Consider the following 48,935-nt stretch of genomic DNA (forward strand, 5'->3'; position numbering starts at 1 on the left):
CGGCGCCCAGAGCCGCGAGCTGCTGGAACGCCTCACCCATATGCCCGCCTTCACCACCATCATTCCGGTGCAGGGCGAGGCGGGCATGACCGAAGCCATCACCGGGCAGCAGGCGCTGCTCGGGCTGATTATTCCGGGGGATTTTTCGCGCCGGCTGGCGCGGGGCGAACCGGCTAGGGTGCAGATGATTATCGATGGCCGCCGCTCCAACGGCGGTCAGGTGGCGGCGGGTTACATCAGTCAGGTGATCGCCCGCTGGCAAAGTGAGGGCAAGGGGCAACCCGAGCTGGCGGTACGCAACCTCTACAACCCCAACGTCGAGTTCCACTGGCATATCCTGCCGGCGCTGGTGGCCATCATCACCACCACTGGCTGCCTGATTGTCACCGCCCTCTCGGTCGCGCGGGAGCGGGAAGAGGGCACCTTCGATCAGCTGCTGGTCTCCCCCCTCACCGCAGGCTGGATCATGGCGGGCAAGGCGGTGCCCGGCATCATGGTGGCAGTGGGGCAAGGGTGCATAGTCGCGCTGGCCGCCCGTTTTGTCTTTCACCTCCCCTTTGCCGGCAGCCTCAGTTTGCTGATGGCGGGCATGGTCTGCTACGGGCTGGCGCTGGCCGGGATCGGGCTCTTCATCTCGTCGTTCTGCTCGACCCAGCAGCAGGCGTTTCTCGGAGTCTTCTCCTTCACCGTACCGGCTGTGATCCTCTCGGGCTACATCTCGCCGGTGGAGAATATGCCGCAGGTGTTCCAGTGGCTGGCGGCCATTGACCCCCTCACCCACTTCATCGTGCTGCTCAAGGGGGTCTTCCTCAAGGGGTTCGACTGGTCGGCCGCCTGGCCCCTGCTCTGGCCGCTGCTCGCCATCGCCGGCGTCACCCTGTCGCTGGCGCTCGCCATGTTCCGCCGCCATATCGCCTGACGCGCTATCTTGATCAGCTGATGCCGGTCTCGCCCAGCGCGAGGCCGGCCTTTTTTCGACAGAAGTCTTCACTCCCCGGTTTTTGCTAAACCGGGCTTGCTCTCCGCCATCCCTCACCCCGAGCCAGCCCATAAATCATCAACTGGTATACCTATTTTTGTATATCTTTGAATTTTATCGAATTACCCCTGACGAGATATATAAATAGACACTTGATTTGCATCAATTGCCCGCCCCGACTGACTGGGTAGCCTAGCCCCAGAATGATGTTTTATTACTCCAAACTAGAGGCAATCATGAGCAAAGTCAGACTGGTCGTTGTGGGCAACGGCATGGTGGGGCACCGCTTCATCGAAGAGTTGATCGAGCGGGCCGACCCGGGCCGCTACGAGATCACCGTCTTCGGTGCAGAACCCCGTCCCGCCTACGATCGCGTCCATCTCTCCTCCTACTTCTCCCATCACACCAGCGAAGATCTCTCCCTCGTCAAACCCGGCTTCTACGACAAGCACGGCATCCGCCTGCTGCTCGGCGAAGCGGTGAAAAAAATCGACAGGGCCAACCGCGAAGTGCACTCCAACAAGGGCACTGTGGTCGGGTACGACAAGCTGGTGCTGGCCACCGGCTCCTACCCCTGGGTGCCGCCCATTGCGGGCAGTCAGCACCACGAGTGCTTCGTCTATCGCACCATCGAGGATCTGAAAGCCATCCGCAGCGCCGCCAGGAGCGGCAAGAGCGGGGTGGTGATCGGGGGCGGCCTGCTTGGCCTCGAAGCCGCCGGCGCCCTCAAGGCGCTGGGTCTCGAGACCCATGTGGTGGAGTTTGCTCCAGTGCTGATGGCCGAGCAGCTCGACGGTCAGGGCGGCCAGCTGCTGCGCCGCAAGATTGAATCCATGGGCGTGCAGGTGCACACCAGCAAGAGCACCAGCGAGATCCTGATGCATGGCGGTGAGCAGGCGAAGCACCGCCTCGCCTTTGCCGATGGCAGCCAGCTTGAAGTGGACGTGGTGGTCTTCTCCACCGGCATTCGCCCGCAAGATACCCTCGGCCGTTACGGTGATCTCGCCATCGCCGAGCGCGGCGGCATCGTCATCGACGATCACTGCCTCACCTCAGACCCCGACATCTATGCCATCGGCGAGTGCGCCGCCTGGCAGGGCCGCTTCTTCGGGCTGGTGGCACCGGGCTACAAGATGGCCCAGATCACCGTCGACCACCTGCTCGGCGGCGACAGCCGCTTCGAAGGGGCAGACATGAGCGCCAAGCTCAAGCTGCTCGGCGTCTCCGTCGGCTCCATCGGTGATGCCCATGGCCGCACCCCGGGCAGCCACAGCTATGTGTTTCAGGACGACCAGGCTGGCGTCTACAAGAAGATCGTGGTGAGCGAAGACAACAGCCGATTGCTCGGCGCCGTGCTGGTGGGTGACGTGGAAGATTACGGCAACCTGCTGCAGATGATGCTCAACGCCCTGCCGCTGCCGAGCCACCCGGACACCCTGATCCTGCCCGCCTACGCCGGTGCCAAGCCGACGCTGGGGGTAGATGCCCTGCCGGAAAGCGCCCAGATCTGCTCCTGCTTCGACGTCTCCAAGGGCGACATCGCCAAGGCGGTGGCCGAAGGTCACACCACGCTGGCCGCCATCAAGCAGCACACCAAGGCCGGTACAGGCTGCGGCGGCTGCGTGCCGCTCATCAGTCAGGTGCTCAACGCCGAGCTGGTTAAGCAGGGCATCGAGGTCAACAACCACCTCTGCGCCCACTTCCCCCACTCCCGTCAGGAGCTGTTCCATCTGGTCAAGGTGGAGGGGATCAAGAGCTTCGACGTGCTGCTGGCCAAGCACGGTCAGGGCTATGGCTGCGAGGTGTGCAAACCGACCGTCGGCTCCATCCTCGCCTCCTGCTGGAACGAGCATGTGCTGAGCCCGCGCAATATCCCGTTGCAGGACACCAACGACATCTTCCTCGGCAACATGCAGAAGGACGGCAGCTACTCCGTCATCCCGCGCATGGCCGGTGGCGAAGTGACTCCGGAGGGGCTGCTGGCGGTGGCCGAAGTGGCCCGCGACTACAAGCTCTACACCAAGATCACCGGCGCCCAGCGCATCGGTCTGTTCGGGGCCCAGAAGGATGATCTGCCCGCCATCTGGCGCAAGCTGCTGGCAGCCGGATTCGAGACAGGTCAGGCCTACGCCAAGGCACTGCGCATGGCCAAGACCTGTGTCGGCAGCACCTGGTGCCGCTTCGGCGTACAGGACAGCGTCGGCCTCGGGGTCTTCCTCGAGAACCGCTACAAGGGCATTCGCACCCCGCACAAGATGAAGTTCGGCGTCTCCGGCTGTACCCGCGAATGTGCGGAAGCGCAGGGCAAGGACGTTGGCATCATCGCCACCGACGCGGGCTGGAACCTCTATGTGGGCGGCAACGGCGGCATGAAGCCGCGCCACGCCGACCTGCTGGCTTCTGACCTAGACCGCGAGACCCTCATCAAGCTGATCGACCGCTTTATGATGTTCTACGTCACCAGCGCCGACAAACTGCAGCGCACCTCGGTCTGGCTCGGCAATCTGGAAGGGGGTGTCGACTACCTGCGCGAGGTGATCGTCGACGACAAGCTGGGGCTGGCCGAGACGCTGGAGCGCGATATCCAGACTCTCATCAACAGCTACGAGTGCGAATGGTCGCGCACCCTCAACGAAGAGGAGGCGCTCAAGCGCTTCAGCCACTTCATCAACAGCGACAAGCGCGATCCGGATGTTCAGTTCGTCAGCGAACGAGACCAGCACAGACCCGCCACTCCGGCCGAGCGCATCCCCGTCTACCAGATCGAGGTGGAAACCAAATGATGAAACTTGCCTGCCAACTCAACGACATCCTGCCGGGAACCGGAGTCTGCGCACTCATTGAAGGTCGCCAGATCGCCCTGTTTCGCCCGAGCGCGGCGGCCGAGGTGTTCGCCATCGACAACCGGGACCCCTTCTTCGCCGCCAACGTGCTGTCGCGGGGCCTGATCTGCGAACACGACGGCGAACTCTGGGTGGCCAGCCCGCTCAAGAAGCAGCGCTTTCGTCTGAGCGATGGCCACTGTTTCGACAATCCTGCGATGTCGGTGCAGAGCTACCCCGTTGAAGTGCGCGACCAGCAGGTCTGGGTCGCTGTCTAACACCATGCATATCAGGGCTGCCCGCGGGCAGCCCTCTTGAAGGAAACAAAGATGTATACCGACACCATCAACAAGTGCGCCGCCAACGCGGCCCGCATCAACCGCTTCGAGCGCAGCGACAAGCTCGGCTTCTGGCTCAGCTCCGCCATGGCGGGGGCCTATGTGGGCCTCGGCATCATCCTCATCTTCACCCTCGGTAATCTGGTGGATCCCGCCATCCGGCCGCTGGTGATGGGGGCCACCTTCGGCATCGCCCTGACCTTAGTTGTCATCGCCGGCTCCGAGCTGTTCACCGGCCACACCATGTTCCTCACCTTCGGGGTGAAAACCGGCAAGATCACTATGGCCGACCTGCTGCGCATCCTGCCACAGACCTGGGTGGGCAACCTGATTGGCTCAGTCGTGGTGGCGCTCATCTACTCTTACGGCGGCAGCCTGCTGCCGGACGCAGGCAGTCTGGCCCACAAGGTGGCGCTGGCCAAGACCCAGGCACCGGCCCTGACCCTGTTTATGAAGGGGATCCTCTGCAACTGGCTGGTCTGCCTCGCCATCTGGATGGCGCTGCGCACCGAAGGGGCCGCCCGCTTCATCGCCATCTGGTGGTGCCTGCTGGCCTTTATCGCCTCCGGCTACGAGCACTCCATCGCCAACATGACCCTGTTCGCCCTCTCCTGGTTCGGCGCCCACTCGGATGCCTACACCCTGAGCGGCATCGGCCACAACCTGCTGTGGGTGACCCTGGGTAACACGGTCTCCGGCGCCCTCTTCATGGGCCTCGGCTACTGGTATGCCACCCCCAAGGCTGAGCGCCCGGTCGCGGTGAGCGAGACCACCACCACTGCCAGCCAGACCCAAACCGCCTGATCAGGAGGCCCCATGGACTACTTGCCCATCTTTTGCCGACTCGACAACAAACCCGTGCTGCTGGTCGGCGGCGGCGAGGTAGCGGAGCGCAAGGCGCGCCTGCTGCTGGATGCCGGTGCCCAGCTCACCGTGGTCGCCCCCGAGCTCGACCCCGAGCTGGCGGAACTGGCTGCCAACGGCAGCATCGAATGGCTGGCCGGTGAATTCGCGCCGCAGCAACTGGCGGGCAAGTGGCTGGTGGTGGCCGCCACCGATCGGCGCGAGGTGAATGCGCTGGTTTACCAAAGCGCCAATCAGGCGCGGATCTTTGCCAACGTGGTGGATGACCCGAAACGCTCCAGCTTCATCATGCCGTCGATCATCGACCGCTCGCCGCTGATGGTGGCCATCTCCTCCGGTGGCAAGGCGCCGGTGCTGGCCCGCTTGCTGCGGGAAAAACTGGAAGCCCTGCTGCCGCAACATCTGGGCGCCATGGCGACCTTCGCTGGCAGCCTGCGGGATCGGGTCAAGGCGCGCTTCGCCACCATGGGCGAGCGGCGCCGCTTCTGGGAACGGCTGCTCGGGGCCGACCGGCTCGGACAGGCGCTGGCGCGGGGGGATCACGCCTCTGCCCACCAGCTGGCCGACAACCTGTTTGCTGACGAAAGCCACACCGCTGGCGAGGTGGTGCTGGTGGGAGCTGGCCCCGGCGACCCGGGCCTGCTCACCCTGCACGCTCTGCGCCAGATGCAGCAAGCGGACGTGGTGGTCTATGACCGGCTGGTCTCGGACGAGGTGATGGCGCTGGTGCGCCGGGATGCCAAACGCATCTTCGTCGGCAAGCAGGCGGGCAACCACTGCGTACCGCAAGAGGGGATCAACCAGCTGTTGCTGGAGGAGGCGAAGAAGGGGCAGCGAGTGGTGCGGCTGAAGGGAGGCGACCCATTCATCTTCGGCCGTGGCGGCGAGGAGCTGGAGACGCTCGTTGGTACTGGCATTGGCTTTCAGGTGGTGCCGGGGATCACGGCGGCCAGCGGCTGCGCCGCCTACGCCGGTATTCCGCTGACCCATCGCGACCACGCCCAGAGCGTGCGCTTCGTCACCGCCCACGGCAAAGGTGGCGCCCGGGATCTCGACTGGCCACTGCTGGCCAAAGATCGGCAGACGCTGGTGTTCTACATGGGGCTCTCCTCCTGCGCCACCATCCGCGATCAACTGCTGGCCCACGGCAAGCAGGGCAACACGCCAGTGGCGCTGATCGAGCGCGGCACCCAGCCCTGCCAGCGGGTCATTCGCGGCACTCTCGAAGAGTTGCCCGCGCTGGCGGTGGGGGTCGAGAGTCCGGCGCTGATCATGGTGGGCTCGGTGGTGACGCTGGCCGACCAGCTCGCCTGGTTTGGCGCGGCACCACAGGCTCAGCGAGCCCTCGCCTGAGGGATTATCGGCAACTAACCATGAGGCCACCAGCAGGTGGCCTCACTTTTACCTCCCTCTTCTCCCATCACGGTCATAACCTGCTGTTTTAAGTCTGGTATCCTATGGGCATTGAGCCCTTGGCTACCCTCTCAGGAATTCATCCCATGTCTCTTCCCATCAAGAACAGCGCCAGGCAGCGCGCGGATGACAGATCTCGCATTCTCACCCTGCTGCTGCGCGATGACGCCCTCACCGACAGCCTGCTCGACCCGCAGGTGGTGCAGGATGCCGAGCAGCGCGATCAGACCAGCGAACTCACCGCGCTGGTCAACGGGCTGCCCGCCGCCGATGTCGCCGATGCGCTGGAGTCGCTACCGCCCGATGAGCGTCATGCCCTGTGGGCACTGGTGGAGGAAGATAAGCGCGGCCAGATTCTGGTCGAAGCCTCGGAGACGGTGTGGGACAGCCTGATCAGCGGGATGAGCGACAAGGAGCTGCTGCACGCCCTGCGCACCCTGGATATCGACGATCAGATCTATCTGGGCCAGTACCTGCCGCGCAACCTGATGGGGCGGCTGCTCACCTATATGGCCCCCGAAGAACGGGATCGGGTGCGGGAGGTGATCCGCTACGGCAAGCACACCGTCGGCGCCATGATGGACTTCGAGATCATCACCATCCGCCCCGAGGTGAGTCTGGCCACGGTGCAGCGCTATCTGCGGCTGCGCGGCAAGATCCCCGCCAACACCGACAAGCTGTTCGTCATCGACAGGCGCAACCACCTGCTGGGGGAGCTGGCCCTCACCACAGTGCTGCTGCACAAGCCCGCCACCCTGGTGAGCGACGTGATGGAGCGGGATCCGGTCACCTTCGATCCGGAGGATAACGACGAGGCGGCAGCCCGTACCTTCGAGCGGGATGACCTGCTCTCCGCCGCCGTGGTGGATGGCAAGGGCAAGCTGATGGGCCGCCTCACTGTCGAAGAGGTGGTGGATCTGGTCTATGAGGAGAGCGACACCGACCTGCGCCGGATGGGGGGTATCAGCGAGGATGAAGACGTGTTCGCCCCTGTCAGCAAGGCGGTCAAGACCCGCTGGGCCTGGCTGGCGCTGAACCTCTGCACCGCCTTTGTCGCCTCGCGGGTGATCGGCATGTTCGAGCACACCATCTCCCAGCTGGTGGCGCTGGCGGCGCTGATGCCCATCGTCGCCGGGATCGGCGGCAACACCGGCAACCAGACCATCACCATGATAGTGCGGGCGCTGGCGCTGCAGCACATTCAGGCGGGCAACCTCTCCTTCCTGCTGCTGCGGGAACTTGGCGTCGCCTTTATCAACGGGCTGGTGTGGGGTGGCACCATGGGGCTTGCCACCTATCTGCTCTATCAGGATGTGGCGCTCGGCGCGGTGATGACCCTGGCCATGATGCTCAACCTGCTGGTGGCCGCCCTGATGGGGGTCATCATCCCCATGACCATGACCCGCCTCGGCCGCGATCCGGCAGTGGGGGCCAGCGTGATGATCACCGCCATCACCGACACCGGCGGCTTCTTTATCTTCCTAGGGCTGGCGACCATTTTCCTGCTGTAACCAGCCACTCAATCCATAAAAAAACAGGCCCACCGAAGTGGGCCTGCTGTTATCTGTGTGATCGGGAATATCGCAATAAAGGGCGCTACTCCCGCTCCTTCACATAAGGTGTACCGAGCGCCTTGGGTGCTACCGCACGGCCGATAAAGCCGGCCAGCAGGAACACGGTCAGGATGTAGGGCAGTGCCTCGATGGCCTGCACCGGAATGGCGAAGCCACCGATGCTGACCCCTTGCAGGCGAATGGCGACCGCATCGAGGAAGCCGAACAGCAGACAGGCTGCCATGGCATTCCAGGGGCGCCACTTGCCGAACACCAGCGCCGCCAGCGCCATAAAGCCCTTGCCCGCACTCATGTTGGGGATGAACTGGGCCGTCTGGGCCACCGCCAGATAGGTGCCGCCGATACCGGCCAGCAGGCCGCCGATGATGAGCGCGGTGTAGCGCATCCGCACCACCGAGATACCGGCGGTATCGACCGCTGCGGGCGCCTCGCCCACCGCCCGCAGACGCAGACCGAAGCGGGTACGGAACATCACCCACCAGGCCAGCGGTACGCAGGCGAACGCCACGTACTCCAGCAGGGAGTGGCCGCTCAGCAGCTCGCTGTAGAGCTGGCCGATCACCGGCACATCCCACAGCTCCTTGGCATAGGGCAGATCGATGGGGGCGAAACGGGCATCACCGGAGAGCGCTGGCGTCTGGCCACCCTGATCGAACCAGTAACGGCCCAGGGTGACGGTCAGACCGGCCGCCAGAATGTTGATGGCCATGCCGCTCACCACCTGATCACCGCGGTGGGTGATGGTGGCAAAGCCGTGCATCAGGGCGAACAGGATGGAGACACCCACCCCGGCACCCAGACCTACCCAGGCAGAACCGGAGACCGCAGCCGCCGCACCACTGGCGAACGCCGCCGCCAGCAGTTTGCCTTCCAGCGCGATGTTGACCACCCCGGAGCGCTCGCAGAACATGCCAGCCATGGCCGCCAGAATGAGCGGCGGCGCGGTACGGATGGTCGCATCCAGCATCAGGATCAGAATTTCAAACATGATCAGACTCCTTTAGCTTGCGCGGCTGAGCGGTTGGCAAACGCCAGATAGAGCTGCTCGATGCGCGGACGCATCATGTGCTCAAGGGCGCCACAGAACAGGATCACCAGACCCTGCAACACCACCACGATGTTGCGGTCGACACCGAACTCGAAGCTGAGCTCGGCGCCCCCCTGATAGAGGAACCCGAACAGCAGGCTGGCGATGATGACGCCGACCGGATGGTTGCGCCCCATCAGCGCCACCGCGATACCGGTGAAGCCGAACCCTTCCACGAAGTTGAGCTTGATCTGGTGCAGTTCACCCTGCAGCACGTTGAGGGCGAAGAAGCCCGACAGCATGCCAGAGATCACCATCGCCAGGATCACCACCTTGGGATAGGAGATACCGGCATAGGCGGAGGCGCTTTGGCTGGCCCCGACCGAGCGGATCTCGTAACCCCAGCGGGTGTGCCAGATAAAGACCCACACCAGCGCCGCACAGATCAGCGCCCAGAAGAAGCTGATGTTGAGCGGGCTGTTGGGGATATCCATCCCGAACAGGCTCGCCATCCCGCTCATCTTGGGCAACCAGCTTGCCTCGGCAAACACCTTGCTCTCGGTCGCCATCGAACCGGGCGGCTTGAACACCTCCACCAGCAGATAGGCCATCAGCGAGGCGGCGATGAAGTTGAACATGATGGTGGTGATGACGATGTGGCTGCCGCGCTTGGCTTGCAGCCAGGCCGGAATAAAGGCCCAGGCCGCACCGAACAGACCACCGGCAATGATGGAGAGCGGCAACAGCAGGGCAAACGGCAGCACATCGCCGAGCGTCAGACAGACCAGACCGACACCGAGACCGCCGATATAGGCCTGACCTTCACCACCGATGTTGAACAGACCGGCGTGGAAGGCGACCGCCACCGACAGACCGGTAAAGATAAAGCCGGTTGCGTAGTAGAGGGTAAAGCCAACCCCTTCACCGGTGCCGAACGCGCCGTACCACATGATCTTGGCGGCATCGACCGGGTTGATGTCGAGGTAGTAGAACAGAATGGCCGACACCAGGAAGGCCAGCAGGATATTGACCGCAGACAAGACGCCTACGGAGACCCAGGCAGGAATACGTACTTGGCTCATCAGTGGGCCTCCTTGGCTACGCCAGACACGCCAGCAACTTCGTCCGGCACTATGTTCGCCATCATCAGACCAATGGTGCGCTCGTCCGCCTTGGCACCATCCAGCTCACCGACGATACGACCATCGGCAATGACCAGAATCCGGTCAGCGAGGCTCATGATCTCGTCCAGCTCCACCGAGACCAGCAAGACAGCCTTGCCCTTGTCGCGCATGGCGATGATCTGCTGGTGGATATACTCGATGGCGCCGATATCGACCCCGCGGGTCGGCTGGCCGATCAACAGCACATCCGGGTCCTGCTCCACTTCCCGGGCGATCACCAGCTTCTGCTGGTTGCCACCGGAGAAGTTGGCGGTCTTGTGATCGGGATGGGGCGGGCGCACGTCCCACTTCTCCATCTTGGCCTGACAATCCTGCTGGATCGCCTCCTTGTTCTGCAGCCACCCCTTGTTGTATTGCGGACGGCGGTGATAACCGAGGATAAAGGCCTCTTTCGCCTCGAAGCGGTTGATCAACCCCATCTTGTGGCGATCTTCCGGCACATGACCGAGGCCGTAGTTGCGCACCAGCTCGGGATCGGCCGGTTGCTCCGCACTCACCTTGTGTACGCCGCTGCGGCTGCTGATGGTGAAGCCGCCCTTGCTCGGCTTGAGAATGCCGCCAAGCAGGCTGAGCAGTTCGGACTGACCGTTGCCGGATACCCCGGCGATGCCGACTACTTCACCGGCCCGCACCTCGAAGCTGACCGATTTGACCCGCTCCACCTTGCTGGCGTCGAAGTAGCTGAGCCCTTCGATCTTCAGCTTGGCTTCACCGGGCTGGGTTGGCCCCTTGTCGACCTTGAGGCGCACCTTGCGGCCCACCATCAGTTCAGCCAGCTGCTCCTTGTCGGTATTCTTGGTGGCGACGTGCGCCACCATCTCGCCACGGCGCATGATGGAAACCTGATCGGTAATGGCCAGGATCTCGCGCAGCTTGTGGGTGATGAGGATGATGGTTGCCCCCTGATCCCGCAGCTTTTTCAGCACCTCGAACAGGTGATCCGCCTCTTGCGGGGTCAGTACCCCGGTCGGCTCGTCGAGGATCAGGATGCGGGCGCCGCGATAGAGCGCCTTGAGAATTTCGACCCGCTGTTGCAAGCCAACCGGCAGATCTTCGACCTTCTCGTGCAACGGCACGTCGAGGCCATAATCCCGCGCCAGCTCGCCCAGCAGCTTTTCGGCTGACGCCACGCTCTGCTGAAGGTGCCAGCCGTTCTCAGCGCCGAGGATGACGTTTTCCAATACGGTGAAGTTATTGACCAGCATGAAGTGCTGGTGAACCATGCCCACGCCTGCGGCAATCGCATCTTGTGAGCCATGGGGATTGAACGGTTTCCCGTCGATCAGCATCTCGCCTTTGTCGGCATGGTAGAAACCATAAATGATGCTCATCAGGGTGGACTTACCGGCGCCATTTTCGCCGACAATGCCGTGGATACTGCCTTTGCGAACCTTAAGGTCGATCAGCTTGTTGGCGTACACTTCGCCGAACCGCTTATCGATACCTCTTAATTCGATGGCATAGCGATCTGTCTGGTCCATGATGCAGCCCTGCGTTTCATGAAATAAGACTAAAAACCGGCCCGTGCGGGCCGGTGGTGCGTTGAGAGTCGTAGCAACTATCTAATTAGTATTTGCAGGTGTTGTCGCTCATGTAGTCATGAACTTTGACCTTGCCAGAGATGATTTCGGCCTTGATGGCATCCACCTTGGCTTTCATTTCCGGGGTGATCAGCTTCTCGTTGTCCTTGTCGAGTGCCCAATCCACACCGCCTTCGGCCAGACCCAGGTTCTTGATACCCGGCTTCCACTCGCCTTTGGCAGCGTCATCCCAAGTCTGGTACGCGGCCAGCCCCACGGACTTGACCATGGAGGTCAGCATGGTGCCCGGTTGCAGGTGGTTCTGGTTGGAGTCCACACCGATGGCGAACTTGCCGCTGTCCTTGGCTGCCTGATAGACACCAATACCGGTGCCACCTGCGGCGGCATAAACCACGTCAGCGCCCTTGGCGAACTGGGACTTGGCCAGTTCGGCACCTTTGGCCGGGTCAGCAAACGCGGCCGGGGTAGAGCCCGCCATGTTCTGGTACACCTCGATCTTCGGATTGACGTACTTGGCACCCTGCTCGTAACCGCACTGGAATTTGCGGATCAGCGGGATATCCATGCCGCCCACGAAGCCAACCTTGCCGCTCTTGGAGGCGATGGCAGCCAGCGCGCCCACCAGGAAGGAACCTTCATGCTCCTTGAAGATGACGGACTGGACGTTCGGCTTGTCGACCACCATGTCGATGATGGTGAACTGGGTTTTCGGGAACTCGGTCGCCACTTTCTCGACGGCAGAACCCATGTTGAAACCGACCGCGACGATCGGGCCGTTGCCACGGCTGGCCAGACGACGCAGACCCTGCTCGCGCTGGGCTTCGTTCTGGGGTTCAAACTCTTTGACCTTGACCCCTTTGTCCTTGTTGTAGAGCTCGACGCCGTTACGGAACACGGCTTCGTTGAATGATTTGTCATATTTGCCCGCGGTGTCATAAATGACGGCCGGCTCGGAAGCAGCCTGAGCGGAGAGGGCAGCGAGAGTGAGGGAGGCCACGGTGGCCAGCTTGAGCACTTTAGTCACGATCGTATCCTTGATTGTTATTAAGTGAGGGAACTTGCTTGCCTGTCAGAGCAGGCTATCTAGCACGCAGGCTTACTCTAAGTCAGCCCCGATGCGGGTCAAGCAAATGATAAGGGAAAAACGTTTGCGTTAACGGTTTGAATTATAAGCAAATAACCTTATAAGCAGTTGTTTTTTAGCTGCTTTTTAGTTTTTTATGCTGCCAACAAAAAGACCCAAACGACATTTCACTTATTGTTCAGCAACTTACTGTAAACCGTTTTCCCCTTTTATTCATCCGCCCCCCCTGCCAGCCCGTGATCCGGCTCGCAAAATCCCCACAAACCACGCGAGCAAGGGTTGGCTACAGCTGGAAACGACCAAAGCTCACAGCCCCTTTCTCGAATACGCTCCAGTCAACATTCGCTTACCAACAATCCCCACTCAACGCCACTTTGTTGAGCAAGCTCACAATTCATGTGAACTCGAGATCCAGATCAAGTTGAAAACCATATGAGCCCCTGTATGATGCCCGCCGCATAGACCTCAAATGAAACTGACAAAAACATCAATTGGGCTTCTTTTGCATCACTTCATGCCACCCATTCTGACTTCCTCAGCCAGGTGCCGGTGACATATGCATCGTTGTTTCAGGAAAATAAAAATGAAAAAAAATATTCTGGCTTTATCGGTTGTGACGGCGTTATCCAGCTTGGCGCTGGCAGGTTGTGGCGGTGGTGGCGATGGCTCCAGCACTGACAATGGCAATAACGGTGGCAACGCCACCAAACCGGCCGAGTCCGCCACCTTTATCGATAGCCCGGTAGAAGGATTGGCATACACCTGCGGTCGCTATAGCGCGTTCACCAATAAACAAGGCCAGTTTTTCTTTAATGATGGCGATACCTGCGCCTTCAAACTGGGCTTAATCCCGCTTGGAGAAACTCAGGTTAAAAAGGGTCAGGCCTTGGTGACCCCATACACCATCGCCGAGAAGGGTGACAAAGATCGCGCCATTCGTATCGCCGCCCTGCTGCAAACCATGGATGCAGACAGCGATGCAAGTAACGGGATTAATCTGAAAACAGAGGATGTGGTCAAGCTGGGCAATACCCTGCGCTTTGACAGCGATGACGCTTTTAATACCAGCCTGAATGAAGCCCTGAAAGCGGTGCAACCAGGCAAGAAAGCTGTTGATACAGCAGCCGCAGCAGCACATATGAATGCATCACTGGCCAAAGCTAATGGCAAGTCTGCCGCCGTAGATTACGTGCTGCGCGACCTGGTGGAACAGAACAAGCATTGGGAACAGGCTAACTTCGAAAATACGCTGCGCGGATATAAAGATCGCTTAAGCACCGAGGCTGATGAGCCAGGCAAGGCCGATCGCCAGATCATGCTGGCAATTATCGCCATGATGGAAGTGACCAATGACCCAATCGTCAGCAAGCGCTTCGATGTTGAGCCGTCACAGGTTGGGCAAGGTTATACCACCATGCTGGCAAAAGTGCTGGATGCTGTAATTAACCATGCTCGCCTGACCGCCAAAGAGGCCACTGGCAATACCAAAGATGTGGCAGAGCTGCTGGCAAAATATGCCGTCAAGATGCAGGAAACAGCCAACAGTCTGGGCAATATTGTTAACCCGGAGTACAAGGCAACCTACGGCGATAATGATGAACTGACCCTCTCCTATGATCAGGTCCGCGCCCTGCGTGCCAGCGCCATCGCTATGGCTTCTGGTCTGAATATCATGGCTGCATATCAATATGGTGATGATCGCCATCTGCAACCCAAAACTGAAGAGTTGTCAGTACCAATTCTGAATTTTGAAGAGACCGGCATTGCGCACATTTACGATAATCCAGCCTACCCATCGTTTTGGGGAGATCAAAATAGCTGGAAACATTCCCTTCCGAATACACAAATCACCGCAGAGTACAGTGATGCTGATGTGAATCCAGCTTTGCTCTGGCAAGACCCCCAATTCTTCGTGATCAATCAGGCCGACCGTCTCAAGCTGGCGCGCACCCAACTGGCTGAAGCAGCCAAGCTGACTGCCAATCTGGGGAATGCCCTGACATCTCTGCGTCTCGATGCAGAAGAGGCCAAGAACACCCTCAAGCTGGCTGAAGCACTGGATAAACACCTGAATGGTCAGCAAGCGAGCGTCATCGTCGATTCCACCAATGGTAACGGCATCTCCGTCAAACTGGATTTGAACCCCTTCTTCAGCGAAGGGCTGGATCGTAATGACGTCGATGTACTCGTTGGCGAAGGCACCTGCGAAGGCAACATGGGTTCCTACTCCGAAGAGTACTCCAAGATGATGGGCAACCCGGTTTGCGGGTTGAATCCAGCAGAAGTTGCTGCCATTCAGGAGAATCGCTTCTGGATCATGCCGCAACTGAGTTTCAAAGTTGAATACACCTCAGACTTCGTCCAAAACGAGCTCGATCAAACGGCAAGCTACATCATGCACGTCACTCGAGCTCCGGTTGTTCCGTACCATCCTGAGGTGACTCTGAAACCCCGTGAAGGCTCTACCTTCGGCAAGGTCTTCCTGGAGTGCCGTCGTACCGAAAACGGCCAGTCTGATGTCGTAGATTGTGCTGCGCTTCAGTAACCTCAACAGCCCGAGCATTGTGGCACTGCTTGCCACCATGCTCATCAGCTTCACTCCGGGCGCCTTGGCGCTCGGAGTCACAGAACACTACCGTGACTATTCGAACGCTGTATACGATGAGCAAGGGATGCTTGTTTATCGTATTTACGCCCGCGAATTTCATCGTGAACTCCTTCCAAAAAAACTCTCGCTACTCAGCCTATTCTCCATGCGCGCTGTCAATAACCAGCGATCACACTACGAGCAGGGTGTATTACTGCTGGGCGACTGCCCGCTCTATTTTGAAAAAGCCTATCTGAACGAAATGAAACTGCACCTCTATCGAGTTCACGGCACGCTGCCCGAAGGTAACGTGGTCGCAGCCGAGATGAGTTATCAGATAGCCACCCATGAACTGGCAGGAGAAGACCTCACGCTCACCCCAACAGGTGAACAACGGCTGCTCCGAAAACGCCACTATCAAAAACAGCAACCTGCGCCACCTCGGGAATCATGCATTTCAGGATCGACGGAACTTCCGTATAATCCCCGCCTGTATAAATAAACAGGAGTGGTGATGGACGTTTCAACCCTGCTCGACGGGCTCAACGACAAGCAAAGAGATGCCGTTGCGGCGCCCCGTAGCAATCTGCTGGTGCTGGCCGGTGCCGGTTCGGGCAAGACCCGGGTGCTGGTGCACCGTATTGCCTGGCTGATGCAGGTGGAACGCTGTTCACCCTTCTCCATCATCGCGGTCACCTTTACCAACAAGGCGGCGGCCGAGATGCGCGGCCGGGTCGAGAAAGTGATCGGCGACGGCGTGCGCGGCATGTGGATCGGCACCTTCCACGGTATCGCCCACCGTTTGCTGCGGGCCCACCATCTGGATGCGGGCTTGCCGCAGGATTTCCAGATCCTCGACTCCGACGACCAGTACCGCCTCATTCGCCGCGTCATCAAGGCGCTCAACCTCGACGAGAAGCACTGGGCCCCGCGCGCCGTGATGAGCTACATCAACGGCAAGAAGGACGAGGGGCTGCGCCCCGGCGACATCGACCTCTACGGCGACCCCGTCACCCGCACCTATCAGCAGATCTACAAGACCTATCAGGAGACCTGCGATCGCTCCGGGCTGGTGGACTTTGCCGAGCTGTTGCTGCGCGCCCACGAGCTGTGGCTCAACAAACCGCACATCCTCGAGCACTACCGCGACCGCTTCCAGAACATCCTGGTGGACGAGTTCCAGGATACCAACGGCATCCAGTACGCCTGGCTGCGGATGCTGGCTGGTGATAGCGGCAAGGTGATGATCGTCGGCGACGATGACCAGTCCATCTACGGCTGGCGCGGTGCCAAGATCGAGAACATCCAGCGCTTCCTGACCGACTATCAGGGCGCCGAGACCATCCGTCTCGAGCAGAACTACCGTTCCACCGCCAATATCCTCAAGGCTGCCAACAGCGTGATCGCCAACAACGCCGAGCGCCTTGGCAAGGAACTGTGGACCGAAGGGGCCGAGGGCGAGCCGATTTCGCTGTACGCCGCCTTCAACGAGGTGGACGAAGCCCGCTTCGTGGTCGGCCGCCTCAAGGATTGGAAGGAAAAGGGCGGCTTGCTGGCCGACTGCGCCATCCTCTATCGCTCCAACGCCCAGTCACGGGTACTGGAAGAGGCGCTGATGCAGGATGCCATGCCCTACCGCATCTACGGCGGCCTGCGCTTCTTCGAGCGGCAAGAGATCAAAGACGCCATGGCCTACCTGCGGCTTATCAACAACCGTGGCGACGACGCCAGCTTCGAGCGGGTGGTCAACACCCCGACCCGTGGCATCGGCGATCGCACCCTCGAGATCCTGCGCGGCAACGCCCGCGATCAGGGGCTCAACCTGTGGCAATCGGCCAAGGCGCTGCTCAATGACAAGGTGCTGACCGGTCGCGCCGGCAACGCGGTGCGCGGCTTTGTCGATCTCATTGACGCACTGGAAGAACAGGTCGGCATGCTGCCGCTGCACCAACAGGCCGATATCGCCATCCAGAACTCCGGCCTCAAGGCGATGTATCTGGCAGAAAAAGGCGAGAAATCCCAGGCGCGGGTAGAGAACCTGGACGAACTGGTCACCGCCTGCCGCCAGTACCAGCGCCCGGACGAGCTGGAAGATATGAGCGATCTCTCCGCCTTCCTCGCCCACGCGGCGCTGGAGTCCGGCGAGAATCAGGCCGACGAATATGCCGACGCGGTGCAGCTGATGACCCTGCACAGCGCCAAGGGGCTGGAGTTCCCGCTGGTGCTGCTGGTCGGCGTCGAAGAAGGCATGTTCCCCAGCCAGCAATCCACCGAGGAGTCGGGCCGCCTGGAAGAGGAGCGCCGTCTCTGTTACGTCGGCATGACCCGCGCCATGGAGAAGCTCTACATCTGTTATGCCGAAAGCCGCCGCATCTACGGCCGCGAGATGTTCCACAAGCCGAGCCGCTTTATCCGCGAAATGCCCGCCGAGTGTCTGGAAGAGATCCGGCTGCGCACTCAGGTCAGCCGCCCCACCCAGTACGGCCGCTTTAGCCAGAACGAGGTGCAGCAGAGCTTTGACGCCAGCGGCATCAAGCTCGGCCAGCGGGTGCTCCATCCAAAATTCGGCGAAGGGGTGGTACTCAACTTCGAAGGGGTCGGCCAGCAGAGCCGGGTGCAGATCCAGTTCGACGACGTTGGCGCCAAGTGGCTGGTGACGGCCTATGCCAGATTGGAAGCGCTCTGATTTCTTCACTTTTTTATTTAATCAACCCGACTTTAGGTCGGGTTGGTTTTTAAATAGGCGATAGCAGTAGCATTAAAAACGCGATCTTCCGAATATGCTTCGCTATTCGAACCTACGAGCTACGAGCGGCAAATAGACGAACATTGCTTCATAAAATTTTTCTAAGGAAAAATTATGAGTTTAAAACTAGATGATGTTTTAGCATTCGATGACTCACTACATGATATTTTCGAAGAGTCATGTACGCGATTCATGCCTGTATTAAAAGAATCAAATTTTCTAGAAACCATGCAATCATTGTTTGGTTTAATGACCTCAATAAATTAAATTAAGCTAGGTGTATATGACTTAGCTGAAACGTGTGATACCCATTTATATGTTTTGAAGATATTATATCGCTCATTACTAGAGCAATTTTTAAGATTCGAGTTTCTTTTCCTCAAGTTTATTGAAACAGGAGATGAAGCGATTGGAGCTGAGTATAGAAAATATTCTGCAATAAGCGAAACCATAGCCTATATTGAAGCATCGCAAATGGCGGCTACAATGGCAGGGAAGTCCACTGATGATATCATCCTGAAGAAATTGAAGAAAAGTCACCCTGACTTTGATATTTCCAAGCGGAGCCTCAAGGAGATTACTGACAAATGGAAGCACAGAAATGTTATTCGCCATTTGACCTCTCATTTTAAAAAATCAACTAACGCGCCTGGCTTTTTATTAAAAATAATTCCAGATTACGCTAATCTAAGCAGCTTTGTTCATGGAGGAACATCAGCAGAAGAATACTTCCACAATATTTTTAATGATGGTTTATTAAAGGATGAGGTGGTAAGCACGGCAATAAACTCTTGCTTTATCTCAGCCATTGTCAAGAACCATCTACTCGTGGCCATTACCAAGATTGACCCTTCTTTTGAAGAGGATAGAAATAGGTTTACAAATAGACTATTTCAATTCGAAATGGCCGTAGGTTCGATTAGCGAAGCGTAATCGGACGATCGGGTAATCGGTCGCTTGCGATGGAAAAATATTTTTACGGATTTACTCCAATCCCCCCAACACCCCATCCACCGACCCGCACCAATCCGGTGGATAGACGCCACTCGCCACGTAACGATGGAAGGTGGAATACGGCCAATCGGCCACCCGGGTGACATGACCATGCTTGAGCGGGTTGATATGGACGTAATCCATATGGTGGCGGTAATCCTGCTCATCCCGGATCAGGTGTTCCCAATAATGCCGCTGCCAGATACCCCGCTCCCCGTGCCGTAACCGGGTCTGGCTGCGGCGTTCGTTCACCGGCAAGGCGCGGGAAAAGTGGCTTTTGATCAGCCGCCAACGCAGGGGGAAATCGGTGTCCCCCTCCGGCAATGAGAGAATGCAGTGGAGATGGTCGGGCAACACCACCCATGCGTGAATGGCGAAGGGGTGAGCCTGTTGCACCTGGGCAACGCTTTGACGCAGCAGATCGATCTGCTCCACCAGCTACCGGTTGTTGCGCCGTTCCAGCAGGTTGACGGTAAAGAACCATGTTCCTCCGGGCCACCATGCCCGCCGCCAATTGGCCATCCCTTTCTCCTCGTTGAGACCGAAAAGCCAAGCATAGCCTTGCCTCACTTCGATCTGCTTGCGGGCGTGATGGTGCGGATGTTCCATTACGCGGATGTTCGATTACGCGATCGTCCGATTACGCTTCGCTAATCGAACCTACACGATGACTCAAAGCAGCTTGAGGCGATGTAATTGATGGGTGGGTAAAGCAGAGAGGGGAAATCAGAAACCCGGCCGCCAGATGGGGCGCGGTGGCCGGGTGAATTGTAAAGAGTAGGGTGACAGGGAAAGGGATCAGCCTAGTCTAATCAACTCGATGGGGGCGTAGCGCTCCCCGGAGTTTGCCAGCAGCACGCACTTCTCGTGCTCCGCCTGATAGGGAGTCATGTTGTCGGTATGAGCCTCTTTCAGAAAATCGACTGCGCCAGTGGCGGCAATCATGACGCGCTGACCCAGGTTCAGCACATTGCGGTTACGGTCGTAGATCTTCATGTCATTCTCCTTTTCTTGTGTCCTGGCGGATGCGCAGGCGTGTGTCCAGGACAACGGCATTCAGCCTACGCCCCTGAAAAAAGGTGATTTATGTCACAGATCAAAAAAGGGGCGATAAGGGACTCGCAGGTTCAAAAAGCGAGCATGGCCGCTTGGCCAGCGGTTGTCGCGAGCAGTAGCGCCCCTCTGCCCTTTTCGTCGTGGCGGGCTCGAACCTGTCAGGGGATGGGGTATATTGGGGGCCGATTAGCCAGTCTCATTCACTGTGGCCGCGCAAGCGGGCCGCTGTTTCAACAAGATGGAGAGTGCTCATGAATCGCGACATTACCGCCCAGTTTATCAAGATGCTGACCAACCTCGACCACTGTCTGGCCAAGGCCGAGGCCCACGCCGCGGCGAAGCAGTTCAACGTGGACAACTTCTTCGGCGAACGGCTGATCGTCGATATGTTTCCGCTAGCCAAGCAGGTGTTGATCTGCTGCGATTCGGCCCGCGCCGTGGTCGCCACCGCCAGCCACAGCGAACTGCCGGTGCTGGGTGATGACCCTAAAACGATCGCGGATCTGCGCGCCCATATCGGCAAGACCATCAGCTATCTGCAGGGCAAGCTGGACGCGGACTACAGCCAGTACGCCAGCGGTCGCTACGTGCCCCACTGGGCGGGCGGCAAGGGGATGGATGGCCATACCTGCGTCCATGAGTACGGCATTCCCAACTTCTACTTCCACCTCACCATGGCCTATGCCCTGCTGCGCCGCGCCGGGGTCGATCTCGGCAAGCGCGACTATCTGGGCGGGCTCAACCTGCAATAAGCGCCGCGCCACCACAGGCGGCGATCAGATAGCAAAAGCCTGCCACGCGGCAGGCTTTCTTATATCGGGTGGTGCAGGGCTGGAGCGCAGAATGGCTACGCCCTAGAAGGGGCCGTTGCGCTCGCGCAGTTTGTCGGGCAGGCCGTCGTGCTCCCCCAGCTCGCGCTCGGGCACGTCGTCCCAGTGCAGCTTGCCGAGGGTGATATTGCGCTCGGGGTGGACGGCGTAGTGGATGCGGTTGTCCTCCCGATCGGTGTCACCGATGCAGAGCAGCCGGACAGTCTCTTCGGTGTTGTTGATAAAGGCGTGGGCCAGCCCGTCACCAGCCTTGAAACCCACCGAGTCGCCCGGTTGCAGCCGATAGAGCACGCCGTCGAGCCAGACATCCTGCGTCCCTTCCAGCACGTGAACAAACTCGTCTTCAGTCTTTTCGGCGTGGGGCCAGCTGGTACGGTGGCCGGGTTCGACGATCTCGTGGTGAATGCCGATGCGGCTAAAGCCGAAGTGCCTGCCCAGCGCGCTGCCAAGGGACATCCGCTCCTCGCTGCCGGGGTATGATCTCGGCTCCGCTTCTTGCAGCTCGCTCCAGTGTTTAATGCAGGGGTGACGGGTCATAGTGGTTCCTTATGCTATGAGGATGCGGTCACGGGAGGGGTCATCCTAACTGCCAGAATGCGGGGGAGAAAAGCAGAAATCGGCGGGCGCATTCCTCAGCTGACGGCAAAAAGGCGGACTCGGCGGCGGGTCGATTCCCATCCTGCAAGGGCTGGCTGGCCATGCCAGCGACAGCGGTGCGGACAAAAATGCAGACAACAAAGAGGGAGCCGCTGGCTCCCTCTCTCGATCTGGTCGGCACCTGTTTGCGATGCTTATTTTCCGCTCTTATTTCCCACTCTTATTTCCCAAGATTGTCCGCCAGCTGTTTGGCACGATTGGCCGCCCACTGGTCGATCATTTTCTCCATCTCCTCGGCGGTGATAGGCGAATCCTTGTGGGTGGTGTCCGGGCTCTCGCGGGCATCCATCACCCGCACCAGCAGCTTGCCGCTCTGGGAGTCGAGCAGTTGGGCCATGCTGCCCACCTTGAGCAGGTAGGGCTCCTTGCCGATCACTTCACGAGTGACGTTGATGGCGATCTTGGCGGGCAGCAAGTCACGCAGTTTGGGGTCGGGGCGAGTCAGGTCGAAGTTGGTGACGGCAGCCTGGATCCGCATGACCTTAGGGCCGGGGGCGCTGGCAATCTTGACGCCGTGCTTGATCAGCTCGCGCTGGAAGGTGTCGTGGTAGTAGCGACCAATCTGGTTCTGGTCGTTGGCGGTCAGCAGATACCACTGGCCATTCTCCTGCCGGATAAACTGCAGCGGATCGAGCAGCACCTCATTGTATTGGCGCAGATCAACACCCGGCTCCTTGTAGACGCGCTGGTTGGGGTTGCTCTCGCTCGGCTGGAAGGCGCTGAAGGGAACAGTTTGCAGTGACTGCAAGCTGTAGGAGACCTGATTTTTGACGGCGCAGCCACCCAGAAGAACCGCAGCCACGGCAACCATCACGACCTTTTTCATATTTGCTCCTGCATTTTACTGTTTGTTTTTGCTGTGGATTTCGCACCACATGGCTGGAGATCCCGTGCTGGAAGCCGCCAATGTCACAGAGAAATAACCTATTCGCCACCTTCTCACAAGCGACAGATCAAGATTGTTCAGCTCACATCCAAGTTGTCACAATTGCGGCGCGTTTGTACAAGGTCGGGCAAGGTATGAGCGGCAATCAAGCGAGGGTTCGGTTGTTTAATCCCGCTAAATGAAGCTGTGGCAGGCGTTCTGTTTTTTAAAACGATGCAGGCCCACAGGCGGTGTGAGTTGAACGGGGAAATGCATCAGAACCCACGATGACCGATCACCAGCCATGCTGCGCAACGGGCCTGCCGCCGGACACGCGGCAGACCCACGGATCAGTTATCGAGATCCCAGGGGCACTGCTTGACCAGCCCCTCTTTGCCGCTGGCGACGATCGCCTGCTGCACCATCCGTTTGTAGCGATTCTTGATATGGGCGGGCAACGCGGGCACCAGCAGCCGCTCGTCAAACTCCGGCAGCGGGCGATCCGGCAGCACCGCCTGCTCCTGCGGGCTGAGGGGCGGACGGGAGCCGACATTGCTGGCCGAGATGGTGGGCGTGCCCACCAGCATCTGGCGTTGCAACGGGGCGCTCAGCAGAAAATCCACCAGCAGGTAGGCGGCCTTGAGCCGTGCGGGATCATCGCCAACATGGCGGGCGATGGAGAGCGCATCGAGGGCATAGATGGCTCCCTCCTGCACCATGGCGATCCGCCACTGCTGGTCGTTCTGCTTGTTGCACTCCACCAACTCCAGCCCCCAAGTGGTGGCAAAGGTCTGCTGGCGCAGATCCTCACAGCGGTTGGCCTGATTGAACCAGAAGCCGCGGCTGGCTTGCAGCCGCTGCGAGAGCTGCTGTTCCACCTCTTGCTGCAAGGTCTTGTCGGCCAGCATCTCGCCGCTGGCAAACAGGGCGGGCGACTTGCCAAGGGAGAGCAGCACCGAAAACAGCAGCGGTTCGAACTGGTCGCAGAACTCGGCAAACTGGCCCGACGGCGGGCTGCTGGCGAGCACCTGCCAACTGGTGGGCGCTTGCGGCACCTGTTTGCTGTCGTAGGCGAGGCTGAACATGGCGTAGGAGAAGGGCACCGAGTAGTTGCGCTCCCCCTGCTTGTCATACTCGGTGTTCTTGAGGGCGGGCTTCACCTCGGCGTAGTGCTGCAGGCGACTGAAATCGATGGGGAGCAGCAGCTTGAACAGCGGTTGGTGATGGGCCTTGTAGAAGTAGCTGGTCGGCAGCACCACATCGGCGCTGCGGGTGCGCAGGGCGCGGTAGACGCTATCGAAATCGGTCAGCAGCGGCTCGATCCGGCTGACCGTCGCCTCCACCCCATGGGCTTTGGCGTAGTCGGCAAACTGTTGCTCATAACCCGCTGGCAGATAGCCCCACTCCAGCAACCTGAGCTGAACCGGGGCCGCCAGCGCCGGGGCCATCCCCAACAACCAGCAAAGAGGCAGTAGACGCATGGCCGGATACTCCTGACAGGTAAACCTTGATGGAGTATAGGCCCCTGCGCCGACTCGTCAGGCCACCAGCTCGGCCCCCATGCTCGCCAGAATGGAGAGGCTGACCACCGCAAACAACACGCCAGTCACCAGATTGAGCGGCCGCTGCACCCGCAGCAGCAGGCGCTGGGCGCGATCGGTGGAGAGGCTCCACGCCAGCAACCCGAACCAGCAGAGGGAGATGATAAAGAGCTCGCCCACCAGCAGGCCGCGGGTCACCCCGTCCACCTGCGGCGTCACCATGGCGGCCAGCAGACCGATAAAGAACACCAGCGCCTTGGGGTTGAGCAGATTGGTGGCGATGCCGGCACGCACGCCCCTGCCCCAGCCGCGCAGCTCGTTGGCGGTGCTGGCCATCACGGTGCCGCTCTGCTGGCGAGCCGCCATCAAGGCGCCCCACCCCAACCAGCCCAGATAGAGGGCGCCGCAGCACTTGATCACCATAAACAGCAGCGGGTGGCTGGCGATCAGCATGCTGATCCCGGTCAGGCTGAAGGTGGCGTGCACCATGATCGCCAGCGAGATGCCCAGCGCCGCGCCAAGGGCGGTCGGCCGGTGCAGGCTGGTGCGCAGGATCAGGGCAAAATCGGGGCCGGGGCTGGCCAGTGCAATCAGGTGCATCAGGCCGAGGGTAACGAACAGACTGGTCAGCATAACAACTCTCGCTTTAACGACGGAGAGTCAGCATGGCGGATCAGCGGGGGGCGCGGCTTGTAAAAGATTGCATCTGGGCACGAAACTCGGCGGGCGTAAGACCGAATGCCTGACGAAAGCCGTGGTGGAAGTGACTCTGATCGAAGAAGCCGACCGCCAGCGCCACCTCGCTCACCGCCATGCCGCTCGCCAGCAGCCGCTTGCCCTGCTCCAGCCGCAGCCTTTTCAGCCAGGCGTAGGGGGTCATGCCGCTGCGCTTCTTGAACTGGCGCAGGAAGGCGAAGCGATCGAGCCCGAGCAGCCCCGCCAGCTCTTCCAGCGAGTGGGGCTCGTCGAGGGCGGCCATCAGGTAGTCGCGCAGAAATCGCAACTGGGGATCGGCAAGCTGGTGCACCTCGGGGGCCAGATGCAGCAGCTCCCCCAGCAGGGCCAGCAGCTGGCTCTCGATCAGCAAACCATCGGCCTTGGGGTTGTCGAGATAGCCGTGCAACTGGGCAAAGCCTTGATAAAGGTCGGGTCGGCTCTGCAATCCCTTGTCGAAGAAGGGTTCCGCCTGCTCCGGCAGCCAGAGCGCCAGCTGCTGCGGATCGATGGCGAAGACCCGCACCTCGTACCCTTCCGGCAGCAGGCTGAGGCCGTCGTGCACCTCATCCGGGTTGACGGTAGAGAGCACCCCGCGCACCAGATGGTGACTGTTTCCCTTGTGGATAAACTTCTGGCCACCCCGTTGCACCAGCCCGATATGGTAGTCGAGATGGACATGGCGGCCGTAGCTGAATGCCCTGTGGTGGGAGTGCGACAGCTCGACACCCGGCAGGAGTGGGGATTGCCAGTAGCGGATGAGGGAATCGGTGGTATTCATGGGTTATAGATACACCAGAAGCGGGCGTTGGACTTGTAGATTATTGCACGCAACCCCCTCTCAACGCCCCCACAGCCGCGGGGTCGACTCCACCAGCGAGGCAAGCGGCACCCGCTCCACCACCTGACGCATGTGCTGCACCAGCTCGGGATTGGCATCCCCCAGCGACCTGGTCAGCACGATATGCACCTCGAGCGGGGTGACCGGCAGGTAGATGAGGCGGGTCGCTGCAGGGAGCTTGGCACGAAAATGGTTGGCGGAGATATCGTTGGAGAAGAGCGCGGCATCGATGCGCCCACGCAGCAACTTTTGCATGTTGCCATGCTCCCAGCTGAGCTGGGAGAGGGTGTCGATGTGGATCTGCGGATGCAGCAACAGCGGCGGCACGATCGCCTGACTCGACCAGCCGATAGTCGTGCCGAAGAGATCTTCCTGCCGCTCGACCGAATGAAGTCGCGATGGCACCAATACCACCAGCACCGGCCGCAGCAGCAACAGGTGGGGGTCGATATAGCGAAAGTGGCGAGCCCGCTCGGGACTGTAACTCAGCAGCGGGGTCAGCTCGCACTCGCCGCTCTCGAGGTTGCTGAGCAGCCGCGCCACATTGAGCCCCTGCCATTCGATAGTGCGCCCGATCGCGGGTTCGATATGGCGACGAAAGTAGTCGATCACCGGCCCGGAGACCTTGCCCTGCTGATCGATGGTGACCAGCGGCGCCAGCTGGAAGACACACCCCCGCAGTGGCGCGTTGACCGCCACGGCCTGGCTGATGGTCATAAAAGGGAGAAAAAATGCCGATAGCAGTAATACCAAACGCATACCCGAACGAGAGATGCCCATAAGTGCCGACCCGATGCCCTGATAGCCATCAGCATGGCACAAGGCAAAGGGGCGAGCTATCTGCTCCCGCCGTTCTGTGGTCCCTGTTTACCCCCAATTTTCATCGACATCAGCCACACTCACTATTGTTAGTGAAATCAACAAAATCATTGTTTTGCTTGGCTTTTTCTCATTGGATATATTGCCACCTCAATTCATCCATTCCGCTTTGCCGGTATCTTTATGAGACTGTTACTGATTGCTTTGTCCTTTTTTGCTGCAACTGCCAGCGCCAATGAAAAACCACCCGTGCCTTACTATGACTGGGGCGGTTGTCCGTTTGAAGGGTGCACCTATCAGCAATGGACCACCAAGCAGGAGGTGGTCGCCAGAGCCGAGCCTTCGCTGACCGCCAAAACCCTGTTCAAGGTGCCACGCGGCCAGAATGTAGAGGGGCTGACCGGAGTGGTCATCGTCGAAAAGCCGGGGATAGTCAAGGTTCTGAAACCGGTCACGCTCGGTTATAACGACAAGGGTGAAGGCCCGCTGCTCAAGCTGAAAGCGGGCGAACAGTTGTATACGCTGGCCAGCCTCGGGGAAGGGGCGATGCAGTTCTGGTACAAGGGAAAGACCTACACCCTGGACTATGACTACGAGCGCAACCAGATCAAATATGGTGCTACGCCGAAGAGCCAGTGGTGGGTGAAGATCAGGGACAGGCAGGGACGTGAAGGCTGGGTTGCCGAAGCCAAAAACTTCGCCCATATGGATCGTTTCGAATAGTGAACGATTGCCAGCGCCCTCACAGCGAGGGCGCTGGCAGGCCAGGGGTTACAGCTTGGGTTGCAGCTTCATCTCCTGCAGATACTCCAGCACCTGGGTTTTGTAGTCCGCCTGATAGGAGAACTTGGTGCTGTCGCACGCCGCAATCAGGTTCACCGCGGTACAGAACAGGGTCGCAGCCAGCAGCCCCTTGCCAACCCACTGCGGATAGCGACGGCTCCAGCGCACCAGCAACAGCAGCATCGGGAACAGGGCATAGGGGAAGATCAGCATCAGGTGCCAGTAGTTGAAGATGATGGGCGACAGCGCCGCACTCACCAGCACCGCCAGCACAGCCGCCAGCGCATAGAGGCCGAGCCAGCTCTCGCCATTCACCTCGGCCCGATCACTGCGCAGCAGGCGCGGCTTGAGTTCACGCCACAGCTGCCAGTTGGCCTTGGCCGCCAGCAACACGGTCGCCGCGCCCACCCCGTAGATCACCACCCGCCACAGCCAGACCGCCGCCAGTTGCAGATATTCGTGCCCAGCCAGCCAGATAAACTGGGTGTCGTTGACCAGCTTGCTGGCAAACAGCCAGGAGCCGTAGCGCAGCCAGTAGATCACCGATTTCAGCACCGGATAGACGTGTACCAGCCCCCAGCCGATATAGCGCTGCCGCGCCTCGGGATCGACGTTCTGGGTGATGTGGCTATTGCTCATCACTTCCATGGCATAGGGGATCAGCGATGCACCGATCAACAGCGCCGCCACCACCACCCCGCTCCAGCTCACCTTGAGAATGCGGCGCCAGAAGAGGTAGGTGGACATCACCGCCAGCAGCGGCCAGGAGTAGTGCAACTGCATCGCCATGCCGATGGCCAGCAGGTGAACGATCATGTGCCAGAAGGAGGCCCGCTCACGCATATGCCAAGCCGACCAGCAGTGCATGGCGGAGAAGAGGAACAGATAGGAGGGGTTGTAGAGCAGGCTCTCGTACTGGAACCAGGGGTTGAGCCAGCAGAGCACCAGAAACAGCAACCGCACCACATTGCTATTCAATACATTGCTATTCAATACATTGCTATTCAATACATTGCCATTCAATACACGGTCATCAAACACCTGTCGGATCACCGCATCAAACAGCAGGAAACCGATCAGCCGCATAACCAGCAGCAGCAGCATGGGCGCGTAAGGTGAATCCCACAGCAGCAAGGGCCCGCCAATCAGCCATGCCGACAAGCTGCCCGGCACATTGCCCACCGCACTCGCCGCATTGCCATAGCTAAGCCAAACACCCTCATAGGCACCAAGGTAACCCTTGTAGAGCATCTGGGTCTGATCGCCAGTGAGCTTCTGTAAATTCGAATATAATATGCTGGTCAAGAGACCAATAAACATCACACCGAAATAAAATAATTTATTTTTTTTTATGATAAAAATCTCTTCACCCACTGTTTGAATCTACTTTCAAAATCATCAACAGAAAGCGAGTTTACACCACGACCACTCAAATCCTTAGTAAAAACAACATCGGCCTTCTCATTATTTGGATGCCAGTTTAAAAAATTTTGATCTGGCTCACCACTTTTAGAATTATAAATTGCCAATGTTGGTAAATTCAGACCGGAAGCGATGTGTATCGTAGCAGTATCTACTGATACCAACCCAATTGACATTCGTAACTGAGAGAACAATGACTCAATTGATACATCTTCTGGCGGTAAACAAAAAACTCGTCCAGGATCTATGGTTTTAGCTATCATATCTTCAATTACCTTAACTTGATCACGCATACCTAACAATACGATAGAAAAATCCGTTTCTCTTAGCATGAAATCGCACAGATAAATTATCAACTCAGAGTCCATTCTTCGAGATGACCCACTCCCATAAGGATTAAAACAAATAGTATTGCTCTTTTGTGGCCACCGATATGAACTTATTTTATTTTCAACTAATGGAAAGTCAGGAATGATATATTTCGCATCAACATTAAAAAATCCAATTCCATTTAAAAAATAAACAAACTTCTCACTAAAATGCATTTCTGATGTAACTTGACCAAGTTTAATATTTATTAAATCAAGGTCATCATCCATCCCCGCAATGCATGTCGTAGAGAGCTTACTTAGAAAATAAATGTCTCTCATTTTTAGCTGCTCACCAAAATGAAGAGCATAATCGACAAAACCTATTTTCTCTGCCAACAGACGCAACTCTCCATAAGAAGGCCGTTTTTTTATAAAAAAAACATCACCCCCCCAAATATTCTCATACAATTTCTGTATGTTAGAATTGCAAATTACTATAAGTTGATTGTTTTCATTCTCTTTTTTAATCTCCCTATATAACCAAGAACAAACTATAGAATCCCCGAGTTTGGCATCCCAACGAATAACCAGAAATCTTTTCCCATTACCTCTAGATATTGAAAGATTGTGTTTGTTACAATTCCTCTCTTTATCGAATAGTATTCTTGCCAGACGCCTTCTAAATAAATCTCGCCCTATAAACAATTGATCTTTAATAGTCTTAAATAGTCGAAGCTTCATTTTATTCAATTGCCTTTTTTTCTATTCCCCACGGGGTGAAATACTCCCCATTTTTAACAACAGATGCATATATCTCATCATTCACTCGATCTCTAGGAAGCTCTTTATGATACATATGAACCTGATTAGCCAAATAAAAAATATTTTTGCATCTAAAACCAGCCAACTTCAATCTGAATTCAACATCAGTATCTTCTCCGACCCCCGCAGCCTCATACCGCTCATCGAATCCATTAATATAAGTCAAATCTTTCTTGTAAAGAGAAAAATTACATCCAACAATTCCTTTATTTTTCCTATTCAACCATCTGCTCAAAAATCGATTAGTAATTCTTATCCCTTTTTCTATATTTTTCCCTTTCCCAAGAAAAATATACTCAGCAAGCATAAAAAATAAGTTCTCTTTCAAAAATGACTCTGGCCTGACAAGTGTTATTTTTTGACTAAATGATGGTGACAAGTCCGCCCTTCTTCCATTTAAAAAACAACCAACCTCTGCATTTTCCAAATGATCACGAACGAAGTTAGCTTGTGGAATGCAATCTCCATCAATAAATATCATGTACTCATTGGATGCAAGTAACACAGCCTGATTAAGTATCTTGTTTTTTCTAAAACCTTTATCTTCATGCCATACATGCTTTATATGATAACTAAATCCTGTCTGAATAGACTTTATTTCTGAAACAACATCTTCCCTAGAGCCATCATCAGCAATAATAACCTCAAAGTTATCTTCAAACTGATTGTTAAGAGCTGACAGAATAATTTTCAATGCTTTTAAATTATTGTAAAAAGCTATAATGACACTAGCTTTCATACTCTCACCTTATGGTTATCAATATTATATTGCTCAACCTCCGAGTAGGCCAATGCAACAACAAAGAAAAATATGTAGGTTTGAAACTCAAGATAGTTTGTATAGAAAACGCCCAAAATTAAAAATGGAGCAATTAACATGCTGCCCTTAATGAGAGATTTTTTATTATAAAAAAGATAAACAATGAAAATTAATGAGCCATAGAAAAACAACGTATACAAAAAACCCATTTTATTTGCCGAATCAAGATAAGAGTTATGCAAGTCATTTAAGGAGTAATTACCTTGCGTCAATTTTATCAGATCTTCAGTATTCGAAATTTTGTTCAAATACGCCGAATATTCTGTCTGAAACTTATTGAACCCTATACCAAATAGAAATTTCAGAGGATGATATGATAAATTTTCATTCAGAAGAGAAACCCCATTCCCCCACATGAGAATACGGCTAAAGTTAGAATAATCCTTGGCTGTAGTCTCAGTTACAGATGTAGCCCTTCCCGCTACAGCATTAAATTGTGAGGGCATTGCTAGATAAAGAGAAAAAATCAACACACTTGCAACCGGAGTGAAAACATACAACATTTTCCGATTCATAAAGACCATATACACCACAAGGGAAAATGATGCAGCAATCCAACCAGCACGACCGCCAGATATTATAAGACTCAAGAAAGTCATAAACAAAAATAATCCAATGGCAACTTTCTTTGATGCCGTCATATCATCAGACAATTTTGGCAACATAAATGCAAAGACAAATGTTGTGATCTCTGCCCACCGACCTATATCCCAGAACCCACCAAATCGCTCACCACTCCAAGCGTGTGGAAGCAGAACAAATGCCTGGACAAAAGACCATAATACCGATAGAAGAAAACCCAACATCGATATCGAAAATGCTAATCGTCTATTTTTATTCTCTCGCAAAGAGATAACTAAGGCCGGGACAACCAATAAAAACATCCCTTTATAGAAAAAATGACCTATATCAACAAAGGAACTAGGGGATATTATTTTCGAGAAGACCCCGAATAGGAACACCGCGATTGGCCCCCATAAAACAACATCGCGCTTAACCACATTATAATATTCTCTCTCAAAAATACACCGACCAACAAAAAACATTATTATCAATGCAGATGAGATATAAATAGCTGGCTTACTAGTAAATATGGAGGCGGCAAACAAACAAAGTAAATATGTTTCTATTTTTTTGTAATTCATTTTTTTCTCTTTCATTTTCTAAAAACATAATTCCCGCGAATTTTTCGCCACAGCCCGAATACATCGGTACGGGGGAAGATGGCGATCCTACGGATCTGGAAAGGGTCCTGGTGCATTGCTTTGGGGCCACTGTTGGTGGCAACGGCGAAACGATACCCGGCGGCGATAGCCTGCTCCTTGGCACTGTCGTTCATATCTCCGTAAGGGTAGGCAAACGAGAGCAGCGGATGGCCAAGCAGGGTCTCCAGTTGGCGTTTATTCTCCTGAATTTCATGGGCTTGTTGTTCGGCTGTGAGCTGACTCAAGCGGGGATGAGTCAGGGTATGCCCCCCAATCTCCACATAGCCACTGGCGGCCAGCGCTTTGACCTGCTCACCACTCATTAGCGAAACCTTGGTATCGGGATTGGTCGGATGCTCCACATCCCAACGGTTATAGCCTTCACCGGTGACTACGTACACCACAGCTTTGTAACCATATTTTTCCAACAGCGGCAGCATGCGGGTCAGGTTGTCCTGATAGCCGTCATCGGCGGTGATCATCAGGTACTTCTTGCCGTATTGCAGACGGTGGATAAAACCTTTGTCCGCCAAATCACGGAACGTCAGGGTTTCATAGCCGAGCCACTTCATCAGGCGCAGATGCTTCTCGAACATGGCGATCGGCATCCATGTGCCGTGCACCCCTTTCTCGCTATCCTGCTCGATAAAGCGGTGGTACATGATGACCGGCATCTCGCGGCGCAGGGTTTCCACCACCGCATCTTGATAGATGGACTCCAGCCCGGAGACGACACCCTGCAAGCCGTACTCGTCCTGAATGCGCTGACGAATGGTCTCCGGCACCGTTTTACTGGCCAGTGCGGATGCAATCTCTGCCTTTAGCGCGGCAAAATCGATAGCCAAATCTTTGGGACCAATATCACCAAAGTTGCTGGCCAGTGCCTCATCCAGATTTTGTTCGGTTACCAGCCCGATGGCCTTGGCTTCGCCAATGGCAAAGGCGGGACGACCGCACAGCAGCGCTTCCATCGCCACCCGACCGGCGCCGATCACCAAATCGCTACCCGCCAGCAGAGCGGGCACATCGTCAATATAACCAACAAACTCGGCACGCCCTTCGAAACGAGCAAAGCGCTCCGGCACCTTAGTGCCGCTGACAATCCGCACTCGACAGGCATCCAGGTCAAGCACTTCATCGAGCAGGCGGTAACAGAGCTCCCCTTTGGGGCCGCTCAGACGCCCGATGATGGCGATCACCGGTTTGGCATTGTCCGGCGCAGGCACAGGCTGGAATTTGTCAGTTTCGATACCGTTACGCAGCACCTGCACGATCGCAGGATCGACCCCCAGATTGTCGACAATCTGATGGGCGATATCCTCACAAACGGCAACCGCCCGATAGCCGAGTGCATGGAACGCTTTGCGAGAGGCGTGCACCGGCTGGCGACCATGCACCGTGGTGATCATCGGGGTACCGGTCAGCTTGCAGGCGACATAGCTGCTCCAGCCGGAGGCGCGGGAGTGAGCGTGTACCAACTGGATATGGTGCTTCTTGATCAGATAGATGAGGTAAAAGACGTGCCAGAAGCGGCGCAGAATGCTGCGCTTGTTGAATCTCAGCGTGAAGACGGGGCCAAGGGTCGGTTTGGTCAGGGTGTCTGAAACGTAAAAAACGTTGTGACCACGCCGGGTCAGTTCGTTACCGACAGTAGTGGCATAGACCTCAGCTCCCGTTACCTCGAGCTGGGAGAGCGCCATCAATATATTCATTGCGTGGTTACCCGGTAGAAACTGAGAAAAACAGTGACAAACAACAGAGCCGGAAACAGGTATGGCCTGCTTCCGGCTTGTCTACATAGGCAGTGTAAAGCTCACCCGTTAGCGGTTGAGCCAGGCCATGTAATCCGCTACCCCTTCGGCAACGGTTTTGAACTCGGCGTCATAACCCACGCTGCGCAGCTTGGTCATGTCAGCCTGGGTGAAGCTCTGGTAGCGACCCTTAAGGTGATCCGGGAAGGGAATGTACTCGATGGCGCCCTTCTGATGATGCTTGATCACCGCTTCGGCCACGTTCTGGAACGGCTCGGCACGGCCGGTACCGCAGTTGAAGATGCCGGAGTGCTGCGGGTTCTGCCAGAACCAGAGGTTTACCTTGCAGACATCGTCGATATAGATGAAGTCACGCATCTGACCACCGTTCGGGAAGCCGTCGCAACCTTCGAACAGCTTGGGATTCTCGCCCTTCTTCACCTGAGTATTGAGGTGGAAGGCAACGGAAGCCATGGAGCCTTTGTGCTGCTCGCGCGGGCCGTAGACGTTGAAGTACTTCAGGCCGACAACCTGAGAGTTGCTCTCCGGCATCCAGCGGCGCACGTACTGGTCAAACAGCTGCTTGGAGTAGCCGTAGACGTTGAGCGGCTGTTCGAACTTGGGATCTTCGATGAAGTTGTCGTTGCGGCCACCGTAGGTCGCGGCAGAGGAGGCGTAGATAAACGGGATTTCACGCTCGATGCAGTAGTGGAACAGATCCTTGGAGTACTCGTAGTTGACCTCCATGATGAACTTGCCGTTCCACTCGGTGGTAGCAGAGCAGGCACCTTCGTGGAAGATCACCTCGATGCCGTTATCCCACTCTTCAAACTCGTCACCGGAGACGATCCGTGCCTGGAACTCGTCTTTGTCCATGTAGTCAGCAATGGTCAGATCGACCAGGTTGACGAACTTGGTGCCGTCGGTCAGGTCATCGATGACTACGATATCGGTCCGTCCTTGAGCGTTCAGCTGCTTGACCAGATTGCTGCCGATAAAGCCAGCACCGCCAGTTACTACGATCATGGAGTTTGCCTCTCGTACGTTGATGGCTACATGTGACTGCTTGTTAAAGCTGTGTATAGTGAGCCAATTTGAAATTGCCGAAAAGTTTATCACGGGCCGCCCGGGGATTCGACCTTGTTCAAAACTGCCCCGAGCGGAACCTGTTGGAGGAATGAGTGATGAAAACCAGAGACAGGATCATTCACAGCGCAACCGAGCTGTTCAACGATCAGGGTGAACGCAACATCACCACCAACCATATTGCGGCACACATGGGTATCAGCCCGGGCAACCTCTACTACCACTTCCGCAATAAAGAAGACATCATCCACTCCATCTTCGACCAGTATGCCCGCCACCTGAGCGAGAGCTTCGTCCCGACCCGCAACCGCGAAATCACCCTGCAAGACCTGATGGGCTATCTGGATGCCATCTTCTATCTGATGTGGCAGTTCCGCTTCTTCTACGCCAACCTGCCGGACATCCTCAGCCGCGACGAACCGCTGCAACAGAAATACCTCAAGGCACAGGAGCAGATGCGATCCTCCGTGGTCGCCCTGCTCAGGAGCCTGCGCGAAGGGGGCATCATCGATGTCAGCGATGAAGACCTGCCGGATCTGGGCCAGACCATCAAGATGGTGGTGACTTGCTGGATCCCGTTCCAGATCGCTCAGGCCCCCAACACCCGCATCACCAAGCCGCTGCTCTATCAGGGAGTGCTGAAGGTGCTGTTCCTGCTGCGCCCCTATGTGCAACCCCAGGTGGCCGGACAGATCCAGCAGCTGGAGCAACACTACCGCCAGCTGGCCCAACCAGTTGGGTGAGATCTGTTTCACATTTGTTGAATATCAGCACAATCATTTGAATTTACCGCAACAGATTGCAGTAAAATGTTGCCCTCTGTTGATACGCAGCTGAAATAGCCAATAAGGATCGAGGATGTCTAACGGATTCTATCGTCACCTGACCGAGCAACTGAACCAGGTGCAAGCTGAAGGGTTGTACAAGCAGGAGCGCATCATCACCTCCGCCCAGCAGGCCAGCATCGCCGTCGGCGGTGAGCAGGTACTGAACTTCTGTGCCAACAACTATCTGGGGCTGGCCAACCACCCAGATCTGATCGCCGCCGCCCATCAGGGGCTCGACAGCCACGGCTTCGGCATGGCCTCGGTGCGCTTTATCTGTGGCACCCAGGACCAGCACAAAGCGCTGGAGCAGAAGATGTCCGCCTTCCTCGGCACCGAGGACACCATCCTCTACTCCTCCTGCTTCGATGCCAATGGCGGCCTGTTCGAGACCCTTTTCGGCGCCGAAGATGCCATCATCTCCGATGCCCTCAACCACGCCTCCATCATCGACGGCGTGCGGCTGTGCAAGGCCAAGCGCTATCGCTACGCCAACAACGACATGGCCGAGCTGGAAGCCCAGCTGAAACAGGCGGATGCCGATGGTGCCCGCTTCAAGCTGATCGCCACCGACGGCGTCTTCTCCATGGATGGCGTCATCGCCGACCTCAAATCCATCTGCGATCTGGCGGACAAATACGATGCCCTAGTGATGGTGGATGACTCCCACGCCGTCGGCTTTATCGGTGAAAACGGCCGCGGTACCCACGAATATTGTGGCGTGCTGGATCGGGTCGACATCATCACCGGCACCCTGGGCAAGGCGCTCGGCGGCGCCTCCGGTGGCTATACCTCCGGCAAGAAAGAGGTGATCGACTGGCTGCGTCAGCGCTCCCGCCCCTACCTCTTCTCCAACTCGCTGGCCCCCTCCATAGTCGCTGCCACCATCAAGGTGATCGACATGCTGGCGGAAGGTCACGACCTGCGCGCCCGCCTGAAAGAGAACAGCCAATACTTTCGCGAGCGGATGAGCGCCGCTGGCTTCACTCTGGCGGGCGCCGATCACGCCATCATTCCGGTGATGCTGGGGGATGCCAAACTGGCCTCCGAAATGGCGAGCCGCATGCTGGCTGCCGGCATCTATGTGGTGGGCTTCTCCTTCCCGGTCGTGCCCAAGGGTCAGGCCCGCATTCGCACCCAGATGTCTGCCGCCCACACCCGCGAGCAGCTGGACAAGGCCATTGACGCCTTTATCCGCATCGGCCGTGAACTCGGCGTTATCTGATTTGAATCAAGGGGCTGCAGCCCCTTTTTTCTGCATTCATATTGAAGGAACAGCCATGAAAGCACTCTCCAAACTGCACAAAGAGGTCGGCATCTGGATGACGGATGTGCCAGCCCCCGAGCTCGGCCACAACGACCTACTGATCAAGATCCGCAAAACAGCCATCTGTGGCACCGATATCCATATCTACAACTGGGACGAGTGGTCCCAGAAGACCATTCCGGTGCCTATGGTGGTCGGCCACGAATATGTCGGGGAAGTGGTCGCCATCGGTCAGGAGGTGCGCGGCTTCGCCATCGGCGATCGGGTCTCCGGCGAAGGGCACATCACCTGCGGTCACTGCCGCAACTGCCGCGCCGGGCGCACTCATCTGTGCCGCAACACCATTGGTGTTGGCGTCAATCGCCCGGGCGCCTTTGCCGAGTATCTGGTGATCCCCGCATTCAACGCCTTCAAGCTGCCGGACAACATCCCGGACGAGCTGGCCGCTATCTTCGACCCGTTCGGCAATGCGGTGCATACCGCCCTCTCCTTCGATCTGGTGGGTGAGGATGTGCTCATCACAGGTGCGGGCCCCATCGGCATCATGGCTGCCGCCGTCTGCCGTCACGTGGGTGCGCGCCACGTGGTGATCACCGACGTCAACGAATACCGGCTGGAGCTGGCCCGCAAGATGGGCGCCACCCGCGCGGTCAACGTCAGCAAAGAGAAGCTGGCCGACGTGATGAGCGAGCTGGGCATGACCGAAGGGTTCGATGTGGGGCTGGAGATGTCCGGCGTCCCGAGCGCCTTCCAGGAGATGCTCGACAAGATGAACCACGGCGGCAAGATCGCCATGCTTGGCATCCCCCCCTCCACCATGGCCATCGACTGGAACAAGGTGATCTTCAAGGGGCTGTTTATCAAAGGGATCTATGGCCGCGAGATGTTCGAGACCTGGTATAAGATGGCCAGCCTGATCCAGTCCGGGCTTGATCTCTCCCCCATCATTACCCACAGATTCCACATCGACGAATTCCAGCAAGGGTTCGATGCGATGCGCTCCGGCCACTCCGGCAAGGTGATCCTGAGCTGGGACAAATAACCCATTTCACCCCTTGGTTACCTGAAACCCGGCGAATGCCGGGTTTCTTTTTATCTCCACCGCCTGAATTGCCGTGATATCGCCCAAAACTTTGTGCGCAGAGTGTTTAACACTTCACACACAAGCGTTTAAATGGCTGTAACTATTCGGTTATAATCCCGTCGTTTACATGGATAATAAAAGACTGCTGGGAGTATATGAGCGTGTTGAAAAAACTGAGCTATTTGCTGGCTGTCGGGATGACGGCCGCCAGCTTGTCTGGGGCAGTGCTTGCTGCCGATGAGATGTCACCGGAAGCCATTGCCGAGCGGATCAAACCAATCGGTCAGGTCTATACCGCCAAGGATCTGGAAGGTATTGCCGGTGCGGGTGCCGCACCGGCGGCGACCGCCTCTTCCGGCCCCCGCGATGGCGAGACCGTGTTCAAGGGCGCCTGCTTTGCCTGTCATGATACCGGTGCCGCCGGTGCCCCCAAACGGGGTGATAAGGCAGCCTGGGAGCCTCGCATCGCCCAGGGTATTGATACTCTCAAGAAGCATGCCATTGAAGGCTTCACCGGCAAGTCCGGCATGATGCCTCCACGCGGCACGTGTGCGAGCTGTAGTGACGAAGAGATAGAAAACGCCATCCACTACATGATCGACAAGCTGTAAGTATTTGAAAGGGCCGCAATTGCGGCCCTTTCAATCTCTCGGCTTCCGACTACTCTTGTAAGGTAGACATATCGGGAGTTGCTCATGTCGCCCCAAGCTATCGAACCCCACTACTCAACTCCTTTGCTGGCGTTGGTCTCTGCCATTATGGACTTCCCGGCGCCACAATCGGCCACGTCTGACGATTACGACGCCCTGATCAGGCAGATTGACCAACTCTGCCCGCTGCAACACTTCGGCATGCTGGGCCTCGCCGATACTGGCCTGAACTGGCTTTACGCCTACAAGATAAGCGACATATTCAAGCAGCAACTGGGGCGGGAGCAGTCCCGCATCACCGATCAGCTCACCCAGCTGGATGAGGCCGAAGGGTGGTGCGTCTTTCCCATCGAGCATGGTCAGGTACAGTGGCTGCTGGCTCGTGGCACACCCACCGATCTGCCGACCCTGCGCCTGCTGCTGGAGTGTCTGGCCAAGCGGCTGACCGAAACCCAGGCGGGCTCCCATCTCACCGAGCTGCCTTCGCCGCTGATCCGCAAAGACCCGAACTGGAAAAAGAAAATCGAGAGCATCAGCCGCATCATGCGGCTGGCCAATACCTTGCCGGGTCAGGCGCTGTTTTCCCAGCTGGAGGCGGTACTGCGCCAAATGCTCGCCATCGAGGACATGCTGCTGGTCAGGCTAACCAGCCAGAAGCTGGAAAAGATCTACCCCGCCCATCCTCATCAGGGGGACGAGTTCATCAGCGGTTTGTGCCACAGCACCAGCAATATCGAGGTGAACAGGGAGTCTCGCTACTGGCACAGCATGCCGCTGCGGCTGCAGCAACAGTACTTCGCCCACTTCATCATCAGCACGACCCAGCCGCTGGAAACTGACGACAAACTGTTCCTCGACTTCCTGCGCGGCCAGTTGACCCTGCTGCTGGAACTGAGACGGATCCGCCAGCAGCTCAACGACATCAATACCGAGGACTCCATCAATCAGCGCCTGCAACAGCTGCGTCAGACCAACCTCAGACTGCAAAAGCAGCTCAAGCAGCATCAGGAGCTGGAGCGGCGGTTGCAATTCGATGCGCTCCACGACCCGCTGACCCAGCTGCCCAACCGCGCGCTGTTGATGAACCACCTCAACCACGCCATGACCCACTACAACCGCTACAAATCGCCGGGATTTGCGGTGATCTTCATCGATGTGGATCACTTCAAGCAGATCAACGACACCCTGGGCCACAGCGCGGGGGATCAACTACTCAAGGAGGTGAGCCGCCGCCTGCAGACCTGCATCCGGCAAAATGATCTGGTGGCCAGGCTGGGCGGCGACGAGTTTGTCATCTATCTGGACAGCAGCAAGAGCGATGATGACATCAGCCCGGTACTGAACCGTATTATCAGCCGCCTCTCCTACCCGTTCCGGCTGCTCGGCAACGAGCTGAGCATTACCGTTAGCCTTGGGGTATCGAGCGTCTCGGAGCAGACCACCGATATCAGCCAGCTGCTCCATCAGGCCGATCTGGCCATGTATCAGGCCAAACGCAATGGCCGCAGTCGTATCGTCAGCTACTCGGAAGATTGCATCAACCAGAACTGGAACTCGCCGGAAGAGATGCTGGCCAGAGCCTTGCGGGAAGGACGTATCGTCCCCTATTTCCAGCCGGTGATCCGGCTACAGGATAGTCGCCTGACCGGACTGGAGGTGATGGCGCGCTGGCTGACCGAGGAGGGTATTCTCAAGGATGCGTTCGACTTTATTCCGCTGGCAGAGCAGTGCGGCCTGATTCTGGAGCTGGATTACCAGATCCTGCGCCACACCTGCCAACAGCTGAAGAACTGGCTGCCGATCTCGGGGCAGAGCAAGTTCAAGGTCGCCATCAATCTGTCGGGCAAGCATCTGGTCAACCATGACCACATCATGCGGCTGATGGGGATCATCGAAGAGGAAGGGGTCGCCCCCGGCTATCTGATTTTTGAATTCAACGAACGGGAGCTGTCGCGGCAAGATTCCGATGCGCTGGCATCACTGCATGACCTGAGATCCAAGGGTATCCAGATCAGCCTCGATGATTTCGGCACCGGCTTCTCCTCCCTCAACGCCCTGTTTCACTTCCCGGTGGATTACATCAAGGTGGATGACAGCTTTACCCAGCGAATGCTGCAATCACCCAAAGATTTGGCGCTGATCCGCGCCATGCGGGATATCTGTCAGGATCTCGATTACACCCTGATAGTGGAGGGAATCGAGAACCAGCTGCAGTTGCAGAAGCTCATCGATATCGGCTGCCAGATGGGGCAAGGGCGCTATATCTCTCCGCCGATGCCGGGAGCTGACATAGTGCCGCTGCTTACCCCGGCCAATCCGTAGCATTAATCCTTCTTGAACAGCGCCCGCAGGTTGGCAACGCCTACCTGCCCCTTCTGCTGGCGTTCCTCGGCGGTCACCTTCCTCTGGTTTTCCCACTCCAGATCGTCCTGCGGCAGCTCCAGCAGGAAGCGGCTCGGCTCGGGCCGTACCGACTCGCCAAACTGGCGCCGCTCCTTGCAGAGGGTAAAGGTCAGCTCGGTCTGGGCCCGGGTGATGCCCACGTAGGCGAGACGCCGCTCCTCCTCCACATTGTCCTCGTCGATGCTGGTCTGGTGGGGAAGCAAGCCCTCCTCCATCCCCACCATATAGACATAGGGAAACTCCAGCCCCTTGGAGGCATGCAACGTCATCAACTGCACCTGATCGGCATCGTCCTCCCCCTCGTTGCGCTCCATCATGTCGCGCAGGGTGAGGCGAGTGACCACCTGAGCCAGCGTCATCGACTCCTCCAGCTCATCTCCTTCCAGCATCTCGGTGATCCAGCGATAGAGGGTGGAGACGTTCTGCATCCGCATTTCGGCCGCTTTCGGGCTGGGGGAGGTCTCGTAGAGCCACTCTTCGTAGTGGATCTCCTTGATCATGTCCCGCACCGCCTCCACCGGATTGCCACGCAACGCCTGATCGCCAAGGCGAACCAGCCAGTTGGTAAATGCCTGCAGGGCGACGAGGCCACGGCCGGAGAGATGCTGCTCCAGCCCCAGCTCGAAGCTGGCGGCAAACAGGCTCTTGCCGCGCTGATTGGCATACTGACCCAATTTTTCTAGGGTGGTGGGGCCGATCTCGCGGCGCGGCAGGTTGACCACCCGCAGGAATGCGGTGTCCTCATCCGGATTCACCAGCAGCTTGAGGTAGGCCATGATGTCCTTGATCTCGGTGCGGGAGAAAAACGAGGTGCCGCCGGAGATACGATAGGGAATCCGGTTGGTCATCAGCGCCTTTTCGAAGATGCGCGACTGATGGTTGCCCCGATAGAGGATGGCGTAATCCTTGAACCTGGTGCGGTTCATAAACTTGTGGCCCATCATCTCGGCGGCGATCCGCTCCGCTTCGTGCTCTTCGTTCTTGGCGAACAGCACCTTGAGCTTCACCCCTTCATCCAATTCGGAGAAGAGCGCCTTGTCATAGACGTGCGGGTTGTTGGCGATCAGGATGTTGGCGCACTTGAGGATGCGCCGCTTGGAGCGGTAGTTCTGCTCCAGCTTGATCAGCTTGAGGCTGGGAAAATCTTCGCTCAGCAGCACCAGATTCTGCGGCTTGGCACCGCGCCAAGAGTAGATCGACTGGTCATCATCCCCCACCACGGTAAAACGGGCCCGCTCACCGACGATCTGCTTCACCAGCTCGTACTGGCTGGTGTTGGTGTCCTGATACTCATCGACCAGCAGGTAGCGGATCTTGTTCTGCCAGCGCTCACGCACCTCCTGATTGCTCTTGAGCAACAGGGTCGGCATCACGATGAGGTCGTCAAAATCCAGCGCGTTATAGGCCACCATCTGGCGGTGATAACGCTCGTAGAGCTGGGCCATCAGCACCTCTTCCGGCCCGCGGGCGATGCGCATGGCGCGGGCAGGCAGGATGAGATCGTTCTTCCAGTTGGAGATCTGGCTGATAAGGGCCGACAACTTGTCCTTGTCGTTGTCTAGCTCGTCTTCGGTGAGCTCCTTGAGCAGCGCCAGCTGATCGGTGTCATCGAACAGGGAGAAGTTCGCCTTGAGATTCAGGCTCTTGTGCTCACGACGAATAATATCGAGACCCAGGGTATGGAAGGTGGAGACCATCAGCCCCCGCGCCTCCTTGCGGCCCAAAGTCTGGCCAACCCGCTCCTTCATCTCCCGTGCCGCCTTGTTGGTAAAGGTAACTGCGGCGATGTTGCGCGCGTTGTAGCCGCACTGCTGCACCAGATAGGCAATCTTGTTGGTGATGACGCGGGTCTTGCCCGATCCGGCACCCGCCAGCACCAGGCAAGGGCCGGAAACATACTTGACCGCTTCGTTCTGATTGGGGTTGAGCTTCATGGGCCGGATCTCTTGGCTTATGATGAGGGGCGGCATTGTACCAGAAATCACCCGATGAGCCGTACCCGCTGCACAGCAGGCAACCGCCCATCGGGCTTATCGCGCCTTGTGTTCGGGCGCTATTTTCAGGATCATGGCCGACCTTTCGAGATGATGACTTTTTCCAGATGATGAGGGGAGCATGAATCAGCAACAGCATGACCGACTGCGCAGCCAGTTTCCGGCCTTGGCGCAGGAGGTGAACGGCCACCCTCTGGTCTATCTGGACAACGCCGCCACCACCCAGAAGCCGCAAGCGGTGCTGGATGCCATCGCTCACTACTATCGGGCCGACAACGCCAACGTGCACCGTGCCGCCCACGCCCTGAGTGGCCGCGCTACCCGCGCCTTCGAAGCTGCCCGCGAAACGGTCGCCCGCTTTATCAATGCACCCCGCAGCCACGAAGTGATCTGGACCCGCGGCACCACAGAAGCGATCAATCTGGTGGCCCAGAGCTGGGGGATGAGCGAGCTCAAGGCGGGGGACGAAATCATCCTCAGTACGCTGGAGCATCACGCCAATATCGTCCCGTGGCAGCTGGTCGCCCAGCGCACCGGCGCGGTGATCCGGGTCATCCCACTCGATGGGCGGGGCGATCTCGATCTGGCTGCCTATCAGGCCATGCTGGGGCCACGCACCCGACTGGTGAGCGTCGCCCACGTCTCCAATGCCCTCGGTACCGTCAATCCGGTCACCCAGATGGTGGCAGAAGCCAAAGCAGTGGGCGCCGTGACGCTGATCGACGGCGCCCAGGCGGTGGCCCATCTCGAGGTGGATGTGCAGGCCATCGGCTGCGACTTCTATGCCTTCTCCGGCCACAAACTCTATGGCCCGACCGGCATCGGCGTGTTATGGGGCCGCACCGAGCTATTGGAGCGGATGCCGCCCTGGCAAGCAGGTGGCGAGATGATCGATCGGGTCAGTTTCAGCGGCACCACCTTCAATAGCCTGCCCTTCAAGTTTGAGGCGGGTACCCCCCATATCGCTGGTGCTATCGGCCTCGCCGCCGCCATCGACTTTGTGATGACGCAAGATCGGCAATCGCTCGCCCAGCATGAGCAGAGCCTGACAGACTATCTGGTCGCTGGCCTACAACAGGTGCCGGGGCTGCGTCTGATCGGCGAACCCGGCCAACGCGCCGGGGCGGTCTCTTTCCTGCTCGACGACATTCACCCGCAAGATGCCGCCACCCTGCTCGATATGCAGGGGATCGCCCTGCGAGTCGGCCATCACTGCGCCATGCCGCTGATGGAATCGCTCGGGATCGGCGGCACCATGCGTGCCTCGCTGGCCTGCTACAACAATCGGGATGATGTCGACACCCTGCTGGCCGCCCTGCACAAACTCAGTGACTTCTTCTAAGGCAGACAACCGAATGAGTGATCTCGCAAGCTATACCCAGATTGGCCTTGAGCCCAATGCCGACAGCATCCGCCAGCAGTTTGCCGCCGCTCACGGCTGGGAGAACCAGTACCGGCTCATCATCCAGCTCGGCAAGCTATTACCCGTACTACCCGGCGAATGGCAGCAGGAGGAGTTCCGCCTCAAGGGGTGTGAAAGCCAGGCCTGGCTGAAGGGAGAAAAAAGCGAGGATGGATGCTGGCACTTTGCCTGTGATTCCGATGCTCGCATCGTGCGTGGCCTCATCGTCATCGTGCTGGCCGCGCTCAACCACCAATCGTCTGCGGCGATCCAGGCTTTTGATATGGAAGGCTATTTCAGCGAACTGGGGCTTGAGAAACACTTGAGCCCGTCACGAGGTAACGGGCTCAGAGCGATCGTGCTGGCGATCCGGGAGCGGGTTGTCTAACCCGCTTTGTGCAGAGGTCGATTACGCTTCGCTAATCGACCCTGCTTCTTCATTTCCGGCCTCTTTCTCGGCGCGGGCACCCCGCTCGGTAATCTTCTTCAATACCCGGGACGCGGCAACCAGCCCGAAAGTTGCCGTCACCGGCGTCACGGCACCAAAGCCGGAGGCGCAATCCATCTTCATGGCGCCATCGCTGGCCGCCTTGGCCTGACAGGTGCCACCATTACCATCCGGATAGCTCAGCTGCTCGGTTGAGAAGACACACTCCACCCCGAACTTGCGCGCCGGATTCTTGCTGAAGTTATGCAACCGGCGCAGGTCGGATCGCACCTTGGCAGCCAACGGATCCTGAATGGTCTTGGCCAGATCGGCCACGGTGATCTGGGTCGGGTCCATCTGTCCGCCAGCACCACCTGCCACAATCACCGGGATCTTGTTGCGTTTGCAGAAGGCAATCAGCGCCACCTTGGCCTTGACCGAGTCTATGGCATCCACCACATAGTCGAACTCCCGCTTGATATGCTCGGCCAGGTTGTCGGCAGTAACGAAATCGTCCACCTCGATCACTTCGCAATCCGGATTGATGGCGCGAATACGCTCGGCCATCACCTCGGTCTTGAGGCGACCGACCGTGCCCAGCATGGCGTGGATCTGGCGATTGGTGTTGGTGATGCAGATATCGTCCATGTCGATCAGGGTGATCTGGTTGATACCGGCGCGGGCCAGCGCCTCGGCCGCCCAGGAGCCCACGCCGCCGATCCCCACCACACAGACCTTGGCCTGGCTAAAGGAACGCAGGGCATTCTGACCATAAAGACGGGCAATGCCCCCGAATCGCTGTAGATATTCTGCTTTCATACCACCACCTTGCTTGAGGGCGGCCATTATAGCGACAACCACTGCCTGCGGCGATGGCGTAACCGGAGAAAATCGGGGAGGAAAAACAGAGGAAACGGCAGAGAAGATGGAATAAAAGGTCAATATTCAGGCAACTTGCTGAATTGCAGGCAATAAAAAACCCCGCTCATCGAGCGGGGTTTCTTGTATTGGGTGCCTGGCAGTGTCCTACTCTCGCATGGCGAATGCCACACTACCATCGGCGCTACCGCGTTTCACTTCTGAGTTCGGCATGGGATCAGGTGGTTCCACGGCGCTATGGCCGCCAGGCAAATTCTTCAATCTTGGAAAGCTGACGTGAATAACGATGTTGCTTGATGCTTGTCGCTATCACTGAATTTTTTAAGTAGTTCGTTCATTCGCTACAAGGCCCAGAACACTTCTTGGGTGTTGTATGGTTAAGCCTCACGGGTAATTAGTATGGGTTAGCTCAACACGTCGCCGCGCTTACACACCCCACCTATCAACGTTGTGGTCTCCAACGGCCCTTTAGGACCCTCAAGGGGTCAGGGATGACTCATCTCAGGGCTCGCTTCCCGCTTAGATGCTTTCAGCGGTTATCGATTCCGAACTTAGCTACCGGGCAGTGCCACTGGCGTGACAACCCGAACACCAGAGGTTCGTTCACTCCGGTCCTCTCGTACTAGGAGCAACTCCCTTCAATCATCCAACGCCCACGGCAGATAGGGACCGAACTGTCTCACGACGTTCTGAACCCAGCTCGCGTACCACTTTAAATGGCGAACAGCCATACCCTTGGGACCGACTTCAGCCCCAGGATGTGATGAGCCGACATCGAGGTGCCAAACACCGCCGTCGATATGAACTCTTGGGCGGTATCAGCCTGTTATCCCCGGAGTACCTTTTATCCGTTGAGCGATGGCCCTTCCATTCAGAACCACCGGATCACTATGACCTACTTTCGTACCTGCTCGACCTGTCCGTCTCGCAGTTAAGCTGGCTTATGCCATTGCACTAACCTCCTGATGTCCGACCAGGATTAGCCAACCTTCGTGCTCCTCCGTTACTCTTTGGGAGGAGACCGCCCCAGTCAAACTACCCACCAGGCACTGTCCGCGAGCCCGATTCAGGGCCCTGCGTTAGAACATCAAACATACAAGGGTGGTATTTCAAGGACGGCTCCAGCGCAACTGGCGTCACGCCTTCAAAGCCTCCCACCTATCCTACACATGTAGGTTCAATGTTCAGTGCCAAGCTGTAGTAAAGGTTCACGGGGTCTTTCCGTCTAGCCGCGGGTACACCGCATCTTCACGGCGAATTCGATTTCACTGAGTCTCGGGTGGAGACAGCATGGCCATGGTTACACCATTCGTGCAGGTCGGAACTTACCCGACAAGGAATTTCGCTACCTTAGGACCGTTATAGTTACGGCCGCCGTTTACCGGGGCTTCGATCAAGAGCTTCGCTTGCGCTAACCCCATCAATTAACCTTCCGGCACCGGGCAGGTGTCACACCCTATACGTCCACTTTCGTGTTTGCAGAGTGCTGTGTTTTTGATAAACAGTCCCAGCCATCTGGTCACTGCGACTCCCGACTGCTCCATCCGCAAGGGACTTCACTGTCAAGAGCGAACCTTCTCCCGAAGTTACGGTTCTATTTTGCCTAGTTCCTTCACCCGAGTTCTCTCAAGCGCCTTGGTATTCTCTACCCGACCACCTGTGTCGGTTTGGGGTACGATGACTTGTAATCTGAAGCTTAGAGGCTTTTCCTGGAAGCAGGGCATCAATGGCTTCCGCACCGTAGTGCGTTCGTCTCGTGTCTCAGTGTTGTGTCTCCGGATTTGCCTAGAAACACCACCTACGCACTTTCACCAGGACAACCGTCGCCTGGCCCACCTAGCCTTCTCCGTCCCCCCATCGCAATTACAAGTCGTGCAGGAATATTAACCTGCTTCCCATCGATTACGCCTTTCGGCCTCACCTTAGGGGTCGACTCACCCTGCCCCGATTAACGTTGGACAGGAACCCTTGGTCTTCCGGCGAGGAGGCTTTTCACCCCCTTTATCGTTACTTACGTCAGCATTCGCACTTCTGATATCTCCAGCATACCTCTCGATACACCTTCGCAGACTTACAGAACGCTCCCCTACCACTCATACATAAGTATGAATCCGCGGCTTCGGTGCCTGGTTTGAGCCCCGTTACATCTTCCGCGCAGGCCGACTCGACTAGTGAGCTATTACGCTTTCTTTAAATGATGGCTGCTTCTAAGCCAACATCCTAGCTGTCTGAGCCTTCCCACATCGTTTCCCACTTAACCAGAACTTTGGGACCTTAGCCGGCGGTCTGGGTTGTTTCCCTCTTCACGACGGACGTTAGCACCCGCCGTGTGTCTCCCGGATATTACTTACTGGTATTCGGAGTTTGCATGGAGTTGGTAAGTCGGGATGACCCCCTAGTCCAAACAGTGCTCTACCCCCAGTAGTATTCGTCCGAGGCGCTACCTAAATAGCTTTCGGGGAGAACCAGCTATCTCCGAGTTTGATTGGCCTTTCACCCCCAGCCACAGGTCATCCCCTAACTTTGCAACGTTAGTGGGTTCGGTCCTCCAGTTGATGTTACTCAACCTTCAACCTGCCCATGGCTAGATCACCCGGTTTCGGGTCTACACCTTGCAACTAGACGCCCAGTTAAGACTCGGTTTCCCTACGGCTCCCCTATACGGTTAACCTCGCTACAAAATGTAAGTCGCTGACCCATTATACAAAAGGTACGCAGTCACCCCGAAGGGCTCCCACTGCTTGTACGTACACGGTTTCAGGTTCTATTTCACTCCCCTCACAGGGGTTCTTTTCGCCTTTCCCTCACGGTACTGGTTCACTATCGGTCAGTCAGGAGTATTTAGCCTTGGAGGATGGTCCCCCCATATTCAGACAGGATGTCACGTGTCCCGCCCTACTCGATTTCACTTCAAGGTCGTTTTCATGTACGGGGCTATCACCCTGTATCGCTGGCCTTTCCAGGACCATTCCACTAACTTCCAAGAAACTTAAGGGCTAATCCCCGTTCGCTCGCCGCTACTGAGGGAATCTCGGTTGATTTCTTTTCCTCGGGGTACTTAGATGTTTCAGTTCTCCCGGTTCGCCTCGTTGCACTATGTATTCATGCAACGATACCTAGCTTATGCTAAGTGGGTTTCCCCATTCGGAAATCTGTGAGTAATAGCGTCTCTTACCGACTTCTCACAGCTTATCGCAGGTTAGTACGTCCTTCATCGCCTCTGACTGCCAAGGCATCCACCATGTACGCTTAGTCACTTAACCATACAACCCCAAGAAGTGTCGTCGAAACGACGCGACTTGTTGAAGTACAACAAGGACCAAATAAAAT

38 protein-coding genes, 2 rRNA genes and 1 pseudogene (1 of these 41 running past the window's edge) are annotated in these 48,935 nt (G+C 57.2%); 19 read left to right on the forward strand and 22 right to left on the reverse strand.

Annotated features, from left to right (window positions below):
- The 6 genes from I6G90_RS15280 to mgtE form a co-directional block, all read left to right on the forward strand.
- A protein-coding gene (locus tag I6G90_RS15280; protein WP_197928175.1) for an ABC transporter permease crosses the window boundary here: on the forward strand, nt 1-919 show its 3' portion. It extends 170 nt beyond the left edge of the window; 919 of the gene's 1,089 nt are visible here — the last part of the coding sequence; the start codon falls outside the window, past its left edge; its stop codon occupies nt 917-919.
- Nucleotides 920-1,215: 296 nt separating this feature from the next.
- On the forward strand, nt 1,216-3,762 hold the full coding sequence (gene nirB, locus I6G90_RS15285) for a nitrite reductase large subunit NirB (RefSeq protein ID WP_197928177.1): 2,547 nt from the start codon (nt 1,216-1,218) through the stop codon (nt 3,760-3,762).
- Nucleotides 3,762-4,079, forward strand: a complete 318-nt coding sequence (nirD, locus tag I6G90_RS15290; protein WP_041202829.1) for a nitrite reductase small subunit NirD — start codon at nt 3,762-3,764, stop codon at nt 4,077-4,079. The genes nirB and nirD overlap by 1 nt, the downstream gene beginning before the upstream one ends.
- 51 nt (nt 4,080-4,130) lie before the next feature.
- Nucleotides 4,131-4,943: a nitrite transporter NirC gene (gene nirC / locus I6G90_RS15295; RefSeq protein ID WP_197928179.1), complete on the forward strand. Its 813-nt coding sequence runs from the start codon at nt 4,131-4,133 to the stop codon at nt 4,941-4,943.
- A gap of 12 nt (nt 4,944-4,955) precedes the next feature.
- Nucleotides 4,956-6,356 (forward strand): siroheme synthase CysG, encoded by a 1,401-nt coding sequence (gene cysG / locus I6G90_RS15300; RefSeq protein ID WP_197928181.1) that lies wholly within the window; start codon nt 4,956-4,958, stop codon nt 6,354-6,356.
- A gap of 146 nt (nt 6,357-6,502) precedes the next feature.
- Nucleotides 6,503-7,927 (forward strand): magnesium transporter, encoded by a 1,425-nt coding sequence (gene mgtE, locus I6G90_RS15305; protein WP_197928182.1) that lies wholly within the window; start codon nt 6,503-6,505, stop codon nt 7,925-7,927.
- Between the two features lie 85 nt (nt 7,928-8,012).
- On the opposite strand, the gene I6G90_RS15310 is transcribed toward mgtE, so the two are convergent.
- The 4 genes from I6G90_RS15310 to I6G90_RS15325 form a co-directional block, all read right to left on the reverse strand.
- Complete coding sequence (locus I6G90_RS15310; RefSeq protein ID WP_005342529.1) at nt 8,013-8,978, reverse strand: ABC transporter permease; 966 nt, start codon at nt 8,976-8,978, stop codon at nt 8,013-8,015.
- A gap of 2 nt (nt 8,979-8,980) precedes the next feature.
- Nucleotides 8,981-10,099 (reverse strand): ABC transporter permease, encoded by a 1,119-nt coding sequence (locus I6G90_RS15315; protein ID WP_042656568.1) that lies wholly within the window; start codon nt 10,097-10,099, stop codon nt 8,981-8,983.
- The gene (locus tag I6G90_RS15320; protein ID WP_197928183.1) at nt 10,099-11,682 is read right to left on the reverse strand and encodes an ABC transporter ATP-binding protein; all 1,584 of its coding nucleotides are present in this window, start codon (nt 11,680-11,682) and stop codon (nt 10,099-10,101) included. Before I6G90_RS15320 ends, I6G90_RS15315 begins: the two co-directional genes overlap by 1 nt.
- Nucleotides 11,683-11,767: 85 nt before the next feature.
- Nucleotides 11,768-12,766: a BMP family lipoprotein gene (locus tag I6G90_RS15325; RefSeq protein WP_042059443.1), complete on the reverse strand. Its 999-nt coding sequence runs from the start codon at nt 12,764-12,766 to the stop codon at nt 11,768-11,770.
- A gap of 643 nt (nt 12,767-13,409) precedes the next feature.
- Here I6G90_RS15325 and I6G90_RS15330 point away from each other — a divergent pair.
- The 4 genes from I6G90_RS15330 (at nt 13,410) to I6G90_RS15345 (ending at nt 19,092) form a co-directional block, all read left to right on the forward strand.
- Nucleotides 13,410-15,371: a hypothetical protein gene (locus tag I6G90_RS15330; protein ID WP_197928184.1), complete on the forward strand. Its 1,962-nt coding sequence runs from the start codon at nt 13,410-13,412 to the stop codon at nt 15,369-15,371.
- 19 nt (nt 15,372-15,390) lie between these two features.
- Nucleotides 15,391-15,915: a hypothetical protein gene (locus I6G90_RS15335; RefSeq protein WP_139406056.1), complete on the forward strand. Its 525-nt coding sequence runs from the start codon at nt 15,391-15,393 to the stop codon at nt 15,913-15,915.
- Between the two features lie 12 nt (nt 15,916-15,927).
- Nucleotides 15,928-18,099, forward strand: a complete 2,172-nt coding sequence (gene uvrD / locus I6G90_RS15340; RefSeq protein WP_197928185.1) for a DNA helicase II — start codon at nt 15,928-15,930, stop codon at nt 18,097-18,099.
- A gap of 381 nt (nt 18,100-18,480) precedes the next feature.
- On the forward strand, nt 18,481-19,092 hold the full coding sequence (locus tag I6G90_RS15345) for a hypothetical protein (protein WP_197928186.1): 612 nt from the start codon (nt 18,481-18,483) through the stop codon (nt 19,090-19,092).
- A 51-nt stretch (nt 19,093-19,143) separates the two neighbouring features.
- On the opposite strand, the pseudogene I6G90_RS15350 reads toward I6G90_RS15345, so the two are convergent.
- Both I6G90_RS15350 and ydfZ read right to left on the reverse strand, forming a co-directional pair.
- Nucleotides 19,144-19,674, reverse strand: a pseudogene (locus I6G90_RS15350) (REP-associated tyrosine transposase).
- 276 nt (nt 19,675-19,950) lie between these two features.
- Nucleotides 19,951-20,148, reverse strand: a complete 198-nt coding sequence (gene ydfZ, locus I6G90_RS15355) for a putative selenium delivery protein YdfZ (RefSeq protein WP_005342516.1) — start codon at nt 20,146-20,148, stop codon at nt 19,951-19,953.
- Between the two features lie 311 nt (nt 20,149-20,459).
- Here ydfZ and I6G90_RS15360 point away from each other — a divergent pair, with 311 nt between their 5' ends.
- Nucleotides 20,460-20,960 (forward strand): DUF1993 domain-containing protein, encoded by a 501-nt coding sequence (locus I6G90_RS15360; protein WP_197928187.1) that lies wholly within the window; start codon nt 20,460-20,462, stop codon nt 20,958-20,960.
- Nucleotides 20,961-21,062: 102 nt separating this feature from the next.
- Here the strand turns inward: I6G90_RS15360 and I6G90_RS15365 are convergent, their stop codons facing one another.
- The 6 genes from I6G90_RS15365 to I6G90_RS15390 all read right to left on the reverse strand — a co-directional run bounded on the left by I6G90_RS15365 (nt 21,063) and on the right by I6G90_RS15390 (nt 26,415).
- The gene (locus I6G90_RS15365) at nt 21,063-21,575 is read right to left on the reverse strand and encodes a cupin domain-containing protein (RefSeq protein ID WP_197928188.1); all 513 of its coding nucleotides are present in this window, start codon (nt 21,573-21,575) and stop codon (nt 21,063-21,065) included.
- A 280-nt stretch (nt 21,576-21,855) separates the two neighbouring features.
- Nucleotides 21,856-22,521: a DUF3313 domain-containing protein gene (locus tag I6G90_RS15370; RefSeq protein WP_197928189.1), complete on the reverse strand. Its 666-nt coding sequence runs from the start codon at nt 22,519-22,521 to the stop codon at nt 21,856-21,858.
- A gap of 389 nt (nt 22,522-22,910) precedes the next feature.
- On the reverse strand, nt 22,911-24,041 hold the full coding sequence (locus I6G90_RS15375) for an ABC transporter substrate-binding protein (RefSeq protein WP_197928190.1): 1,131 nt from the start codon (nt 24,039-24,041) through the stop codon (nt 22,911-22,913).
- Nucleotides 24,042-24,098: 57 nt separating this feature from the next.
- Nucleotides 24,099-24,734, reverse strand: coding sequence for a LysE family translocator (locus tag I6G90_RS15380; RefSeq protein WP_197928191.1), 636 nt, complete (start codon nt 24,732-24,734; stop codon nt 24,099-24,101).
- 40 nt (nt 24,735-24,774) lie between these two features.
- The gene (locus I6G90_RS15385; protein ID WP_197928193.1) at nt 24,775-25,596 is read right to left on the reverse strand and encodes a helix-turn-helix transcriptional regulator; all 822 of its coding nucleotides are present in this window, start codon (nt 25,594-25,596) and stop codon (nt 24,775-24,777) included.
- Between the two features lie 60 nt (nt 25,597-25,656).
- A complete protein-coding gene (locus tag I6G90_RS15390; protein WP_232254363.1) occupies nt 25,657-26,415 on the reverse strand; it encodes a substrate-binding periplasmic protein in 759 nt (252 codons plus the stop codon).
- 309 nt (nt 26,416-26,724) lie between these two features.
- Between I6G90_RS15390 and I6G90_RS15395 the strand changes: the two genes are divergently transcribed.
- Entirely contained in the window at nt 26,725-27,198 is a 474-nt protein-coding gene (locus tag I6G90_RS15395) for a hypothetical protein (protein ID WP_232254364.1), read from the forward strand.
- A 48-nt stretch (nt 27,199-27,246) separates the two neighbouring features.
- Here I6G90_RS15395 and I6G90_RS15400 read toward each other — a convergent pair whose 3' ends face one another.
- From I6G90_RS15400 to rfaD, 6 genes are all read right to left on the reverse strand, one after another.
- Nucleotides 27,247-28,509, reverse strand: coding sequence for a 3-deoxy-D-manno-octulosonic acid transferase (locus tag I6G90_RS15400; RefSeq protein WP_197928197.1), 1,263 nt, complete (start codon nt 28,507-28,509; stop codon nt 27,247-27,249).
- 98 nt (nt 28,510-28,607) lie between these two features.
- Nucleotides 28,608-29,732 carry a glycosyltransferase family 9 protein gene (locus I6G90_RS15405; RefSeq protein ID WP_197928199.1) on the reverse strand — a complete coding sequence of 375 codons (1,125 nt, stop codon included), beginning with the start codon at nt 29,730-29,732 and terminating at the stop codon, nt 28,608-28,610.
- A 1-nt stretch (nt 29,733) separates the two neighbouring features.
- On the reverse strand, nt 29,734-30,552 hold the full coding sequence (locus I6G90_RS15410) for a glycosyltransferase (protein ID WP_197928201.1): 819 nt from the start codon (nt 30,550-30,552) through the stop codon (nt 29,734-29,736).
- Nucleotides 30,549-31,778: an O-antigen ligase family protein gene (locus I6G90_RS15415; protein WP_197928203.1), complete on the reverse strand. Its 1,230-nt coding sequence runs from the start codon at nt 31,776-31,778 to the stop codon at nt 30,549-30,551. The genes I6G90_RS15410 and I6G90_RS15415 overlap by 4 nt, the downstream gene beginning before the upstream one ends.
- Before the next feature lie 11 nt (nt 31,779-31,789).
- Nucleotides 31,790-33,550: a polysaccharide deacetylase family protein gene (locus tag I6G90_RS15420; protein WP_197928205.1), complete on the reverse strand. Its 1,761-nt coding sequence runs from the start codon at nt 33,548-33,550 to the stop codon at nt 31,790-31,792.
- 108 nt (nt 33,551-33,658) lie between these two features.
- Nucleotides 33,659-34,615, reverse strand: coding sequence for an ADP-glyceromanno-heptose 6-epimerase (gene rfaD, locus I6G90_RS15425; RefSeq protein WP_197928207.1), 957 nt, complete (start codon nt 34,613-34,615; stop codon nt 33,659-33,661).
- Between the two features lie 158 nt (nt 34,616-34,773).
- Between rfaD and I6G90_RS15430 the strand changes: the two genes are divergently transcribed.
- The 5 genes from I6G90_RS15430 (at nt 34,774) to I6G90_RS15450 (ending at nt 40,822) form a co-directional block, all read left to right on the forward strand.
- The gene (locus I6G90_RS15430; RefSeq protein ID WP_042057022.1) at nt 34,774-35,418 is read left to right on the forward strand and encodes a TetR/AcrR family transcriptional regulator; all 645 of its coding nucleotides are present in this window, start codon (nt 34,774-34,776) and stop codon (nt 35,416-35,418) included.
- Between the two features lie 115 nt (nt 35,419-35,533).
- Nucleotides 35,534-36,724 carry a glycine C-acetyltransferase gene (locus tag I6G90_RS15435; RefSeq protein ID WP_197928209.1) on the forward strand — a complete coding sequence of 397 codons (1,191 nt, stop codon included), beginning with the start codon at nt 35,534-35,536 and terminating at the stop codon, nt 36,722-36,724.
- A gap of 55 nt (nt 36,725-36,779) precedes the next feature.
- The gene (gene tdh, locus I6G90_RS15440; protein ID WP_033137598.1) at nt 36,780-37,808 is read left to right on the forward strand and encodes an L-threonine 3-dehydrogenase; all 1,029 of its coding nucleotides are present in this window, start codon (nt 36,780-36,782) and stop codon (nt 37,806-37,808) included.
- A 197-nt stretch (nt 37,809-38,005) separates the two neighbouring features.
- Nucleotides 38,006-38,461 carry a c-type cytochrome gene (locus I6G90_RS15445; RefSeq protein WP_197928211.1) on the forward strand — a complete coding sequence of 152 codons (456 nt, stop codon included), beginning with the start codon at nt 38,006-38,008 and terminating at the stop codon, nt 38,459-38,461.
- An 84-nt stretch (nt 38,462-38,545) separates the two neighbouring features.
- A complete protein-coding gene (locus I6G90_RS15450) occupies nt 38,546-40,822 on the forward strand; it encodes a putative bifunctional diguanylate cyclase/phosphodiesterase (RefSeq protein WP_197928213.1) in 2,277 nt (758 codons plus the stop codon).
- A 2-nt stretch (nt 40,823-40,824) separates the two neighbouring features.
- Here the strand turns inward: I6G90_RS15450 and rep are convergent, their stop codons facing one another.
- On the reverse strand, nt 40,825-42,837 hold the full coding sequence (rep, locus tag I6G90_RS15455) for a DNA helicase Rep (protein ID WP_058053554.1): 2,013 nt from the start codon (nt 42,835-42,837) through the stop codon (nt 40,825-40,827).
- Between the two features lie 181 nt (nt 42,838-43,018).
- Here rep and I6G90_RS15460 point away from each other — a divergent pair, with 181 nt between their 5' ends.
- Nucleotides 43,019-44,239 carry an aminotransferase class V-fold PLP-dependent enzyme gene (locus I6G90_RS15460; RefSeq protein WP_197928215.1) on the forward strand — a complete coding sequence of 407 codons (1,221 nt, stop codon included), beginning with the start codon at nt 43,019-43,021 and terminating at the stop codon, nt 44,237-44,239.
- A 13-nt stretch (nt 44,240-44,252) separates the two neighbouring features.
- Nucleotides 44,253-44,687, forward strand: a complete 435-nt coding sequence (locus I6G90_RS15465; protein WP_075113794.1) for a SufE family protein — start codon at nt 44,253-44,255, stop codon at nt 44,685-44,687.
- Nucleotides 44,688-44,708: 21 nt separating this feature from the next.
- On the opposite strand, the gene tcdA is transcribed toward I6G90_RS15465, so the two are convergent.
- The 3 genes from tcdA to I6G90_RS15480 all read right to left on the reverse strand — a co-directional run bounded on the left by tcdA (nt 44,709) and on the right by I6G90_RS15480 (nt 48,868).
- Nucleotides 44,709-45,545, reverse strand: a complete 837-nt coding sequence (tcdA, locus tag I6G90_RS15470) for a tRNA cyclic N6-threonylcarbamoyladenosine(37) synthase TcdA (protein WP_197928217.1) — start codon at nt 45,543-45,545, stop codon at nt 44,709-44,711.
- 194 nt (nt 45,546-45,739) lie between these two features.
- Nucleotides 45,740-45,854 (reverse strand): 5S ribosomal RNA (gene rrf / locus I6G90_RS15475).
- Nucleotides 45,855-45,978: 124 nt separating this feature from the next.
- A 23S ribosomal RNA gene (locus tag I6G90_RS15480) occupies nt 45,979-48,868 on the reverse strand.
- Nucleotides 48,869-48,935: the final 67 nt, after the last annotated feature.

Origin of the sequence: Aeromonas allosaccharophila (assembly GCF_016026615.1) — a bacterium.
GTDB lineage: Bacteria > Pseudomonadota > Gammaproteobacteria > Enterobacterales > Aeromonadaceae > Aeromonas > Aeromonas allosaccharophila.

Bases quoted from the DNA above. Each gene is read 5' to 3' on its own strand.
- I6G90_RS15435 (WP_197928209.1), top strand. From the start codon at position 35,534: ATGTCTAACGGATTCTATCGTCACCTGACCGAGCAACTGAACCAGGTG.
- I6G90_RS15385 (WP_197928193.1), bottom strand. From the start codon at position 25,596: ATGAATACCACCGATTCCCTCATCCGCTACTGGCAATCCCCACTCCTG.
- tdh (WP_033137598.1), top strand. From the start codon at position 36,780: ATGAAAGCACTCTCCAAACTGCACAAAGAGGTCGGCATCTGGATGACG.
- I6G90_RS15370 (WP_197928189.1), bottom strand. From the start codon at position 22,521: ATGAAAAAGGTCGTGATGGTTGCCGTGGCTGCGGTTCTTCTGGGTGGC.
- I6G90_RS15330 (WP_197928184.1), top strand. From the start codon at position 13,410: ATGAAAAAAAATATTCTGGCTTTATCGGTTGTGACGGCGTTATCCAGC.
- I6G90_RS15465 (WP_075113794.1), top strand. From the start codon at position 44,253: ATGAGTGATCTCGCAAGCTATACCCAGATTGGCCTTGAGCCCAATGCC.
- I6G90_RS15430 (WP_042057022.1), top strand. From the start codon at position 34,774: ATGAAAACCAGAGACAGGATCATTCACAGCGCAACCGAGCTGTTCAAC.
- cysG (WP_197928181.1), top strand. From the start codon at position 4,956: ATGGACTACTTGCCCATCTTTTGCCGACTCGACAACAAACCCGTGCTG.
- I6G90_RS15400 (WP_197928197.1), bottom strand. From the start codon at position 28,509: ATGCTCTACAAGGGTTACCTTGGTGCCTATGAGGGTGTTTGGCTTAGC.
- uvrD (WP_197928185.1), top strand. From the start codon at position 15,928: ATGGACGTTTCAACCCTGCTCGACGGGCTCAACGACAAGCAAAGAGAT.
- nirC (WP_197928179.1), top strand. From the start codon at position 4,131: ATGTATACCGACACCATCAACAAGTGCGCCGCCAACGCGGCCCGCATC.
- mgtE (WP_197928182.1), top strand. From the start codon at position 6,503: ATGTCTCTTCCCATCAAGAACAGCGCCAGGCAGCGCGCGGATGACAGA.
- nirB (WP_197928177.1), top strand. From the start codon at position 1,216: ATGAGCAAAGTCAGACTGGTCGTTGTGGGCAACGGCATGGTGGGGCAC.
- I6G90_RS15460 (WP_197928215.1), top strand. From the start codon at position 43,019: ATGAATCAGCAACAGCATGACCGACTGCGCAGCCAGTTTCCGGCCTTG.
- I6G90_RS15315 (WP_042656568.1), bottom strand. From the start codon at position 10,099: ATGAGCCAAGTACGTATTCCTGCCTGGGTCTCCGTAGGCGTCTTGTCT.
- I6G90_RS15445 (WP_197928211.1), top strand. From the start codon at position 38,006: ATGAGCGTGTTGAAAAAACTGAGCTATTTGCTGGCTGTCGGGATGACG.
- I6G90_RS15365 (WP_197928188.1), bottom strand. From the start codon at position 21,575: ATGACCCGTCACCCCTGCATTAAACACTGGAGCGAGCTGCAAGAAGCG.
- I6G90_RS15390 (WP_232254363.1), bottom strand. From the start codon at position 26,415: ATGCGTTTGGTATTACTGCTATCGGCATTTTTTCTCCCTTTTATGACC.
- ydfZ (WP_005342516.1), bottom strand. From the start codon at position 20,148: ATGAAGATCTACGACCGTAACCGCAATGTGCTGAACCTGGGTCAGCGC.
- tcdA (WP_197928217.1), bottom strand. From the start codon at position 45,545: ATGAAAGCAGAATATCTACAGCGATTCGGGGGCATTGCCCGTCTTTAT.
- I6G90_RS15450 (WP_197928213.1), top strand. From the start codon at position 38,546: ATGTCGCCCCAAGCTATCGAACCCCACTACTCAACTCCTTTGCTGGCG.
- I6G90_RS15320 (WP_197928183.1), bottom strand. From the start codon at position 11,682: ATGGACCAGACAGATCGCTATGCCATCGAATTAAGAGGTATCGATAAG.
- I6G90_RS15415 (WP_197928203.1), bottom strand. From the start codon at position 31,778: ATGAATTACAAAAAAATAGAAACATATTTACTTTGTTTGTTTGCCGCC.
- I6G90_RS15410 (WP_197928201.1), bottom strand. From the start codon at position 30,552: ATGAAAGCTAGTGTCATTATAGCTTTTTACAATAATTTAAAAGCATTG.
- I6G90_RS15420 (WP_197928205.1), bottom strand. From the start codon at position 33,550: ATGAATATATTGATGGCGCTCTCCCAGCTCGAGGTAACGGGAGCTGAG.
- I6G90_RS15360 (WP_197928187.1), top strand. From the start codon at position 20,460: ATGAATCGCGACATTACCGCCCAGTTTATCAAGATGCTGACCAACCTC.
- I6G90_RS15375 (WP_197928190.1), bottom strand. From the start codon at position 24,041: ATGCGTCTACTGCCTCTTTGCTGGTTGTTGGGGATGGCCCCGGCGCTG.
- I6G90_RS15310 (WP_005342529.1), bottom strand. From the start codon at position 8,978: ATGTTTGAAATTCTGATCCTGATGCTGGATGCGACCATCCGTACCGCG.
- nirD (WP_041202829.1), top strand. From the start codon at position 3,762: ATGAAACTTGCCTGCCAACTCAACGACATCCTGCCGGGAACCGGAGTC.
- rfaD (WP_197928207.1), bottom strand. From the start codon at position 34,615: ATGATCGTAGTAACTGGCGGTGCTGGCTTTATCGGCAGCAATCTGGTC.
- I6G90_RS15405 (WP_197928199.1), bottom strand. From the start codon at position 29,732: ATGAAGCTTCGACTATTTAAGACTATTAAAGATCAATTGTTTATAGGG.
- rep (WP_058053554.1), bottom strand. From the start codon at position 42,837: ATGAAGCTCAACCCCAATCAGAACGAAGCGGTCAAGTATGTTTCCGGC.
- I6G90_RS15380 (WP_197928191.1), bottom strand. From the start codon at position 24,734: ATGCTGACCAGTCTGTTCGTTACCCTCGGCCTGATGCACCTGATTGCA.